This window comes from Thermofilum sp., from assembly GCA_038741495.1.
Taxonomy (GTDB): domain Archaea; phylum Thermoproteota; class Thermoprotei; order Thermofilales; family Thermofilaceae; genus Thermofilum.
On record JAVYKX010000003.1, the window covers coordinates 113,785 to 166,882 of the forward strand.

Below are 53,098 nucleotides of genomic sequence, written 5' to 3' on the forward strand. Positions count from 1 at the left end.
CAGTGGGGCGCTTCTACAGCTGCGCCTCCTGCTAAACCGCCCGTAACGTACTCCCTATCTGTGCTTGGGCGGGACGCAGAGCACCAGGATATCAACACTGCGGTTATCGACTTCTTCACTCGCGAGAACCCGAACTTCAAGGTGGAGTACTCCCCGCTAGCATACAGCCCCCTCTACGACAAGATCGTGCTAGCGCTAAAGGAAGGTAGCAGCGCTTACGACTTAGTGTACATGGACGACCCGTGGCTTCCCCAGTTCGGCGAGATGGGTTGGCTGACAGACCTCGAGGCTCTAGCGAGAGACGCGGGGGTCAAGCTGGACTTGGGAGACTTCCCGGATGTTCTCGTCGAGGTGGGCAGGCACCCCTACAAGACTGGGAAGCTGATCGCGATGCCTCAGCTGGGTAACGTGCAGATCTTCGCGTACCGCAAGGACGTGTTTGACAAGCTAGGTCTTTCCGAGCCCGCAACGTGGACGGACGTGCTTAACGCCTGCAAGAAGATCAAGGACTCGGGGCTCGTCGAGCACCCGATCGCGTTTAGAGGCGCGAAAGGCAACCCCGTGGCGACCGCGTTCCAGCCGATTCTCTACGCTTTCGGCGGGAAAATCGTTTCCGACGACTTGAAGAAGAGCGCGCTCGACTCTAAAGCAGTCGAGGCTATCGAGTTCTTCTTGGAGCTGAAGAAGTACGCCCCTCCGGGTGTGGAGAACTTCGGCACCCCCGATGTCCGGGACAGGCTGATCGGCGGCAGGATCGCTATGAGCACTGAGGTCTGGCCCGGCTGGATCAAGGACGCGGACAACCCGGCGGTCAGCAAAGTCCCCGGCCTCCTAGCCTACACCACCACTCCTGGTGAGCGGACTAAGCCTTCACCGCTGCTCGGCGTCTGGTACTGGGGCATCCCGGCAGGTTCCCAGAACAAGGAGGCCGCTCTCCAGTACATCCTCTACACGACTAGCGCGAGGATGCAGAAGCTCATGGCTATCGTGAAGGGGCTGCCGCCCGTCCGGTCGAGCGTGGGGGAGGATAAGGAGGTTGTCGGGCTGCGGAGGTGGATTGCCGTCCAGGTTAAAAGCCTCAAGGTTGCGGTGCCACGGCCTAGGACGCCCCTCTGGTCCAAGGTAGAGGATATCTTCGGCAGCTACCTTAACCAGGTTCTCGCAGGTACTATAAAGCCTGCGGACGCAGTGGCGAAGATGTCCGACGAGATCGATAAAGTCCTGGCGGGAGGATAGGGAAGGGCGGTAGCGGGTATGAAAAAAGTTTCTTTTTTACTCCTCTTGCCAGCGCTCACGATGCTTCTTTTTGTAACAGTTTACCCAATCCTGAGCACTTTTTACTACTCGCTTCATCGCTACAACCTGCTAACAGGCGAGTTTAAGTTCACGGGCCTCCAAGAGTACATAGAGCTCCTGAACGACGAGGTCTTCAGGATCAGCATCTTTAACACTCTGGTGTTCTCTTTGACGGCAACGCTCACTCAAACGTTTCTCGGACTCGCGATAGCAGTTCTCGTGAACCAGGAGATCGCCGGGAAGCGGTGGATCATTCCTCTCATCGTCTTGCCGAACATGTTCTCCGTCGTCGTGGTCAGCTCCATGTGGAAGCTAATGCTCGACTACGATACTGGCCTCGTCAACTACATCCTAAGAGCGCTAGGGCTACCGCCCCAAGCTTGGCTGACCAGCCTGAGCCTCGCTCTCCCGAGCATTGTTCTCATCGACACGTGGCAGTGGACCCCCATCTGCTTCCTCATCTTCCTCGCCGGGCTGCAGTCCATACCCAAGGAGCTCTACGAGGCTGCGGTCGTGGACGGTGCCTCTCCTCTGAGGACTTTCCGGAGCATCACGCTCCCGCTTCTCAAGCCTTACATCGCTCTAGTCCTACTGCTGAGGAGCATTGACACGTTCCGGCTCTTCGACAAAGTCTACCTCCTTACGGGTGGCGGGCCGGCTCACGCCACGGAGACAATCTCTCTCTACATCTTCAAGGCGGGGCTCGTATTCTGGGAGATAGGGAAGGCCTCGGCAGCCTCTTTCACAATGCTGCTCATAATACTCGCCGTTAGTGCCTTGTACGTGAAGAGGGTGATTTTCCAGTGAGGACTTGGGAGAGAATCCTCCTCTACGCAGCCATCGGGATAGTGCTAGCCTGGACTCTGATCCCCATCTACTGGACTGTCAACGTCTCCCTCAAGACAGGCTTAGAAGTCTACGAAGTCTTCTCGGCAAGCTTCAAGCTCGATAACTACATCAAGCTGCTCAACGAAGGCTTCCTAAGATACCTCTGGAACACGATATACCTTGCCTCCCTCACCACGGCTCTTTCCCTTCTCCTCGCGGTCCCAGCCTCCTACAGCCTCTCGAAGCTCCCGATGAGCGAGCAGCTCCGGATGGGCTTCCTCGCGTGGACGCTCTTCTCGAGAACTATCCCTCCCATAGTCCTGATAATCCCCATCTACACCATGTACGCCCAGCTGAAGCTTCTAGACAGCTTAAACTCGGTAGCTATCGCCTACCAGGTCTACACGCTCCCCTTCTCGATCTGGATGATGCTCGGCTTCTTCAGGGCCACCCCCCGGGAAGTGGAGGAAGCTGCGAAAGTCGACGGCGCCGGCCCGCTCACCATCATGGCCAGGATCCTACTACCCATAGTCGCCCCCGGGATAGTGGCCACCGCTATCTTCTGCTTGCTCATGTCGTGGAACGAGTTCCTCTACGCAGTGATCCTCCTGCACAGCCCGAGGAACTACGTGGTCCCCCTCGTGATCGCGGGCTACATTTCGGAGTGGGGAGTCAAGTGGGGTGAGATGGCCGCCGCAGGCATAGTTTCATCGCTCCCCATGCTGCTCTTCACAGGCTACGTCCAGCGCCACCTCATCCTCGGCTTCATGCGCCGCTAGCAAAACCGTTGCTTTTCTCCTCCTGCTCTAAGGCGGCTAGCGCGGGGTCCAGAAGCTGAAATCCTGCCGAAGCCTCGAGCAGCAGCGGCAAAGCACAGCCGTGGGGCTTGCGCGGCGAGAGCCCTGCTGCTACCGCGTAATACCCAGCTCCGAGAGCTCGCGGGATACGCGGTGCACTACCTCGACCCACTCCCCGCGGGGGGCGGCTGTCTTCTTGTCGTAAAGCTCCCAGAACGGCTTGCCGGGGCTCGGGCTCTGCAGCTTGCTCTCGTAGCGCTTGTAGAGCTCCCATGCCACGTCGCACGCCGACTCCACGCTTAGACCCGCGGAGGCTACAGCCTTGCCCACCTCAGCCATGAACTGGGCTTCTAGACCCCCGCCGTTCGGCGCGGTCCCGTTGGCGGGGACGGGGCCGAGCAGGTGGAGGCCGGCTGCCACTACCGCTATAGTGTTCGCAGCGATCTCGTAGAGGTACTCGGCTGTGCCGAGGCCGCAAGCAGGCCACACGTCCGCGACTAGCGGCAGCTTAAGGTGCTCGTTCGCTAAGCCGACCGCGACCTGCACCCACATGCACTCGGCTGAAGATGTTGCCTTCTTGACGATGTGCGTCGGGTGCACCAGCACGTAGCCAGCCCTGTAGGCGGCCAGGGACAGGATGATCTCGGCGACTGAGACGATCGCGGAGCCGGCAGGCCCCCTGGCGAAGCCTCCGACAACCGGGTCTACGAGCGCCGCGCCGATCACCCCCTTCTCGAGCCCAACCTGCGCTTTCGCCAGCTGGCTGTAGTCTGTTTTCAGCTCGTTGAGCACGGGCAGAAGCTGCGCGTCACCCTCCACCAGGAGCCCCAGCGACATCGCTGCCAGGCTGCCCACGCTCGAGACGCTGCTCTCCCCAGCTAGCAGGTGCATGCCGGGCCTACCCGCGTCGGCTAGAGCCCTCCTCAGGTAGGCGAGCTCCCGGATGCCCGCGGCCGCCTCGCTGGCCGCGCCAGCCCTCACCGCGACTCCGGAAACCTCCTGCAGGCTGCCGTGGTCCAGGGCGTCTACGAGCGGCTGCTGCGCGTACGACAGGGCGGTGGCGTAGAAGTACTCCTCCGGAACGGGGGTCCCGGCGAGCCCGCCGAAGACGAAAGGCCTCCTCCGGTCCCCGGGCAGGCGCGCCCACAGCGTCCTCGAGTCGAGGCCCCTCCCCAAGGTGAGCTCGCGCCGAGCGCTCTCCAGAGCTTCCCGAAGCTCCTCCTCGGCGAACTTTGCTACCCTGCTCTCCTCGAGGACGTACAGCCCCGTCTCCAGCGCGAGCGCGAACCCCGCCTCGTAGACCGCCTTCCCGACGCCCCTGTCGAGGGGGAAGGGGTGTGCCGCGTCGTAAGCTACGCCGTACTCTTTCTCGAGCTCGGCAACGCGCTTGGAGACGTGCTCGAGGTCGAACTTCCTCTGCTCCACGTACACTCCTCTGCGGGCACGCTCCTCGACGAGCAGCGGGGTAAGCATACCGGCCCAACCACCGCTACGCGCTCATATCTTGTGCGCTAGGTGCGAGACACAAGCTTCCGGCACTTCTCCACAGCTTCCACGGCGTCCTTCGCGTACGCGTCAGCCCCCACTTCTCTAGCGAACTCCTCGGTGACCGGCGCCCCGCCTACTATCACTCTCACTCGGTCCCTCAGGCCAGCCGACTTGAGAGCGTCGATCACGTTCCTCATCTCGATCATTGTCGTCGTGAGCAGAGCGCTCATTCCGACGATGTCTGGCTCGTACCTCTCCACCGCTTCCACGAACTTCTCAGGAGGTACGTCCACGCCGAGGTCGATCACCTCGAAACCATCCACCCGCAGCATAGTCGCCACGAGGTTCTTCCCCAGGTCGTGGATATCCCCTTTCACAGTGCCGATGACCACGCGCCCCCTCCTCGCCTGCGCGGCCCCCCTCTCGAGGAGAGGCTGCAGGAGGCTCACAGCTCTAGTGAAGATGTCCGCCGAGATCATGAGCTCCGGGAGGAAGTACTCCCCCCTCTCGAACTTCTCGCCAACCTCCCGCATGCCCGGCGTCAAGCCCCCCTCGATGACCTCCAGAGCGCTGCACCCGGCTTCTAAAGCCTCCCTCACGAGCTCCAGGACAGCGCCCTCCTCTAGCGCCGAGAGAGCGGCTCTAACCTTAGCCAGAGCCTCCGGGCAGCCCACAAGCCCCTAACAGCGCTCCCCCGATATTCTTTTCCCCGGCGCGGCTCCGGGAGCCGCTGGCCTCCCGCCGGGTCACCGGAGAAGAAAAAAGCTTCGCTTACGGCTAGTCTTCCGGCTCGTCAGCCACGTACCGCTTCACGAGAGCCAGGTAAGAAGCGAGGATGAACACCGCCATAGACGCAGCGAGGAAAGCGAGGATGACGCCGACCAGGGGGACGGGGATCTCCAGGTACAGGTTGGCGAAAGCTCTCGCCGGGAGAGCCTCGTAGCCGGCGTAGACGAGGTTCGGGTACTTGACACCGCTGTTGAGAGTTTCGCCCGCCAGCGCGGTCAGGACCGCCAGCGCTGCGAGAGGCTTCACGCTGGGCGCCGAGCCCCGGTTCAACCTCCTCAGAGCCCTCAACGAGAGCGCAGCCAGAGCAGCTACAGCCGCCACCTTCGCGGCTAGCAGCGGGTTGAAGGTAACGACCTCGAAGAACAGCGGAGAGTACTGGGAGAGGCCTAGCCAGTAGGCTGGGCCGAGAGCGAGCTGCGCGAAGAGAGGGTAGGCTCCGAGCTTCAGCGCGAAGCTCAAGCCTCTCGCGTCCCTTCCCAGCTCGGCTACCCAAGCGGAGGCGAAGCCCCCCACCGAGATCACCGCAGCGACCGTGTGGAGGTAGAGGAGCCAAAAGAGAGGGTTCCCGTAGGCTAGGAGGCCCGGGTGGCCGCCTCCCTGAAGGTAGTGGCCGATAGCTAGGGGGTAGTGCATTTCCGCGAACACTGCTCTGAAGCCGAAGGGGATGCCGAACCCGGAGAGCGCCATCACCCACATGATCAAGGCGTGCGCGCGCGGGCTGATCCTCCCCCACGTGTACCAGGAGGCAGCTATAGCGGGGATCCTCACCATGATCGAAGAGACCGCTACGGCAAGGGGGATGAAGAGAGTGTTCGTCGCGAGCGTGAGGAGGGGCGTGAAGAAGCCTGCCAGGAAGACGGTGATCACTGTGCCCCAGACACCGCTGTAGAGCTCAGTGACGAGGAGCAGCTTGAGGAACCTGCGCGAAGCGAGCTCGAGCTCCCGGTCGCCCCTCTTGTAGGCGAGCCAGCGGGTCCACGCTGCCGCAAGCCCGGTGCCGAGCGTGATCGAGACGAAAGCTATGTGGATCAGGAGGGCGAGGCCGAGCCCCGCGAACCCGAGGAAGACCGTGTCCACGGCTCTCACCTCTTCTCGAGAACCCCGACGCTCTTCGAGGCTACTAGGTACATGGCGCAAACCCCGGCTAAGCCCACCGCGGCTATGAATAGAGCTGCCCAAGCGATGAAGGCGGGGTTCTGCGCTAGAGGCACAGGCGTGGCCAGCTCCTCCGGCGTCAGCAGCCCGTAGACGGTCCAAGGCTTCCGGCCCACCTCCCTCACAGCCCAGCCGAGCGCGGACGGCGTCACCGTCCCCGCTACAGCTAAAGCTGAGAGGATGAGGATGCGGCGCCTCTCACCGCCCAGGAGCGAGGTGACCTTCACCGCGAGGGGTGAGAGCAGGGGGATCCTGACGAACGAGAGGAGGAGCGCAGCCACAGCTAAGCCGCCGACCACCGCTGCCGCCACTTTCGCGTAGTAAGCGTAGTGGACTAGCTCGAGGAGGCGCTCCGCCCTCCTGAGGTCGGCTACGCACAAGTCTCTCAGCTTCACTTCTTCGAGCTTCTGCACGCTGGCCGAGTCCAGCGCCGCCAGGTAGGGGTACAGGTCGAGCTTTCTCGCCAGCTCGCCCAGCGTCAACCCTCCCAGCTTCTCGCAGGACTCGTAGAAAGCGTCAAAGCCCTGGATCGGCTTGGAGGGGTCTCCGTACGCGATGAGCGCCACTACAGGGTTGTGGTAGGTCTCCCTCGCGCCCTCCATCATGGCGAACTTCGTCGGGTTGAACTTCACCACCGCCTCGCCCATGAAGTGGGCGAACACCGGTGCCTGAAGGACGAAGAGCACCGCCAGCATCAGCACGAGGGGCTTCAAGACGCTCAAGTACTCCGGCGCCCCCGTCCTGTAGTACCTGTACGCCCAAGCCGCCACGACGAGAGACAGGGCGATCAAAACCCCTGCGAGAATGTTGTGAAGCGCGGAGATCGCAGCGTAAGGGTTGTAGAGGGCGGCTAGCGGGTCCTCGAGTACCACGCCCAGCTTCTCCGAGAGCCCCGGCCTCTCCAGGAGCACGGAGACCGGCACGCCCTCAGCCAGCGCGGAAACCTTCAAGGCGACGAGCTTAGCCTCGTCGACAGCGTCCGGCCCGAACTCCGGCATGAAGGGGTAGAGAGCCTGAGCGAGAGCACCCGTACCCCAGGGAGCCTGCATCCAGCTGTTCACGGCAGTGATCAGGAAAGCCGAGAAGAACGCGAAAACCGTGTAAAGCGCAATAACAGCGATGCTGACCAGGGCCTTAACCCTCCCGAGAGTCACGTAGAAGAGGACTAGCAGCGCGATCTCTAGAGTGAAAGCGATCAGCTCGAGCGCTAGCGGGGCGAGCGCCGCGGTAGCTATAGCCAGGTTCACGCCGGGCCAAACCTGCACGAGCCCGAACTCCACCAGAGTGCCTGTGATCGCCCCTAAAGCGAAGTTCAGCACAAGCACTCGAGTCATCAGCTTAGCAGCCCTCATGTAGACCCCGCCCCCCTCCCGCCGGCTCATCCACAGCATGGCGGCAATCGCGAAAGGCAAGCCCAGCGTGAGAGAGACGAAGAACGCGTGGAAGTAGATCCCTAGAGCGCTCAGGTGGAGCAGAGGGGCAACGCTCGACATACGCTTTCAAAAGCCAACCCATCAAACTTAAACTTTTTCCATAGCATTAGATATTCGAACCACAGAGCAGCCCGCAACGCTTTAACCGTTAGAAGCGCTTAGCGCTCGATGGCCTCGGCAGGCAGAAAGCCGCTCCTCGCCAACGGGAGCGTAGTGCAAGACTACGAGCCGCTCTACCGCTACTGGGAAGCCGCCAGGAGGAGAGGACTCGAGGAAGTCACCATCGGAGCGGAAGAGCTGGAGCACATAGAGAGGAGAGTCCGCGAAGGAGGCAGAATACCCCTCCTCCAGCTACGGCAAGAGCTCGCCGCCCAGCTACTCCGTAAAGTCGACGAGAACGCAGCGGAAGAAGCCTACAAGTCCCTAGGAGTCGAGATCCCGCGGACCGCAGCCAGGCAGCGGATCGCCGAGATCCTAGCCGGCTGGGCGCTCGAAGCAGCGAAAACCCTGGGAATCATCGAGTTCAAAGGCTGGCTCTCGAGCAAGAACTAAATCCTGAAGCCGCCAACCTCTCTACCTATCAGGCGAGGGCCACGCGCCAGTTGCGCTGCACCGAGTGTCTCCGGGCTGCTGGCGTCGAGGCTTTAAAAGCCGAGAGGGCTCTCCGGCCGGCTTCGAGGAGAGAGCTGTTGCCTGGTGAGGGCTGGCGCGCTCCAAGGATCCTACTTCAAAACCGCTCTCTTCAGCTCGGCTACGTCTCGATGAAGCTCCGTGAGCGTTTTCAGCATCTCAAGCATGGTGCTCTGCATACCTGCCAGAGTCTTTTGCAGATCGCCTATAACTACGTATACACCGTCGATCCTCTTGCTCATTTCATCTATCCTCTTGTTTGTCTCAGAGATCCTGGCGCTGAGCTCGGCTGCCATGGCGTCGACTCTTTTATTCGTCTCGTCTATTCTCTTGTTTGTCTCGGATATCCTGGCGCCCAGCTCCGCTATCGCAGCGTCTATTCTCTTGTTTGTTTCATCTATCCTCTTGTTTGTCTCAGAGATCCTGGCGCTGAGCTCGGCTGCCATGGCATCTATTCTCTTGTTTGTCTCGGATATCCTGGTGCCGAGCTCCGCCGCCACGGTGTCTATTCTCTTGTTCGCCTCGTCGATCCTCTTGCCGAGCTCGGCTGCCACAGCGTCTATTCTCTTGTTTGTCTCGGATATCCTGGCGCTGAGCTCGGCTGCCATGGCGTCAACTCTTTTATTCGTCTCGTCGATCCTCTTGTTCGTCTCGTCTATTCTCTTGTTGAGCTCCGCCGCCACGGCATCGATCCTCTTGTTTGTCTCAGAGATTCTGGCGCCGAGCTCCGCCGCCACCGTGTCAATCTTCTCGCTCAGCCTGTCGACTCTCAAGTGGATGTTCGCGACCGCGCGGTCAACAGACTCCCTCAGCTTTCCCAGCTCGCTCTGAGTATCCCTCACCGTCGCAATCATCAAGACGACCAGGTCCTCAACCTTCAGCCGCTCACCCTTCTCCAGCTTCCTCCAAACAGCTTCAACCGCCTTGTCGACCGCCACGGAGAGCAGCTGCTCAGCCACGAGAAAGCGGCGCAGGCCCAGTAGATACGCTTTTCGCCCCGCCCGGCAGCCGGGGCCGAGCCCCAGGAGTCGAGCGCCCAGCGGAGCCCGCAGCCCAGCTGGAGGCCGCGAGGGTAGAGCCCGCCGGGCGGGGAACGCCCCGCGCAGGCAGGAGCCAGCTGAAACCCAGCCGAGGCCCGGCGGTTAACGTTTTAGGGTGTTGCCGCGAGTATACCTGGTGCCCGCCTCGGTCTACACCTTCACGGTCGAGCTCGTGCCGCTCGAGCGGTTCATCGTCACAGCTTGGAGCGGCAGCTTCGCCGTCCGAGTGCTCTACGACGTGCTGAAGAGGAGGGGCATCGAGTTCGGGAAGAAGGAGAGGAAGCCTTTCACCGCCGAGCCCCTCCTGGTGGATGGAGAGTACCTACTCTCAGGCTTCTACGTGAACCTGAAGGGAGAGCCCCACCCCCAGCTCGGGTGGAGAACGGTGGAGGCTGGGCAGCGGCTCACGTTCCGCTACCACTTCCTTGACGAAGCTCTCTCGAGGACCTTCCTGGAGGCGCTCGCCAGCGAGCCCATGCTCGACGAGCCAGCCACCCGGCTCGAGCTCGTCGAGATCTCCTTCGAGCAGGTGGAGATCCCGAAGCCCAGCCCCCCTCCATCCAGAGTCGTGGTGGAGAGGCTGGTGTTCACCGCGCCCACCTGCGTCCAGTTCTACGGCTACGACGTCCTCTACCCCTCACCAGTCAGGATCATGCTCAGCGCGCTGAAGAAGTACGCAGCCCTCTCGGGCGTGGACACGAAGACCGCGGCGGAGCGCGTACACAAATCCGTCGAGATCGCCGGGACGCCGCGCGTCAAGCGAGTCTACGTCGACATCGGCGAGGGGAGGATCGTGCCGGCCTTCATGGGCGAGGCAACCCTAGTGATGAGGGGAAGCGAGGATCTACCACTACTCCTCGCAGCCCTCAAGCTTGCGGAGCGGCTCGGCGTGGGAGTATCCACCTCGATCGGCTTCGGCAGGTTCAAGGTAGCCGGGCCCCCAGCCGCCCCCCAGCCCGCCGAGCCCCGCGGCACCTAGGCCCTCGCCCGGCCGCGGAGACCCCGCCCGAGCGGCTCCAGCCAGCCTACAGGAGCAGCAGGACAGGTGTCCGTCACCGCTCCGGAGCCTGGCGTGGGAGGGGGGTGCGGCGCTCGAGCTCCTCGAGCTCTTCCGGGTAGCGACCCTGAAGGCTTCGGTTAACACTTCGAGTGGAAGCCGGGGTAGAAATGTATATATACGGGAAATGCATTTCTTTTTAGAAGTATGTTTCCAGACAGCATCTGGGAGAAAGTGCGTGCGCTGGCGGCGGGAGACCTGATAGCGGAGCTCAGGGGGTGGAGGGCGGAGCTTGTGGGGCCGAGGCATTCCTTCATGCCGACGGCCTCGGAGCTCAGCTCCCCGTGCCCCACCAAGAGGGACGTCTACCTTTCGAGAGTTCTGAGGGCGAAGCCTCCCGACGATCGCGCCATGAAGGCAGGCGCCCAGCTCCACTCAGCCTTCCTGGAACCCTTCCGTGTCGCGTTGAGGAGAGGGCGCGTTGTCGAGTCGCTCGCCCACGCTAAGGCGAAGCTGCTGCGGGGCTTGAGCAGTGAGCTGAGAGCCAGGGCTGCCGAGTGCTTCGACCTCGGCGCGTCGCTGGCCTCAGCCTGGCTGTACAGTGGGAGGCGCCTTCCCCTCGCAGTTGAGCCGGAGCTGCCCGGCAGCCCGATAGGGCTCTCGGGCGTGGTGAAGCCGGACCTGGTCGTAGGGGTGATACCTCTGGACTTCGTGCTCGGGGATGGGGAGAGGAAGGACGTCGGGGTGGCGGCCTACGCGATGGCTCTCGAGGCTAGCACCTTCACGCCCGTGAACTTCGGCATCGTGGTGAGCTTCCAGTGGAGCGGGTCGGTCTCCTGGCGCGTGGTGATAGTGGACGACGAGCTTAGGCGCAGAGCGCTAGAGCTGAGGGACGACCTCGCGGGCATCGTGGAGCGGGGGGAGGATCCCGGGAGGGCGGAGCGCTGCCCCCAGCTTTGCGCGTGGAGGGGTGTCTGCTTTGAGGGCCTTGTTCGTGTCTAAGCCGTGCAGGGTGTACGCTAGGAAGGGGGTCGTGGAGGTCAGAACAGCGGACGGCGAGAGGGTTGAAGTGAGCCCTGCGCTCTACGACTCTCTAGTGCTCGCGACTCGCGCAGCGCAGGTGACGAGCGCCGCCCTCTCGCTGATGGCGCAGCAGGGTGTGGACCTGGTCGTGCTGGGGCACAGAGGGGACCCGGTGGCCAGACTCTACCCGTGCGTGATCAACAAGACTGTAGCGACCCGCGTAGCGCAGTACAGAGCCATGCTCGACGGGAGAGGGCTCGAAGCGGTGAAGAGCATAGTCGAAGCAAAAGTGAGGAACCAGGCAGCGGTGCTGAGGTACGCGGCGAAGTCCAGGAGGGAGGAGTGGCCCGCGCTGGAAGCCGAGAGGATCGCGGTGATCGCCGACGAGGTGAGGGCCTGCAAGCCGGACGCGGCAAAGCTCATGGAGCTGGAGGCGAAGGCCGCGAGGATCTACTGGCAAGCTGTCGCGAAGCTTCTACCCCCAGAGCTGGGGTTCGAGGGGAGGGACCCTATGGCGAGCGACCCGTTCAACCTCGCGCTGAACTACGGCTACGCCATCCTCTACCACAGGTGCGAGCGGGCCCTCCTCCTCGTCGGCCTCGACCCCTACGGCGGCTTCATGCACGTGCCGAGGAGCGGCAGCCAGTCGCTGGTCTACGACTTCGCGGAGCAGTTCCGGCCCGTTGCGGTGGACAAGCCCCTCATCTTCGCGGGCGCGAGGCTCGAGGTCGTGAACGGAGTGCTCTCGCGTGAGTCGCGGAGGGCGGTGGCTCAGGCGGTGCTCGCAGCGCTGTCCAAGCCCCACGGGGACGGGTCCTCGAAGGCTGAGCTCGACGCGATCATCCTGCGCAAGGCGGCGCAGCTCGCCTCCTTCCTGAGGGGCTCGGAGCCGGTCTACCCCGCCTACAGGGTGAGGTGGTAGCTTGAGGCTAGTTGTCATCTACGATATCTCCGACGACTCCGCCAGGGAGCGCGTGGCCAGGAAGCTGAAGCTGCTCGGCCTCACGAGAGTGCAAAGGAGCGCGTTCGTCGGCGTCGGCGGAGTTGCGAGAGCGAAGGACGCTGCCAGGGCGGTGCAGCCCCTCATCGAGCCCGCGACCGACTCGGTGATCGTGCTCGCCGTGCCTAGCATCAGCCTGAAGAGAGCGCTGGTCCTGGGGACCCCGATGGCGCCGCTGGAGGCGGTGAGGCCCTACGCAGCCCTGTAGCGAGCCACTCCCGGTGAGGCTCCTCAAGGAGTACGCGTACTGCCCGCGCTACGCCTACCTGCAGCTCTCCGTCCAGAGAAGCTACGTGACCGAGTCCATGAGAGCGGCGCTAGCGCTGGGAGACCCCCTCGCTGGGCTGGAGGCGCAGGGGTGGAGGGTCGCTACGAACGTCCGGGTAGCGAGCCGGAGGCTCTGCCTGTGGGGCTACGCGGACGCCCTGCTGGTCAACGGGAAGCTTGTGCGGGTAGTAGAGGTGAAAGCCCTCACCCCCGTCTCGAGGAAGGCGCTCAGAGGCAGGCTCCGCCACTTCCTCGCCCAGGCCGTAGCCTACGGGATGTGCGCCGAAGAGACTCTCCACCTAACCCTCGACGGGGTCGTGGTCCTGGGCCGCGAGGGCGCTGTGCTCGAGAAGGTAACCCCCGCGCTGAGGCGGTACGTCGAGTCCCTCGCCTCCGGGCTCAGGGCGGTCGTGGAGCAGGGGAGGGCGCCCGCACCCCTGCGTGGGCCGAAGTGCGGGTACTGCGCTTACGCCGAGCTCTGCTCCGCTCTCGGCCGGGGCTGAAGCCCCACACCCTCGCCGCCGTGCCTCGTCCTCCTCTCGCGCACCTCGACGAGGACAGGGTACCGCACGGCCACGCCCGAGACGAGAGCCACGCCGGTCGGGAGGTGGGGGAGGACTCTCGCGTAGCTTCCGAGAACGGGCTTGAGGGCAGCGATGTCCGTCGGGCTGTCCATGCGGAGCGCGATCTTGGTCCCGCACTGGCTCAGCACGTCCCTGTCCAGTCCCACGGCGCGCTGGCTCGCGACGACTAGGCTCGCGGCGAACTTCCTCCCCTCGCGCGCCACCGTCCTCAGCGCAGTCTTCGCGAAGCTCTCCTCCTCGATGGGCAGGAACCGGTGCGCCTCGTCCACCACCAGGACGAGCGGCGGGGCCTCGCCAGCCTTCCTCGCCTCGAAGAGCGTCCACACGATCGCTCCTACGAGAGCCCTCGTCACGTGGGATGGTAGGCCCAGCCCCACGTCGACGACCGTGCACTCACCCTCCGAGATGTAGAGCGGCACGTCACCACCCGAGAAAACCCCGTACGTCTTCAGCATCCTGAGCCTCCGCTCCAGCGCGATCACCGTCTCGCGCCTGAACCGGTACGCGGCGGCAACCCTCCTCACCGCCTCGAGGATGTCGTCGATCCCCGGCCCCTCCGCCTCCTGCCAGGCGAGGTAGAGGAGGTCCCTCTGAACCTCCGTCATCTCGGCAGCCTCAGCCACCGCCTCCGGCGAGACCAGCCCGGCCTCCACAGCGAGCCTATCAGCCCTCACCACCCTCGTCGGGTAGCGCTCCCCGAGCGTCGAGTACTCCCCGTGAGGGTCTACCACCACCACCGACACGCCGAGCTCCAGCGCCTCCTCCGCGATCACCCCGCACGCGTACGACTTCCCCGAGCCCGTCGCGCCCAGCACGGCAACGTGGTGCCTCAGCAGCTTCGAAGGGTCCAGCACGACCTCCACGCCGCTCCTCCACACGCGCCCCAGCCTCACGCCCTCCTCGGCGAACCCCAGCAGCTTCGAGAGGGCGGGCCCCGAAGCCTTGAACACCGGCGACCCTGGAGCCGGAGGTCTCAGGGGCGGGAGCACACCCCCCTCGCCCACCACGCCGGCGGCCTCGGCGCGAGCGATGTGCGTCTCGGACAGCTCGAGAGCCGCCGCGCTGGGGAGCTTCAAGCCGAAAGCGCCGTGCTCCCTCAAGATCCCCGGCTCCGAGAGGAGAGGGTTCTCAGCGCTGACCCGCGCCACCCTGGCGAGCAGCGCCCCCTCCTCCACGGGAACCTCGACGTAGTCGCCCACCGAGACCGACCCGGGCTCGAGGAGCTCGAACTCGAAGCCCGCGTGCGTCGGGGCGACCCTGGAGATCACGTGCCCAACCTTCAACTCCCCCCACCCCCGGCAGCCCGCTTCAGAGCGAGGGTGAAGTTCAGCTTCACCCACCTCAAGTGCCTCCGCGCCTCAACCTCAGCCTCCGCGACCCCCGTCGGGCTGCCCCCTACCTGCATGTTGGGGGCCAGCGAGGCGATCAGCGCGCGCTGCGCGCCCACAGGGTCTTCCCGCGCCACGTACTCCACCTTCAAGAGCCTGCTGCCCACCTTCCAGTAGAACTCAAACCAGTTCTCCACCCTGCGCCCCCTCTCCTCCCTCAGCTCCATCGGCGCCGTGTACTCCCAGGGCTCCAGGAGGTAGGTGAGGAGGACAGCGTCGCTCACCCGCTGCAGGCGCAGGCCCAGCTCCCGCCCGACAGCCTCGCAGAACCGGTAGTCCCTCGGCTCCGCCGTTATCGAGGCGAGCGGGACGCCCAGCTCCGCCGCCCTCTCCTGAGCCCTCCGGAAGAGCTCCTCCACCTCCCCCTGGAGCATCTTCAGCAGCTCGCTGCCTGGCAGGAGGAAGCCGTGGGGGAGCAGCGTCCCCTTGCTCACCACGAGCTCCACCCCAGACTCGAGAGCGTCCAGCACGTTCCTGAGCCTCAAGCGGGCCAGCAGGAGCCTCGCCGCGATCCTCCTGCCGGCCACCAGCAGCTCCGGGTACTCCAGCGCCAGCTCCGCCAGCCCCTCGTCGAAGGGCTCACCCCCCTTGAAGTCCCTGGCGTCGGGGCGCCTCCGCAGCTCAAGCGAGGAAACCCTCCCCCACTCGTCCAGGCGGGTGATAGCCGCCGCGCTGCACACGAAAACCACGGTCACCGGCATCAGCTTCATGAACACGTAGCTCTCCACCTGGGCCGCCCCAGCCTCCCCCGCGAGCCTCTCCACCCGCCTCCCCGAAACCTCCCTCGAGCTCGCCACCAGCCTGTCGCCCGCGAAGCCCTCCGGCGGGCTCAGCTCCAGCAGCCTCCTCCTCAACCCCTCCCTGTCGGCCAGCCCCTCAACAGCCCTCACCAGCCTGTAAGCCCTCTCCACCATGAAGTCCAGGACCTCAGCCCTCCAGAGAACCCTCGAAGCAACCCCCTCCACCGTCAACCCCTCCCCGAACACCTCCGCGCCGAGCAACCCCTCCCTCGCGGCGCCAGTCAGCACGTACCGCCCACCCCCCACGTACTCCAGAGCCCCCACCTCCCGCAAGTCCACCAGGTAGTTCCGAGCCATCCTCTCCCCCACCCCCATCCGGGCCGCCAGCTCGGAAGCCGTCACGTAGCCCCGGCTCCCCGCCAGCTCCACGCAAGCCCTGAGAGCCTCGTCCAGCCTGGAGATGTGGGCCAGAGACCCGCTGGGCATTTCCACCAAGGAAACCAGTTTCCACACCCCCATTTAAGCCACCCGAAGTGATAACCCCGAAAGTGAAAGCCCAGCCACCCAAGCGCGCAGCCCACCCTTCGGCAGCTCAGCAGCCGAACCCGGGGGCCCACCGCCCCCTAGCCCGACCACCGCGGAGCACCCTGCGAGAGCGCGGCGCCGCCCCCCGCGGAAACCCCCCGGGCCCGCACCCCCTCGCGGAGGAAGCAAGCAGCCCGGAGAGCAGCTCACCGCTCGGAGAGCGCGCCGCTCAAGTAGACGGCGGCGGCCAGCGCAGACACCACAACCGCGGCGAGGAAAACGTTAGCGATGAGCGCGTCAACACCACCCCTCGCGCGCAGAGGCTCCAAGCTCCGCGAAACATGAGCGCAAAACAAGCCAGCAAGCGCGTAGAAGAAGAGGAACCAGCCCCTCCCACCCCTCCCCCGCGCCATCCCCCCTCCAAGACTCCCAACCACGAGCAGGTTAAAAAGCCGAGCGCAGCGGAAAAGCCCACCCAACCCTCCCGCCAGCCAGGCCCCACCCCCGGAAAGCAAACACCACTTCCCGCAAGGATCCACCCCACCCACAGCGCCAACCCGAAACCCCCACCCGTCAATCCACGCCGGGCTCGTCGATCCTGGGCGCTACTTCTATCGCTAGCGCGACGTGGTAGTCAGTCCGCTCGTCGAGGAGCCAGCGCAGCTGGAGGGCTACGTTCTTGAGGCTCTCGAGGCACCCTTTAGCAGAGGGGTAGTCGATCCTGGGCTTGAGCCTCCGCTGCTTCTCAAGCTCCTCCAGCTTATCCAGCATCGCCTCTACCTCCTCGAGCGTCAGCTTCTCAGCCCACTCGATGAAGCACCGCATCTCGTCCTCCAGGTAGTCGCGAAGAGACACACCATAGTAGAAGGTGTAGAAGCGGAGGGGCTTCTTGTACAGCAGCGTAGTTATGCTGGTGCAGATGTCTCTTATCTCCCGCAGAATTATCTCCTTCTCGTCCCGCGGCTTATCGTTGCTGAACAAGGCGTACGCCAAGTAGGGGAAGCCTGCTTCAGCGAGGATGAAGTAAGCAACCCTACCGTCAGGGAAGCTAGCCTCCTCGGGGAGCGGCAGCTCCAAACCCTTCTTCTCAAGCATCTTGATACTATGAAGGGTAGTCGCGACATCCAGTATAACCCTCCTGAAGATCCCCCGCTCCAGCTCAACCATCGTGCAGAGAGGCTGGGGTGGGGTAAAAAGCTTCTAGGTCAGACGCGGAGGCTGGAAAGGCGGGCTCCGGAGGGGGCCGAGGAGAGCGGGCGCGGCTCGAGCAGACCAGTGAACAAGCGCCGCACCCCGCCTCCTGGGTTAGCGCCCCCGCCTCTACGCTTGTGACCCCATCCCGATGGCGTCCGAGCCTCCCAGCGTTCGCGTTAGACAGCTCCAAGCGAACGAAAGGCGCGCGAGTCCACACTCGCTTCACCCTCAGCCGCCGTCACCGTGCAAGGCTCCAAAACCCCCGCTCTAAAGCCCCCCGGCTCCCGTCCCCAGCTGCCAGCCTGGCGAGGAAGCCCCTGCAGAGCCGTCGAGAAACCTGGGGGTGGCCGAGCGCTACGAGAACCCAGGACGAAGTCCAGAAAGCCGCGATCACCGGCCACCGGGTGAAGTGGGAGAAGCTTCCCCAGCAGGTAGCGCGGCAGAAGAGAGGAGAACTCCGCGGAAACCCGCAGAGATCCGGCTCAGAGGCGTAGTGACCCCTTAGCGGGGGCCGCCACCTCCCTGGACGCTGCACACGTCCGCAGCACCCGCCCAGCTCCCAACCCACCTAGGAAGCACGTCCGCGAGCGCGAACCCGGCGCAGAGAGCTCTCCGAAAGCCCCGAGCGAGAAGAAGGAGAGCCACGCTGCCATCCCCGCGCACGTCTCCCAGAGCCAGCTCTCGAGGTAGAAGTACGCTGAGCCAGCTGGCCCAGCACGCTCAAGCTTGCCGCCCACAGGATCCACCCCCAACCCCCCGGGTCCTCTAGAGCCCTCACCCCGAGAACACTCCTAGCCCCTTCAAAGCAGGCGACCAGCGTAGCAGCGGACCCGACCCCAACCCCCACCACAGCCGCGCACACGCCCGCCTCAACCACCCCGCCGCCCCGAGCTCCAAGCGAACCTTGCACGGTGCAGGCCACGCACCCACCTCCTCGGCAACCCCCCGTCCAGCACCGTGTAGCCCACCCCCACATCCACGAGCACGCCCCTCAAAGAGACAGACCCCTCACAGCGACATCAACGTAAGCATGCCACGTCTTCGCGCCCGACCCCCCGGACCTCCTCTCTATTATCCCTCCTTTCTATTATCTCTTGATTGATTCTTCTAGCCGGAAAATTAAATCTGTGTAGGTACCAAGTTCTTTTTCTTTCTATTATCTCTTGATTGATTCGTACAAGCTGCGCCGCTGGTACACCCACCTGCCGAAAACCAGGCTTTCTATTATCTCTTGATTGATTCGCTGCAGGCTGCCGCCGGGGTAGTCGCGCCAGTACTTCTCGCTGAACTTTCTATTATCTCTTGATTGATTCGGCTACCTGTGGCGCCGCTACGTCGAGTCGCTGCCCCCGCTTTCTATTATCTCTTGATTGATTCTCGGCGTACGGCTGCCCCGGCACCACCACCCGCACCACGCCCGAGCTTTCTATTATCTCTTGATTGATTCTAGGCGTTGAGGAGCGTGTAGAACTTCTTCCGCAGCGTTCGCTTTCTATTATCTCTTGATTGATTCAAAATGTTAATCAATGAGCGCGGCTGCGGCACCCCCCACCCCCCTTTCTATTATCTCTTGATTGATTCTCAGCTTTCTCAGCGCCTCTCTGACCGCATCGCTGCGGTTTAGGCTTTCTATTATCTCTTGATTGATTCGGCGCAGCTTGCCCCCCGTTTAGGTGGGGTGGAGTGGAGACTTTCTATTATCTCTTGATTGATTCCACTGCGGACGGCGACTGGGTCAACCTCTTCCTCAAGGTCGGGGACTTTCTATTATCTCTTGATTGATTCGACAAGGCTATCCCACTCCCTCACATAGCTAGGCTTCAAGTACTCGCTTTCTATTATCTCTTGATTGATTCAAGGAGGGGGTTAGGGAGAAGTGCCGCGAGCTCCTTGACTTTCTATTATCTCTTGATTGATTCATAGAAAGCACGAGAGCCTGCTGCGCGTTGTAGATTTCGAGGTTGTACGCTTTCTATTATCTCTTGATTGATTCTCGACAGGATTGTCAGGAGCGCCTGGGTCGCGGGTGCAAAACTTTCTATTATCTCTTGATTGATTCAGAAGTTGTTCAGAACTGGGGTAGCTACCAGCAGCTCATCAAACTTTCTATTATCTCTTGATTGATTCAGCCCCAGGCTCCAACCCCTCCAGCCTCTGCAGCAGCAGCTTTCTATTATCTCTTGATTGATTCCTGAGAGAGTTTATGTTTTAATGCTGCAAATTGTTAGAAACTTTCTATTATCTCTTGATTGATTCTAATCTCTTCGTCCTCGTGGCCGCCCTCGGTGCGGAGCTTTCTATTATCTCTTGATTGATTCCAGTTATGGTTGTTATGTAACCATACCAGGTGAAATACTTTCTATTATCTCTTGATTGATTCTAGTCTTAACGAGGAGGTTGAAAGAGGAGGCGGAGGAGGCAGCCTTTCTATTATCTCTTGATTGATTCTTCAGCGTGGTTTCACCCACCTTGACCGTTCCTCCTGAAAGGCGTGAGCTTTCTATTATCTCTTGATTGATTCAGAAACCTGACTGTCAGCAAGGTGCTCGATTACTTCGCCACTTTCTATTATCTCTTGATTGATTCTCGTTATTTCTATTACCTATTAACCCGCTTCACCGAGCCCGATCTTTCTATTATCTCTTGATTGATTCCGTGACGCACGGCTACGTGTGGCGGGGCCGCGTACAGAACAGGGAACTTTCTATTATCTCTTGATTGATTCGCGGCGGTGGCTTTTTCTCACCTTCCGGAAAGACGAGCGTATCTTTCTATTATCTCTTGATTGATTCGGAAGCCGCTCTCGATGTACGGGTGGAGCGAGATAACGATCGCGGCTTTCTATTATCTCTTGATTGATTCCAGCAACACCACAGCTGTGGGTCAGCCTGTTGGCCAAGGTCAAACCTTTCTATTATCTCTTGATTGATTCCCAGAAGTCGAAGTGAACGGCAGCACTTGGGTTCTGAAACTTTCTATTATCTCTTGATTGATTCAGCCACCACCCCGTCAAAATGCACCACACCATTCTTTACACTTTCTATTATCTCTTGATTGATTCGTCCAGCTCCACCGTGGCGAAGGCGAGCGGGATGCCCACCGCGGTCTTTCTATTATCTCTTGATTGATTCAACAGGGAGCGGATCCGACGCGTGGCCGGCGAGGATCCCTTCACGCTTTCTATTATCTCTTGATTGATTCTTGTGCTGGTGGGCGCGCCGCGCAGCGAGGAGGAGTTCTGCACTTTCTATTATCTCTTGATTGATTCTTCTACAGCCACAGGTTCATGGCTGAGGGGTGGTTCGGCTTCTTTCTATTATCTCTTGATTGATTCCCGGCGATCTGCTCGAAAACCTTCCTTAACTCGTCGCTGGTCTTTCTATTATCTCTTGATTGATTCCGCTGGCGCTGGTGGCGATATACTGGCTGATACCCGACTTTCTATTATCTCTTGATTGATTCCCTCCGCCAGCGCCTCCAGGGTGGGCCCCAGCTCGGCGATCCTGAGGCTTTCTATTATCTCTTGATTGATTCCTTCCCGTGCTCCACCGTGTAGGTGCCCGGCGCAGGGTCGACGGTCTTTCTATTATCTCTTGATTGATTCCGCTCGGCGCGGACGTCGATGTGGGGTTGACGGCGTACGCGTGACTTTCTATTATCTCTTGATTGATTCTCTTCGCCTCCAACAGGGTCCTGCCGCGAGATGATGGGCTTTTCTTTCTATTATCTCTTGATTGATTCTCCTGGAGGAGCTGGGGCTTGATGTGAGCCTGAAGAGCCCTTTCTATTATCTCTTGATTGATTCCTGGCTCAGCCCCACCAGCTAGCCCCCGCTCCCCAAGTCACTTTCTATTATCTCTTGATTGATTCAAGCACTTCCTGCCGTCCAAGTGGTAGACCGCGTCATAGTAGCTTTCTATTATCTCTTGATTGATTCGGCTGGGCAGCAGGCTGCTGTGGCTGCTGAGCCTCCCGCGGACTTTCTATTATCTCTTGATTGATTCAAGAGACACGAAGTAGCGGTAGCAGAGGGGGCACCTGGTGTAGTACTTTCTATTATCTCTTGATTGATTCATCGAGAAGCTCATCGCGGCGGGCGCGCTCACCGGCGCGGCTGCGGCTTTCTATTATCTCTTGATTGATTCAAGGCGTGGGCAAGAACGGTGGAGGACAAGGCGAGGGTTACTTTCTATTATCTCTTGATTGATTCCGCCTGAAGAAGGTAGTGCAGGCCTGGAGGGCGCACAAAGCGTCTTTCTATTATCTCTTGATTGATTCCCCGTGTCGGCGCGGGCGGGTGGCGCTTCAAAGCGGAAATCTTTCTATTATCTCTTGATTGATTCCTCAACGATGGGGCATTCTGGAGCGGGTACGCTATGAAGCTTTCTATTATCTCTTGATTGATTCCGCTGGAGAGGATGAGCGCCGACGCCGCGTCGATAGCGAAGCTTTCTATTATCTCTTGATTGATTCAAGTGGATGGGGGTTGAGAAGCGTTTCGTGGATAGGCTTTGGCTTTCTATTATCTCTTGATTGATTCCGGGGACGATGGCTTTGCGGGTCGGGTCGATCGTGAGGGCTTTCTATTATCTCTTGATTGATTCAGGGAGCAAGGGGGGTGGATCGAGCCATGAGCGAGATAGAAGTCTTTCTATTATCTCTTGATTGATTCTTTCTTACAGCGGCAGGTGTCCGCGTCGCGCTGACCAACTTTCTATTATCTCTTGATTGATTCCATTCAACATGCAGCCGCGTCAATCCAAATCCGTGTGAACGCTCTTCTTTCTATTATCTCTTGATTGATTCCTGATCGCGTAGCGATCCTGAAGGAAGATGATGTTCAGCCAGGTGGCCTTTCTATTATCTCTTGATTGATTCCAGAGACCCTGAAGTTGTCAGGCGCGGCCTGCTGACAGCTGAGCTGCAGCTTTCTATTATCTCTTGATTGATTCCTCCCCCAGTTTAAATTTAAAATAGCCGAGAGAATAAAACTTTCTATTATCTCTTGATTGATTCGCCGAGCCAGAGCGCCGCGCTGGGCAGCTGCGGCTGCCTGTACTTTCTATTATCTCTTGATTGATTCTAAAGAGAACTAGAGGAAAAGCAGGAGAGAGAACACTGGGAGACTTTCTATTATCTCTTGATTGATTCCGCGGAAAAGACGTGTGCGCAAAAACACTGGAGCCGGAAGGCTTAACTTTCTATTATCTCTTGATTGATTCACGCTTTTCGTCGTTACTGTTCTCGTCGCTTACTAACAAACTTTCTATTATCTCTTGATTGATTCGGTTGGCTTTCTCCGAGGAGGACCACAAGCGCTTTCTATGGCTTTCTATTATCTCTTGATTGATTCCGCACCACCTTTCGCTCGTGGCGAGGTACTGCAGGTTGGGTTTCTTTCTATTATCTCTTGATTGATTCAGAGGGGGTGTTGGCCAGCGACGGGTTGACAGCGTACACGAAGCTTTCTATTATCTCTTGATTGATTCCATCAGGATCCAGCCGATTGGGCTGCGGAACGCGTAGGCATTGAGCTTTCTATTATCTCTTGATTGATTCGGATATCCAGCGCACCCCTTCCCTTTCTTCGCTCGGGAGCTTTCTATTATCTCTTGATTGATTCAAAGTGCTGGGTGTTCAGCGCCTGGGGGACCTCGTCGGGAGGCTTTCTATTATCTCTTGATTGATTCTCGGGTACTCTGGCGGCGTAGCTGCGGCGGATCGCGACGCTTTCTATTATCTCTTGATTGATTCATCTCCCTGATCTCGAGCACCGTGACCTTGATGTAGCTGCTTTCTATTATCTCTTGATTGATTCTAGAGTGAAAGAGAACATAAGGGGGTGGGGGGTAAAAAGAATAACTTTCTATTATCTCTTGATTGATTCGGCGTCATCCTCACCTTGGTTGTTGCACTTGTAGAATCATTCCAGCTTTCTATTATCTCTTGATTGATTCGTAGTGAAAGGGGGGTGGTCTGCAGCCCCGGAGCCGAGCGGCTCGCGGCTTTCTATTATCTCTTGATTGATTCTCGACGTCGCCCTCCGCGCACTGCTCTTCGAACCACCTCTCCTTTCTATTATCTCTTGATTGATTCTGGGAGAGAGTGAGCAACGAAAAAGTAGTTAAAGCAGTAAAACTACCTTTCTATTATCTCTTGATTGATTCGATCTCGGCGCTGAACTGCTCCTTCGTTATCCTGCCGTTTTTGCTTTCTATTATCTCTTGATTGATTCTTCTGACCCCGCGCCTGGTGAAGGGCGATGGTCGAGGCTTTCTATTATCTCTTGATTGATTCACGCCAGCGGTAGGCCGCGGGTAGTAGTACCTCTCGTCCCGCCCTTGGCACTTTCTATTATCTCTTGATTGATTCCGACGGCCAAGCTGTAGTAGCCGGGCGCGGTCTCGCTGGGCAGCCTTTCTATTATCTCTTGATTGATTCCTCAGTGGCTCTTCGGTGTGGGAGGCAGCGAGGGCTCCGCGCTGCTTTCTATTATCTCTTGATTGATTCGGGGGTGCGCGAAAGTGTTCTTGTGCTGAGCGCGCGCTCGCGGAGCTTTCTATTATCTCTTGATTGATTCGCGCGAGAAGCTGGCAACGAGGCTGCGGACGCTGGAGGCGCAGCGGCTTTCTATTATCTCTTGATTGATTCCGCGGGTGCGCCACTCTTCCTCATTGGCCGCCTGCACGCCCTTCAGCCACTTTCTATTATCTCTTGATTGATTCCGAGTGGTCGCTGGCGTGGCGGCTTATATACCTTTTCACGTTTTCTCTGGGCTATTTTCAGGCTTGTGTGAACAGGGGTTAGGTTTAAAGGGGGTGGTGGGAGGGTGTTCTGGGCTTGCCTCCTAGTGTTTTGGAGTGTGCGCAGGGTTTTTTCCCGGCTTATAAGCCTGCCTCTCGGCTTGTGTTCCGCGGGAGAGGGTTTCCGCTAGGAGGGCTGCGAGGGGGGTTGCTTTGTACTTGGAGGGCTTGCTGTGCTTCTGCTCGAGGAGGTGGAGGGCGGCGAGGGTGCGCAGGTGCCTTGAGAGGGTGGTGGCGTCTCGGCGGAGCTCTTCGGCGAGCTGCGCGGTGGTTTTCTCGCGGTTGAGGGAGAGGAGGATGGCGGCTTTCTCGGGGGAGAGGAGCTTCGCGAGCCTTGGGAGCTGGAGGAGGGGTTGGGGGATGCTGAGCAGGGTGGTGGAGTCCTCGGTTTCCAGCTCGACCTCGACCCGGCTGGTTGCTGAGAGGAGCTGTGCCGCGGCGAACGCTGCGAGGCAGATGCTCCTCATCCCGCCGCTGAGGTTGAAGACCGCTTTCTCGCCCTCCTTCAGCTTCTCGGAGACTGCTCTGTAGATGGCGAGCACGAGGCTTTCGAAGCCTTCCTCCGGGTTCAGCTCGACTCTCTCGACGGCTACCTCGCCCCCGTAGTACCTGCTGACGAACTCGGAGAGGAAGCTTGCCGCCCGCTTGGCGGGGGCTGCTTGGGGCCCGGTGACGAGGAGGATTCTGTCCCCTTTGTCGAGACCGTGCCTCGTGATCATGCGCACCGCGAACTTCTCCTCGAAGCCGAGCGTGACGACGAAGAGCGTCATTGCGTTTGCAGTGCAAGTTGCATTGATAAGTGTTTGCTTAGCGCTGGAAACGCTTATTAGGCGGTTCTGCGGCGCACGCTTGTGACCGGCCTGCTTCCTCCTGGGGTGAGGCGGTCGCTCGCCGAGTCTCTTGGCATTGGAGAGGGGGAGGCTGAGAGGGTTGTGCTCGAGGCTGTGAGCGACGTCGCCGACATGATTAGGAGGTTTGTGTGGGCTGAGCGCTACACCTTCGCCGACAGGCTCGCCTACGCTGCGAGCAGGGAGGTCGTCTCGGTGACGCTGTACGAGGCGCTGAGGGAGTCGGAGAGCGCGTTCAGGGCGGGCCGGACGCTCGACGAGAACGTTAAGCCCTACACCGCGAAGAGGGAGAGCGTGGACCTCCTGCTGAGGCTGATCGACCTCGACCCGGTCACCGGCTTGGAGGTGGTGAGGAGGGTGGCGATCCTGGCCATGGCGAGGGTTGAGGCGAAGAGGGAGGGTGGGGCCGGCTAGGGGGTGGGTGGCATGTTCCTGAGCGTTGGTGTCCGGGCGGTCGTCAACGTGGAGGCTCTCAACATGGTGGAGAGCGTCGGCAACGTGACGAGGCACAGGAAGGCGACGGTGGTCTTCAGACGGGGTGGCGAGTACGTGGTCAGGATCGTGCCCGTCGTCAGCGGGGAGAGCATCGCCCACGCTTACCAGTGGTGGGTCGCCGAGCTGGCGAAGCAGAGGTACGGGGCCAGCGCCCCGCTCTGCGAGTACTGCGAGAAGGGTGAGTTCCTGAAGCACTGCGACGTCAACCTGTTCGGCTCGAAGCCCTGGGAGCAGTCGCTGAAGGCGGCCGTTTCGAAGGCTTACGACCCCCACGAGGTCGAGAAGGCTATTGTGGCGAACTGCGTCGTCGAGGACGTGGGCGGCTTCCTGTTCCCCGGCGCGCGCCCCGTGAAGAGGACGTCGAGGTTCCAGGTGAGCTACATGGTCCCCACGCTCGACAGCCTGGAGAGGGGGGCGGTCTCGATCGAGCCCCAGTTCCACGTGCGCCACAGCCCGACGAGGGTGGCGAGGGAGGGTCAGGAGGCGGCTGGCCAGGCGATCTACTACGTTGAGACGGGCTCGGCGGTCTACGCGCTGACCTTCAACATCGACCTGGGGGGTGTCGGGAAGACGAGCATGCTGAAGGTGGAGGACGCTGTGGACTCCGGGGAGGCGAAGCGCAGGGCCGCTTTGGCGGTCGACGCGCTCGCGGCGATGCTGGACACGAGGATCTTCGGAGCGAAGCTGAGCAGGTTCACCCCCGTCACCGAGTACGAGACGGTGATCGCCGCGGTGAGCGGGAGGCCCCCGTTCGTCGTGTCCGCGCCCGCGTCGCCTGGCTTCGCTGTAGACGTCGTGCGGAGGAGAGCCAGCTACGAGCGCTTCTTCGGCGGCGGAGTGAAGCTGTTCGGCCTCGGGGAGGCCCTGCCGGAGGGCATCGAGAGGGCTGAGAACGTGCTCGACCTCTTCGAGAGGGTGAAGCGCGGGCTAGGGCTGGCGTAGCGGCGAGTGAGAAGCATGCTGGTAGCCGTCAAGGTGGCTGTCGAGTTCCACTGGGGTTACTCCGTCAAGCGCCCCTTTTTCTCCGCTTCCCAGCCCGCGCTCGCCGTACCGCCGCCCACAGCGCTCGTCGGCGCTCTAGCGAGGGCTGCTGCCAGCCTCGAGGGCTGGCCGGAGGCGGTCGAGGAGGGGCAGGGCGCTAAGCCTGCGCGGGGCTCTGCGAGCCGGCTCTACAGTGGGGCTGCCCGAGTCCTCGACAAGGTTCTCTGGGCTTCCCTCGCGCTCACCGACGAGAGGTTCGTGAGCCCGCTGATCGGCATTGTCGAGACGAGGGACATCATCAGGGCCTTGATCGCGCCCTACCAGCGCAGGGACAACATCTACCCCGGCTCGGCGCTGCTCTTCGGCGTGCAGCCCCACGGGAGGGTTTACGCTCCATCGATGAGGGCGAGCATCCTCTACCTGGCGAAGGGCAGCGAGGTGGCCAGGTGGGCTTACGCGCTCCAGAGCGTCGGGAGCAAGGAGTCCATCGTCTCGGTTGTCGATGTGGAGGTGGGGGAGGCTAGGGTGAGGGAGGGTGGTGGGAGCGTGGAGACCCGCTACTACTTCCCGGCGAGGCTCGGGAGCGTGGAGGGCGGAGCCCGCCCCGCCAGGGAGGTCTTGAGCCTCCCGACGAGGGAGCACTTCCTCCTCGGTGCTGTCCACGGCGTCGGGGAGTGGGAGGAGTTCCTCGTCCCGCTGGGCTGGGCGAGCGTGAAGCCCTCCGGCGAGGCTGCGCTCGTCGAGGACCCGTCCGGCGAGGTGGTCCTGGTGCCGAGGGGGGTCGTGCGTGCGTAGCCAGGCCTGGGTGCTGCGCTGGCCCGCTCTGCCGGTGCTGACGGACTTCGTGAACACTCTGGTGGCGAAGGCTGTGGCGCAGGCGGCGGGCGCGGTCGAGGGGGTGACGTTCCTGCAGACCCCCTGGTTCGCGGAGGCCCGCGTGGAGGTCGTGGACGAGGACCTGTTCAGGGGCAGCCTAGTCCACGTGGTCGAGAGCGGTGGAGCGCAGCTGTCACAGCTGAAGGCTATGATCGTGACGGTGGGCATAGCCGGCGACACGCAGCAGCTCGGTAAGGTTGCCGGGGAGCTGGGCTTCCCGCTGGCTGAGGGGAAGACGTACGACCAGGTTGCGGGGCTCGTCAAGAGCTTCGCGGTGCAGTACGGGAAGGGCCGGGTCGGTGTCAGCAGCGACTGGGAGGTGGCCGTCAAGGACAAGGTGGAGATCAAGCTGAGGTCAGCTGGGGGGAAGGGCTACCCGCTGCCCTCGCTCGTGCGGAGCGTGAGCCTCTACGAGGGGGGCAGGTTCTCCGGCCTCAGGGACGAGAGGGCCTCGGGCTCGCTGAGCAAGGGCACTTTCGAGGCCAGGTGCGACGCGGCGTGGTGGATCCTCTCTCTGGCTGCCGCCGGAGCTTCGCTGGCCACTGTCGAGCGCGCGCAGGAGGAGAGCAGGTACGTGTTCGTCAGCTTCGAGCCTGTCTACGGGCTCCGCTACGAGAGCATGGCCTACTACCGCGAATTCTCCGATGCTGTTGAGGAGTTCGTCGGGAGGGTCGGCTTGTTCGTCGAGGACGAGGAGCTCTTCAGGCTGTCCCTGCTCTTCCACGTGTACAGCACTCTGTCGAGCCCGCTGATACCGGCACGCTTCGGCATCAAGCTGAGGAGCATCAGGGCTGTGGGCAGGAGGTTCACCGAAGCCTACGTGACGAGCATCTCCGCGGGGGAGGTCGAGGTGCTGCACCGCGCCCTCCAGAGCTACGTGGGCGGGCTTGCGCGCGCGGCAGCGAGGGCCTGCTCGGAGCTCGGCCGCTTCGTGATGACGACCCAGCGGGGCGCCCCAGCTATCGCGAGGGAGCTGAACCTCGAGGCCTTTGCCTCCAAGCTCAAGATCCTGATGAGGGCGCTCTCGGAGCCCGGCTACTCCCCGCCGAGCGAGCCGCTCTACGACATGCTCAGGACGATGAGGGTCAGCGAGTGGAGGGCCCGCTTCATCGGGCTCCTGTCCAGCAGGATCCAGGAGCGTAGAGGCGTCTCGAAGGAGGACGCGGTCAGGGAGGCGAGGGAGATCTACGACGGGGTTTCAGAGCTGGTAGCGACTGTGGCGAAGACCTTGAGGTGATTTGAGGATGAACGCCGCGGGGGCGGGGCCGCTGAGCGGTGCCCCCGGCTGCCTTCGCCCGCTGCGGCTGTCTAGCGGAGGTGCCCGAGGCTGCCTTCCGCCGGCTTCGGCTGGGAGTCTGCCGGCAGCTTGAGAGTGGTTGCGGTGAACGCGAGGAGAGGGGTTGGTGAAGCTCTCCTGGAGGCTAGGGGCGGCTCCGTCCAGATCCTTATAGCCCCGACCGGGTACGGGAAGACGAGCTCGGTCCACCACGCCTGGAGCGCGGTGTCGGAGCGCTGGGGCAGGGTGGTCCACGTGCTTCCTCTGCGAGCTATCGTCTCCGACGCTGCCAGCAAGGCTGTGGAGCGCGGCGTGCCGCTCGAGGAGGTCTCGTACCAGGCGGCGATCGACGAGGTTCTGACCGGGGAGGGGGAGCGGGTCCGGAAGTCCTCCTACATGTTCTCGCGGTATGTGGTGACGACCTACGACAGCTTCTCCTTCTCGCTCTACGCCGCCCCGGTGGCCGAGCTGAGCAGGGTGTACGCGCACAGGGATGTGGGGCTGCTGGCCGCGGCGGGCGGCGGCGTGCTCTTCGACGAGGCCCACTTGGTCATGGCCACGGACGAGGCCGACGCCTCGAGGGAGGAGTGCAAGGTCTTCACGGTGCTCTGCCACGAGATCGAGGTTCTCTCCCGCCACCTCCAGCGCCCCGTTGTCCTCGCGACGGCGACTCTCCCCGCCCCGGTGGTTGGGGGGTTCTTGGAGGCCTTGAGGGGCTTGGAGGCCAGGATCCACCTGTGCCTCGGGGAGAGGGGCCTGGAGTACTACAGGGGCTACGGCCTCCCGGTCGAGGAGCACGGCCTCGACCCCGATTTCGGGAAGCACTACGAGGAGTACAGGAGGCGCGTGAGGACGAGGGTGTCGAGGGGCAGCCTGGAGGACGACGCCCTCAAAGCTCTCGAGGAGTACCCAAGGGTTGCGGTCTTCTGCAACACGGTAGCGAGGGCTGTGGAGGTCTACAGGAGGCTGAGAGACCGGGCCGACGCCGAGGTGATCCTCATCCACGGCCGCTTCACCGGGGTTGACAAGAGCGGGAAGATCGACCGCGTGGAGCTGCTGCTGAAGGGCGGGGGCAGGGTTCTGGTCGTTAGCACTCAGGTTCTGGAAGCTGGGGTGGACTTCGACTTCGACGCCGTGGTGACGGAGGTCGCGGCTCCGGGGGCGCTGGTCCAGCGGGCCGGCAGGGCCTACAGGAACCTGGAGGAGCGCTGCGGCGACGGGGGGCTGGTCACCGTCAACGTCTCGGACGAGAGCCTCCGCTCGGCCGAAGCTGTCTACCCGAGTGAATCCGTCAGCGCTGCTGCCCAGTACTTGTCGAGCGCGCTGAGCGGGGAGGGCTTCTTCGACTGGCGGTTCGCGGAGAGCAAGCCCTGCTTCGTAGACCTCCTGGCCGCGGTGAAGGCCTCGCCCAGCGTGGACCACAGCCTGTACACCCCGCTCAACGACCTCCTCCGGCTCCGGCTCCTAAGCGAGAACGTGTGTAAGATCCTAAAGGAGCTCGACAGGTGGGTGGAAGGCGCCCTCGTCCGCGACAGTGCCCTCATCCCGATAGTGACCGAGCGGGGTGTTGTGACCGTCTCTCTCGACTACCTGAGGGGGAAGGGGAGGAGAGTGCTGGAGCTCGAAGATGGAGAGGCGAAAGCCGTCTTCAGCGACGGCAGCTACAGGAGGGTTGACCTCCAGCGCCTCTTCGCCAGCCCCCTCGCGACCCTCTACCGGCTGGCGGGGAGCGGCGAGGAATTCTACGGGCTGAAGGCTAGGGAGGGCGCGTACGACCCGGAGGTGGGGTTGCCGTGATGCTCGCCCGCTGCGGTGAGCCGCTGGGGGACCACCTGCTGAACGTGGCCAGCCTGGCCCGGCTCCTCTCCGAGAGGCTCAAGCTGAACCTCGAGCAGGAGGCCTACCTGGCTGGGCTGCTCCACGACGTCGGGAAGGCGGACGCGGGGGCCCAGAGGAGGATAGCTGAGGGCTGCGGGACGGGGCGCGAGCTGGGGAGCCCGGGCCACGAGGTCGTCTCGGCTGTCGTCGCCTTCGATGCCCTGAGGGGGTGCGGCCTGCAGCTGGAGGCGGCTTTCGAAGTCGTGGGAGCCATCCTGAGGCACCACCAGGCGATGAGGACCGCTGACGAGGCTCTGAGCGACTTGAGGAGGTGGTTCAGGGGCAGGGTCTCCGAGCCCGCGGAGCTCGAGGCGGCGCTGAGCAGGGGGTTGAGCACCCTCGGGCTCAGCTTCGCCGCCCCCGCGTGGCCCGCCAGCGTCGAAGACCTCGAGGAGCGCCTCGCGAGCATGCAGAGGGTTTTCGAGAAGCTGTACGGCCAGCCGGCGCGTACTCTTCGCGCCCGCCTGCTGTCAGGCCTCGTCATGGTCGCCGACACGTACGTCGCCGGCACGGTAGCGGAAGGAGAGAGGGAGAGCTTGTACAAGAGGGAGGTGAAGCGCTTCGTAGAGCTGCTCCGCCGGTAGCGGCCTCCGCTCCTCTGCTGCGCGAAGGCAACGGGCGCTGAGCTCTGGAGTGGGGAGGAGAGCCGCGACGCCTTTTCACTCTTCAACTGCGCGAGGCGCAGGTTTCTGAGGGAGATTCGTCGACTTTCGCTTCTCTCTGCTGTCTCCGAGCATTTTCTGCTCAAGCCCCCAGGGTGAGCGCTAGCACTCTCTTCTGAGGATTCGCGCTGCCTGCGCTCCGGCTTTCTGCAGCGAAAGCTTTATATACTGCTTTGGAGCTTGCCGGGGCTGAGGGGCGCCGGTTTCCTGCTGCTGGCTGGGGGCCGGTGCGGCTGCTCTCGTTCTTCAAGGGTGTCTCGCGCGCTAGCCTTCTTGCTCTTCCTTGCCCAGAGTTACGGGGGAGCAGGATGAGGCTGCGCGACTACCTGGAGAGGTATCCCGACTTGAAGCACCTGACTTACGCGGCTGTCAGGTGCCTGCCGGGCGGGGAGGAGCTCCTCGAAGCCGAGGTGGGCTTCGACCCGGAGTTGAGGGCGGCTGGCTGCGTTGATGTCGGGGAGAGGCGTATCGTGTTCCGCGAGGATCCGCCTGACGAGCTGACTCTGCTCCACGAGCTCGTTCACCTGGCTGGCTGCTACGTGGAGAGGTACGCGGGAACCCTGTCCCTCATCCTCCTCTACTTCGCCGAGAACGGGGTTGTCTGCAACCTGTTCAGGCTGCTGGAGCTGACGCCCAGCGACTTCGAGAGGGCGGTTAGAGAGGCTACCGGGCTGAGCCTCGAAGAGTGGATCAACTCGAGGGGCGTGGGTGCACCCTGCACGACGCTCGACGAGAGGGAGGGAAGGCTGAAGTTCGACGGGGACTGCTTCTCCCTCCTCGTGGACTTCTTCATCGGGTGGCTGCAGATCGAGAGCGTGGCCGGCGACGAAGCGTGCCGGGCGATCGTCGAGAGGCTGGCCGCTCTAACCCTCGAGGGCGGGGGCCCGGGCCGCGGGGGAACGGAGAGGTGCTCTGCGGTGGACGCTGAGGAGGTAGAGGAGTAGCCGCTAGGGCTTCGCCGCTCGCGGGCGCCCCCGGCTGCCTGAACCCGTGCTGTCCCTTAAACCGGTTTTTTATCGTGGAGGCGTTCTACGCTGCTCTCGGTGTCTGTGAGGTAGCTGGCCGCTCGGCCTGGGCTTTGAGCCGGAACGGATCTTCCAGCTGCTGTCGGGGGCTCGGTGCCCGGTAGAAAACTTATATCGTGAGGCCCCTGCTGAAGCGCTGGCTGGGGGCGGCCCGGAGGCGCCCGGTAAGCCTGCTGGGTCCCGGTGACTGGGCATGTCGAGGAGCTTGCTCGCGCTGGTCGACCTGAACAGGGTGGCTGGCTATGTGCTTTCGAAGAGGGGGAGCGATGGAGGCTACCTCTCCTTCCAGTACATGGACATGTTCGAGTCGTCGGCGGAAGACACGTTCTATGCTCTTTCAACGCTCTCTGCGCTGAAAGTGGATCCTCCCGGCTTAGAGTCGACGATCAGCTTCTTGAAGCGCTTGCAAGACCCCTCGGGAGGCTACGGGAGCGTCGAGGTAGCTTACTACTCGGTAACGGCTTTAAGCCTCCTCGGGGGAGAAGCCCAGAGACCCTGAGGGGGCGGGCCGCTTCCTCCTCAAAGTGCTGGAAGCGCTCCTCGAGCAGCGCGGCGACAGCGCCTGGATCCTCCTCGAGGGGCGGCCCCTCTTCAACGAGAAGGGAGTCCTCCGGTCCAAGGACGCTACCTACATCCTCACACCCGCCGACGTGACCCCGTGGCTGCACAGGCTCTCGATGGTAGTGCTCGCGCTGGTCACCCTCGACGGCCTCCCGGAAAGCTACGCCGGCGAGGTCGCAGCCCTGCTGCTTGAGCAGCGGAGCAGCGGGGGCTTCGGCAGCCCGGCGCCGGCACTCGAGTCGACGTACTGGGTTGTCGAGGGCCTGAAAGCCCTAGGCCGGCTGGCCCCGATGCCGGAGACAGCCCGGTGGGTTCTGGAGTGCGAGAACGAGAGCGGGGGCTTCAGCGCTTCACCCTCCTCCAGAAACTACTTTGTCGAAAACCTCTACTACGGGCTGGAGACCCTACGTGCGCTCGGCTCGGCGCCGAAGCACAGCAGCAGCCATGCGAGGTACATCTCCAGCCTGCAGAACGCGAACGGTGGCTTCCGCCGGGCACCCACGCACGGCGTGTCAAGCCTAGAGTACACGTTCTACGCTATACGCTCGCTAGAGCTCTTAGGCCTCCTTTAGCACCCGCGGCGACCGGGAGGCAGTGTGGAGAGCTTGAAGGGGCTAGGAACGGGGGAGAGGCCGAGGAGCTGGACGAGAAGCGCCGGGAGGCGCGCAGGCTCGCCGCGAGGAACGTTCACAGAGCTATGAGCGGAAGCCGGGGGTCCGGCGCGCATAACTTCATAAGTCTAAATATTATACAGAGTGTGTGCTCTCCTGTTCGATCGGCGACAGGAGACTATTTGTTGATCTTCTCGAGAAGTTAGCCCTAAGTGGGGGAGTTCACCGGGCGCCTTCGGGGCGTGGCGTACCCTGTTGAGTGCGGGCTGAGCGCAGGGCAGGTGGGGGTAGAGCCTTAGAGGAGCTGAGGAAGCTTACCGAGAGAGATTCTCGCGGGGCGAGCCGCAAGGTCGAGGCGGTAAGCCTGAGGGAGCTCCTCGGGCAGGCCTACCACGCGCGGTAGAAGCTCGAAGCAGGAGGCCAGCACCGCGCTCGTAGATCCGCCTGTTTTCTTCGCCTCATCTGCACGGGGATTGCTGCTGGCGACGCCACGGGCCTCTTCAACCCAGCGGTGAGGGGGTGGGCTGCGCAGCGAACCTAGCGCCTCCCATGCTTAAGCCAGCGAGAGCGAAGCGCGACGGTGAGCTGTAGGCGCGGACCCCCTTGCCGAACCGCCTGGCGTGAGTAGCGCCGCGGTACCGAGCGCAGGGTGCGCGAAGCAGCCGAGCACGCGGAGCGCGTGGGAGAGCCCTTCGGAGCGCTTAGTGCTTCCCCGGGAGGTGAGAGCCTGAAGCAGAACTTAAGCCCGTTTCACCTGCAGGCGCCCCGATCCTCACTCTTCCCTGACCCGCGCCAGCAGCGCTTATTAGCTACTTCATGGTAGGAATTCAAGGGTTACGCATGGGTAGTTATGTAACGGTGTCCACGAAGGTCAGGAGGGAGCTTAAGGAGGAGGCGGAGAGGCTGGGTATCAACGTATCCATGGTGCTGAGGAGGGCTCTGGAGGAGGAGGTGAGGAGGAGGCGGCAGCAGAAGCTATTCGAGAAGCTGGAGGCTTTCCGCGACGTCCTGGACAGGATCGAGGTGGAGGAGCTGGTTAGGCTGGTTCGCGAGGATCGCGAGAGGAGGTAGGCTTGCCGGAGTGCAAGTACCTTTTCGACGCTTCCTCGCTCGTCCACGCGCTGAAGCTCGAGCGCCTTGACCTCCTGAGCGAGGGCTGCATCCAGTGGCTTACGGTCTACGAGGTTTTGAACGCTGTCTGGAAGGAGGCGCACCTGCTGGGTAGGCTCGACAGGGAGAGGGCTGTTGAGTTCGTCGACGCCTTAGCCGAGTTCCTGGGCACTCTGAGCATCCTAGACCTGCGCGGCTGCGAGAAGGAGGCTGTCGAAACGGCGCTAGAGCTCGGCGTGACGGCGTACGACGCCTCATACGTGGTTCTAGCCAGGAAGCACGGGCTAGTGCTCGTCACTGAGGATAGGGAGCTTAGAAGGAAGGTAGGCCATGCGATTGAGGTGGTGAGCCTGGAGGAGCTACTCAGGCAGGCCTACCGCGCGCGGTAATAGCTAGAAGCAGAGGGCTAACGCTGCGTGTTCGTAGATCCGCCCGCCTCCTTCAACTCGACTGTCAGGGAGATCGTCGTTGGCGGCGCCACGGACCCCATGACCCCCACCGCCACGATGGGTGATAGACTGCGTAGTGAGCCTGGTGGCTTACTACACCTTTTTCGGAAGGATGGAGCTCTACGAGTTCGTCAGCGTCAAGGGAACCGAGTGGACAGCCAGCGCAGTGGTCTGAGGGAGACGCTGGACTGGTACAGGCAGCACGGCTACCTGGATTGAAAGAGCTCGCAAAGCACGTTCTAGAGAAATAAGGTCACCTCGAGTAAACTGCTAGGCTAGAGGTGTTCCTTAATCCACGCTAGGATCTCTTTCTCCACCTGCCTGCGCACATGGTAGTCGTTGAAGACGTGCCCGCCCCTCACCTCCATAAACTTCTTCTTAACTTTCAGCACCTCGAAAGACTATTTCGCGCGGTCTAGGGGTACTGCCTCGTCGTATACCGCGTGGATTTGAAAAGTGGGTGCGTGCATCCGCTCAGCCTGGTCGGGCGTCATAAGCATTCCCTCGACAGCCCTCCTGTAGAGGGGGGATGCGCGCGCTTCTCACGGCGTAGCGGCCCTGCAGCTGCCGTATGACGAGCTGGCTGCCGCCCTTGACGACGAGCTTGCCTCCCGCGTAGCCGTTAGCGACGAGCCACTCGAGAGCCCTGATGAGAGCGGTGTACTCTGCGACGTTGTTCGTCACGTCGTCGCCTCTGTAGCCGGCGCCCACGATCCCCTTGCCGGCCGCGATCCTCTCCCCATCTCTGTAGGCTACGAAGCCGTACGCAGCGATCCCGCCCGGGTTGACCGGCTCGCAGAGCCCGTCGAAGTAGACGGTTATCATCGACGTGCTCCCTGCTCCTCGAGGAGCTCGATGAGCACCGTCACGCGCCGGATTATATCCCTACTCACGGCAGCTCCTTTCGAGTCTCGTCCACTTTCTTCGCCAGCGCGAAGATCGTGCTACCTTCCAAGAGACCCCTCAACGAGCTTCACCGCATCTACGCGCTGCGGCCCGCCCAGCAGGCGCGAAGCGATGCTCCTCAACCTCTCCAGAGCCTTCTCGGGCTCCAGCACGATGCTGCCGCCAAAAACCCTCACCGACAGCCTGTCGCCCACTTTGATATCCAGCTTCTCGCGGACGGCCTTGGGGATCGTAACCTGGTACTTCCTGGTGGCCACGACCTCCTCCATCGCAGTACCGTAGTGCAGTAGTACCGGTTAAGCCTTTCCATTTTTGCGGTCCGCGCCTCACCGAAAGCCTCCTGCAGCGCGCCCAGCGCGACCCCCGGAGAGCTCGCGCAAGACAGGAGGAACTGCGGCGCTCAGGGTTAGCTGGAGACACGGGTTCCCAGCTACCCCCTCATTCCCTCGAGGGAGATAAGGGGATCCTCCAGCTTGATGCCTACCAGCCCGCACGCTTCTACGTGCTCCCTGTCCCTGACTCTCGTGGAATTTCTCTGCTCGAGCTCGCGGAGCAGGCTCCCCGTGCCATGAAGTGCCTAATAAGGAGGCTTAACTTGGAGTTAGACCTGCTTTTTCCCCTGCAGAAGCTGATCCATGAGGGCTACATACCGCACAAGTCGTAATCTCAGGCTCAGCTAATGCTGCTCATGTTCCTGAGCTGGCTACGCCGAAAGCTAAGTGGATGAGCGTCTAAGCTTCAGACGTAAGGAGTATTAACTTGAGGATGGCAGACGCATTCTACTCAAGAGAAAATATCCCGGTCGAGGAAGTGCAGGGAAAGGGGGTGATCAATACACAGTTCCCAGCGTCTCTGTCGAATGGAACCTTGGCTGGTGCAGTAAGAATGCATAACAGGGTTGTCCCTTTCAAGGGATGTGCTCTACTAGAGAATATTCTGGAAGGAAAATCCTAGGGACCAACTCGTCTCGTGCCCTGCCGGATGGCGGTTCACGGCGCGCCAAAGCAATAGCGGTTATGCAGGAAGATGCTATGCAGGTTATAGCAAACTAGTGGTTGCTGTAGTAGTCATCGTGGTGTTTGCTCTGCTGTTTATTGGGAGGGGAGCGAAGCCTCTGCCGCTTCCCTCCCTGCCAGTATGGATGCTGTTATTCCTACAGACTCCTCTTCCTTTTCTAACGATGCATGTATTCGTTAAATCTGAATAACTGTTACGGCATATAATCTGTAGGAGGATTAGACCCTGCTTTCAGGCAGCTGTTGAGGCTTTAATGTTCATACTTTAACTCCTTATCAGTCCACCCTGAGTTCACAGAGTTCTTAGTAAGGGTCAGTATCGATTTGGTCAATTAATCCTGATGCTGCAGTGTTCGCGAGGAAGCTTGTTGCATCCATAGGGCAGCGAATAATGCTTGAGAAGGCTCTGGGCCAGGTTAGGGTTGACCCTGACTGGGATCTGCCTGCTCCTGACGAGGTGTAAGTTTTCTCAAAAGTTTTAGATCTAATCGTAAAAGTATGGTTTCAATTCTTCCTCAGGGATGAATCTTAAGGCTTGCCTGTAGATGGCTTTCAAAGTTCCCTTATCCAACTCCTCATGGAGAGGAATAGTTAAAGATTGTTTTGTTCCATCCGGTAGGATCCTCCTAAGTTTCACATGACTACCTTTTTGAGAAATTATCGTAAACCCGAATCTCGACAATATTTTGACTACTTCTCTCCCACTCAATACTTTAAGTCTCGGCATAGGAGGGTACTTCTATGCTGACTAGAATGGAGTAGCCTGGAAGAATATCCCATTCGCTCAAGTCCTCCCCCTCAAGATGAAGGCTTATCGCTTCCCTTATGTTCTTCACAGCTTCATCCAGAGTTTTACCCTGGCTGACAACTGGCAGGTCAACGCACTCAGCAACATAGTACTTTTCTCCTTTGTAAATCCTTACCTGTATTATTTTTTTCATACGTTTTGCTTTAATATTCTCCTCCTCACTTTTAAGCTTTACCCTAGGAAATAGCTGCTAAGACTTTAGCAGGCTACCTGACGAAAGAGATGGTCGAGGGCGTCGTCAAGCCAACCGCGGTGGGTCCACGAAGCAGCAGTTGTGAGCAGCGCCGTGCGCCCTCTGGACATCCCACCCCCAAAGCCGCGAGCCGTGAAGCTCAGCAAGCGCAGGATAGCGGACTTCATCTACTTCAGCGAGAAGCACGCGGCGAGAAACCTGACACCGGATCAAATGAGCCGCGCGATAGAGCTCGCCAGGGAACTGGGGATCGAATCGGCGTAGCTGTGATCCGCGCCCCGCGGAGCCCCCGGCAGCATGACCTCGGAGAGCTCGCGTGAGTCATGAGGAACTACGGCGCTCAGAATTTGCCAGAGACTCGGATCCCCGGCGATCTCATTCACCTCTCAAGGGGATGCAGGGGCTCATCCAGCCCGGCGTCTACCGGCTTGCACGCTCTAATGTGTTCCCCTGTGGGCTTCTGCTCGAACTTACGGGCAGGCTCTCCGGCTCGGCTCCGGCGGACCTTTCGCCGTGCATTACCGGCAGGTAGCGGTGGGTGGCCTGCTTGCCTTGCCGGCAGCTTTCAGTGCGCGCATCGGGCGCTCAGCGGCTGAAGTTGGTCGTTTAGAGCTCGAGGATCACTCTCCTCTCTAGCATGTCGAGCGCCAGCGTCTTCACCTTGCTGTTCAGAATCTCTCTGCCCACCAGTACCTCTCCTGTCAGGAGCTCCGGCTCGGTGGGGATGTAGACCCTGACCTCGCCGAGGTTCACGTGGCTGGTGCCGTGGTAAAGGGAGGCCTCCGCCACGTATACTTCGAACTCAGAGGCGCCGTAAAGGGGGTTCTCGAAGAGAACCCTGTCCGCCGGCTCAACCCCCTCGAACATCCTCGCTATCTCTAAATTAGCGTAGATGCCGCCGTCGAAGCCCGTGTCGATGATGGCTGGCCCGCGCGCCCGGCGCCTGCCCACCCTAACGGCGAGGTAGACGACCGGCACGTCCGGTATTCTCTCCCCGCGGTCGGTGTAGCCGTCCTCAGCGTAAAGGTAGCTGATCCTCACTCCTCCTCAACCTCCTCGACGACCCACCTCTCCCTGATCGACCTGCCGCGGAGCCGCGGGGACCTGAGCCTGAGGTAGCCGGTCGTGCTCAGCTTCCACAAAACCGTGGGGTACCTGGGGCTCCTCTCGCCCGCCCCCAGCTTCTCCTCCAGCACCCTCGCTATGAGCTCGCTCCTCGACACCCCCAGCTGCCTGCAGAGGGCGTCCACCCTCTTCAAAAGGTCCCCCGGGAGGCTCACGCTCACCTTAACAGTGGTCATACCCTGTAACACCTTTTACCACCGGTTAATTAAGCTTCCCGCCAACACAGCCTCAGAGCCTGTAAAGCACGCCCACCGGCGCGATTTCAAGCTTGACCGCGAGAAGGCCGCTAGAACGTGCAGGGTTGGAACGAGCTTGCTCACTCGTGCAGGCTCCCCGTGGTCGGAGCTGGCGGGGCTCACCGGGAGGGGCGCCGCGGCACCGCTCCCTGCGGAGCGCTACGGCTTGATCTCGACCCAGTATCTCGATATCTCCTTGAAGAAGGCGCGCCCCGCTCTCTCGCTGAACTCTCTGGGCGTTAAGGCTACTATGTCGAAGCCCAGTTCCCGCGGCAGCTTCAGCCTCACGAGCGCAACCCTGTCCGCGTACTCCATGCCCTCGAAGCGCTCGCACACGACGACCACGTCCACGTCGCTCTCAAGCGTGTGATCCCCCCTCGCGTAGCTCCCGAAAAGGTACACCGTCGCGCCGAGCTCCCTGGCGAGCCTCTCCAGCGCCTCAAGGACCTCCCTACGGGTCTTGAAGAGCTTTCGCGACCTCATCCAAGACCCCTCTAGCCGTCGAGACAGCTTCCTCCGCCTGCTCCCTTGTGATCTCCTCGGAGGGCCTCTCCACGCCGGCATTCGGGTACCTAGCTACCGTGTAGTACGCCGAGAGTTTGGAGAGAGTTCCTTCGCTGAGAGACAGGCCTACGCTCCTAGCCTTGCGGTAGAGCTTGACGAGGTCGTGCCCCCGGGGCGTACTCGCCCAGCGCGTGCAGTATCAAAGCCTTCAACGCCTTCTCGGCCGCCTGCCGGGCCGCGAAGCAAGCCCAGTTGTAGTCGCCCACGCTGATGCTCACCTCCGCGTGGCGGAGGTCTGCTCTAGCCTCCGCTAGCCAATCCAGCGCCTCACCCCTTACGGGCATCGCCGCACCCCCTAGACCTCTCCCCAGAGTCCGAAGGCAGATTATAAAAGCGTCACCAGCGTAAAGCGCGAGAGAAGCAGATTGCCCACGCTTCAACCACGGCGAGAGTCAGCCACCTTCGCGGAAGCTGCCGTCCCGTGGCCGCATGCTAAAGTGTGAAGCCGATGGAGTGTTGTCGGCTGCGCAGGCCAGAGAAGGGTTAAGCAGTGAAGTCGCGAAAACCCTCGAGGTCGCAAACCACCAGGCTTGTTCGGATCGCCCGAGGGCTTTTCCGGGCGGGAGTGTGCGCGTGAGGAAGGTCGTCAAGCTGCACTGCGGCGGCAGGTCGGTAGAGGTTGCAGCGCTCGTGGATACAGGCGCTGCCACGCTGGTCCTGCCCAGGCTCTAGCTTCGACAATTTCGTTGAGAGGGAGCAGAGCTGGATCGCAAGGCTTAAAGATCCTCGTGTATGCTCACGTCACCTACCTGGGTGCACGAGGGCTGGGGGTAAGCCTACGCGCGGCTGCGTTAAGGGGGTAATGAGCTTTCTCGACTTCGGCCCCAACTACTGGGGTTCGAGTTTTCCCTCAGGTGCCCCGCCCAGCCTGGCGGCTCCACGCTTACTAGCTGATCTCTGGAGTCCCGCCAGCTGGAACAAGCCGCACCTGCAGGCTTCGATATCAACGAGCGATGCGGTTTTCGACTCTTTGCTCTTTGTCGAATGTTTGACTTGGCAGCCGACCTCGCTAAAAGGGCAGATAATCATAAATATGTAATAAGGTCTTGTTTTAATCGATGGCTCAGCCTCACCAGCATTTGATTAGGGTTCCGTCCGCCTACCAGCTGGCTGATCTGGTTCTCATCGAGGCTGTGACGCACGTTCACGCTGGTGTAGGACGCGCTGGCGGCGTCGTTGACCTCCCCGTGCAGAGGGACGAGTACGGCTATCCCTGCATCTACGCTAGCAGCTTGAAGGGTGCTCTGAAGACTGCGCTGCTCTGGGCTCTCGTGAAGGAGAAGAACGATTTAACGCTCGCGAGGAGGGCTGCCGAAGCTCTTCTAGGGCCGGAGCCCGAGCCCGAGGAGAGCTTCGAGTCCAGCGTCGCGGTTCTCGATGCGCGGCTCGTAGCAATGCCCGTGCGCAGCCTCAGGGGCGTGTACGCCTACGTGACCTCACCGGTGCTCCTCAGTAGCTTCCTCGAGTACTCTCGCCTCCACGGCGCAAACGGGGACCTGCTGAAGGATGTGGAGTCGCTCTTGAAAGAAGCAAAGGGAGTGAATAGGGGTTCCTGCCTCTGCGTGGGGAGCAAGGATCAGCTCGTCGTGAACGAGCTGGAAAGCAAGATTATCCTGCTGGAGGAGTTGTGGCTCACTCCTCAGGAGGCGAGAAGCGGCGGCGAGCTCAGCAAAGCCCTAGGTCTCGACAAGCCCTTGCTGGTGCTCCACGACGATGAAGCCAGGCACGCGATCGACCGGGGGCTTCTGAGGCTCACGAGGGTCAGGTTGAGGAGGGATACGAAGACCGTGGAGGAGGGAGGCCTCTGGAGCGAGGAGTACGTGCCGGCTAAAACGAGGTTCGCTACGGTGTTCCTCTTCAAGAAGCCGCCCCTCGCTGAGAAGTTCGTGACGAGCCTTCTGGGTAGGCAGAGCGAGGGCGAACGGGGCCAGCAGCGAGTCGATGATACAGCATACCTCGAAGCTCTCGTGAAGCTCGGCCTGCTAAACGATTCGACGAGAAAGAGGGTAGAGGAAGCTCTGCAGAAGAACGATCTAGCGGGTGCCACCGCGCATCTCGCCAGCAGCGTGAGAGAGCGAGTGAAGGAGCTTCTTGCCAACCATCTGAAGGGATACGTTGTGCTCGGCGGTCACGAGACGATCGGTAAGGGTATCGTAAGGCTTCAGGTGGTTAGCGCATGAGCGCTGAACAGCTTAGGGATCCGGTGAGAGCTGCACTCAGTATTTTCACGAGCATTAAAAGGGAGCTTGAATCGACAGCTCAGAGCAAGGAGCTGGGTCGCAAGCTTCGTGCGCGAGCCAGGGACGCCCCCGAGCTAGTGGAGGGGATAGGATTAGTCCCGACGCTGAGCTTCTTTTACAGCAAGAAGAAAGACACAGACTACAAGCTGATGCTTAAAGCAATCCTGCTCTACCTGAAGGAAATCGGAGTTCTAGGCCCAGCGAGGGACGTTGATAATCTTCTGGAGAAAGGTGGCACGGATGCAATGGTTGAGGTACTGCTCGAGCTTAGAGGAGAGAGTACGGCGATTGTACCAATTCTCAGGCCTTTCCTAGTGGAATTCAAGCGGCTCTGTGAAGCCACCTGGGAAGAGGGGGAACGGCAGTGAGCTATGCAGATCCTTTCGAGGCCCTGCAGAACGAGATTAGAAGCGGAGATCTCGTTTGCAGCCTAGAGTTGAGAGCTGTCACCCCGCTGCTCATCGGCGGTTACGATACGTTTACCTGTCACGGGGATCTAGGTAGAGAGGGGCTAAGGCCCCTCTCCATTAAAGGCGTGTGGAGGTGGTGGGCTCGCGTCCTAGCCTCAGCCGCCATCCATAGACGCTTCGGCAAGTTTCCAAGCCTAGAGGGCGCCGACAGGGTCGTAGCGAAAGTGCTTGGAACTATACGCGGAAGGGCAAGCCCTTCTAAGTACCAGATAGTCGTAACGGAGCTCGATGTGAGAACTACCTCGTTGGAGGGGTACAAGAGTGTTGCACGCCTAGGGCTTCTTGAGCTAGGCGGAAGGGGCATCTTAGAGGATAGAGCCCTGGGATTGGGTAGCCGCTTACGCGTAGATCTCTACAGGCAGGCAGATACGCGCCGTGACGAGGACGCTTTCGCAGTCGCTTCGCTGCTACTGGCTCTAACCTTTGGTGGGGTTGGAAAAGCAACGAGCCGCGGCTTCGGAAAGCTAGTGCCAACTCAAATGCGTTGTGATCTGGCTGAGGCAACGAAAGTTTTCAACAGCTTGAGGAGGTTAAACAACGAAAGGGAGGTGCTCAGCGGGGCGAAGCTTCAGTCGGACTTTATTGCGAAGACCGTTGAGAGCACACTAAATACCTGCGTCGAACTTACGGCTCCGCTCGTGGAGAATATGGAAAACGCAGCACAACACGAATGTCCTTTGATCGAGACCCCCGAGGAGGGCTACTATAGAGTTTTTGTAGCTAACAAATTATTTAACGGAGATCTAGATGCTCTCCAAGCAATCGGAAGAGCTACGTTAAAGATGTATTGGAAAGCGCTGGATTTCGTCAGGAAGAGAATTCCTCCGCGTGATGCTTTGCGAAAAGCACGGTCTATTACCGGTAAAGCGTATCGCACATGGATCCTCGGTCTACCCAGGTGGCAGGAACCAAAAAAGAGGCGGCTTACGGGGTACTTAGCTGAGATTGGCGAAAGAGACCCAAAAACCGTCCGAAGAAAATCGCCAGTTATTTTCGTTCCGATGGGAATCCCCATTGGTAGTCGCTACTACGTCATCGTACTAGGCTTTAAAACATGCGACTGGAGCAGAGCAATGATGAAATACCGGAGCCTGCGCAGAAGTGAGAGGGAGGCCACGGATATTCCCAATATTGACGCTGCTTTCAATCAAGCTATGGACTACATCAAAGGTATATTGGAAACTGAATGGGAGTGAAGGGTATGAGCAGGTTCAGATCAGAGAAGAGACAGGAATTCTTTCACGAAATCGAGCTAATCGCAGGGGATTCGAGCAACCTTAGCCTGTTTTCATACGCAACGCTTGCTGGTGCCCGAGTAGCGATGCTGAGCGAATCTGATAGACCAAAGAAGAAACGCATATTCCTTGAAAGGATCTGTAGGATGAGCTGCGGGAGCTTGCACCACGTGAAGGCTTACATAAGGGATGTTAAGGAGGCGCTTCTAGTAAACGGCTTCCAGGTCAAGGAGTGTAGGATCGTAAGCGTAGCAAGGGGACTTGTTGGAACGGGGGAAGCGTTCGGCAAGGCTCTCTTCGAGATCGGGCTAGCTTTCGACCCCCTGCTTAATGTTCCCTTAATCCCCGCTTCTAGTCTGAAGGGAGCTTTCAGGCACGCCTTGAGAAAGAGATTCGGTGAAGGCGCTGCTGAGCGAGTTTTCGGCGGTGCGCAAGAAGGCGTGGGGCTTGTGGGTGTAACCGATGCTTACCCAGTGAGAGCCAGGGGCCGCCTCCTCGAGCCCGATATTTTGGCACCGCACTACCCTGAGACCGAGCAGTTGGAGACGGAGCTGGATGTTGAGCCGAATCCCGTACCCTTTCCGACGATAGCTCCGGGTGTTGAATTCGTTTTTTACATCTACTTTAACAAGGGGCTTCCAGCTGCTCTGGACGAGAGGCGAAAGTTAAGAGTTACACGTGAGTTGGCGGGAAAGGGCGCTGGTTTTGAAATCTTCGAGGGCGACTTAGCTGAAGCCCTCAAAAACGTTAGTGGCAAGGTACATCCAGACCTGATCCCCCTCGTCGACTGCGCCGTTATCTACGCTCTCACGCAGGGGGTCGGAGCGAAGACTTCGGTCGGATACACACGCTTTAAGCTGCTCGAGTACAGGTCGGTGACGTAACCATGAGTGAGGAGCTTTTCAGGCTTAAGATCGCTGCGCTTCTTCACGATCCTCCGGAAAAGCCCTGGCTGCTGCTGGGCATGGAGCCGCACGAGGAGGCAGCACTCGAGTACGTGAAGGAGCTAGCCGGCTTCGGGGATATTCCGAGAGAGGTCAGGGAGGCGGATAGGCTGGCGTCGAGCATCGACAGGTACGTCCTCTCGATCATAATGGGCGAGAGGTACGTCCGGGGGTTCATGCCCTGCAGGAAGCTGGTCCTGAAGAACCCTATCAACCCGCTCTTCCAAGTGGAGCTGCCAGAAAAGCTGCCCGCGGAGCAGGTTAAGGGATTCAGGAAGAGGCTCTTCGATGCCTTAAGCAAGATTGCAGATGCGAAGTTGAGGTACCTGCTGCTCTACGCGCTCTACGAGGTTCTCTGGATCGACCAGGACCTACCTGTAGGGCCGGCGGAGACGAGGGTCCCCACCCACACGGTGTTCGACCACAACTACGCCACTGCCGCGGCCCTCAACTGGATGGCGAGCGACGCCAGGAAGGGTCTTCTCGTGGGGCTCGACGTGGCCGGCGTCCAGGCCTTCGTGGCGTCGAGCAGGAAGCTTAGGGACGCGTGGGTGTCCAGCTACCTCGTCTCGGCGCTGGTCTGGTACACCATCCTCCCGCTAGTGGAGCAGCTGGGGCCCGACGTCGTGGTGACCCCCTCGCTCAGGCTCAACCCGTTCTTCCTGCACTGGCTCTCCCACAAGGTGCGTAGCTGTCCGAAGGAGGAGCTTCCACCCAGCTTACCTAACGAGCTGGATAAGGCGACGAAGTACGCGTACATGGGGGATGAGTACCTGCTGGAACTGTACAAGGGCTTTTGTGTCCCACCGTACGCTTGCGTGCCCGAGAGGGCGACGCTTATCCTCCCGCCCACGGAGGAGCTCAAGGGCATCCTCGGGGATGATGTAGCTCCAGCACTCGAAAGCAGGTTTAGGCAGGGCTGGCGCAGCCTGTGGCGGGCGATCCGCGCGTACGCGGAGGAGAGAGCGAAAGACGAAGAGGGGGAGCTCGTTTGGAAGTTTATCGCTAGAGTCTTCAGCTACTACGGCGGAGAGTACGAGAAGGCCCTGTTCCACGAGGTGCCGCCGCTCCAACTCAGGGTGGAGGTGGTCGAGGTTGAGCTGGAGGGGCAAGAGTACTGGCGTACCTACAGCGAAAAGTACAACGAGCTGGCTTCGAGGCTAGCTCAGCGCAAGTACAGGAGGGTCGAACCTGAAGCTGAGCTGCAGGTCGACCAGCTCACGGAAGCGGCCTTCGCTAGGGGCATAGGCTTCCCCCGCCGCTCGCCTAGAGGCTTCGAGTACTGCACCTCCTGTGGAAGGCTGCCAGCCCTTCTTGTGCTGCCCTCGGGGGAGGGCGAGCGCCCCGAAGAGGAGGAGTACGGCTTCTACGTGTACGGTGCTGTGGTGAGGGGCTGGGAGAGCGCCAAAATCGAGGAGCTGTGGAGGAGGATTAGAGATGCTATGGCTCGCGGAGAGAAGGAGTCAGAGCTCGACAGCTTCACCCAATGGCTGGATAACCACAAAGTTAAGATTGATCTTCGGGGCCTTAAGACGATCTTCGCGCCCGGAGAGAGGCTCTGCGCCTGGTGCTTCGCGAAGAGGGTCCTCAGCCTCGAGCCACGACTACTCAACATACTACTCTTAGGCGAGGATGAGGAATACGTTCGACGGCTCGCCAAGGAACCCCGAACACCTCAGAGAGCTAGCTTCGGCTTCCCATCCACACCTGACGTGGCTTCGCTTCGGCTTAGGGAGAAGCTCGTTGAGAGCATAAGGAAGGGGACCGTCCCAGCGCAGAGTCTTCAGAATCAGCTTACAGCTCATTTCCCCCTGCTTTTCGATGTTCTCAGAGCAGTCGCGAGAGAGGCCAGGCCCTGGCTCGCTGAAATGGAGCTGGAGGGAAAGGTTAAGGAGTTGAAGCTGAGTAGGGATCCGGAGAGCCTGCTGCTCGGGCTTCTTAAGGCGGACGCTGAAACGCTCTGGCTCTCCAGCGACAAGGAGTTGAGGACCCGCTGGAGTTCGCTCATACGCGAGTGGGGTCTCGCTGGCTACCTGTGGAGCTACTATGGCATCGTTCGGGCTGACGGCGACAACATTGGTAAGCTGCTCGTAGGCGATGTTTCGGCGCTGCACGGCCTGGAGGATGACCCTGCTGAGCTAGGAACCTTGCTCGCGGGAATCCTGAAGGCTTCCGGAGCTTGCGAGTTCGAGAAGCTGCTCGCCGCGCTGCTAGAGGAAGATGAGGAGAGGTGGCAGGCTGCCCTGAGGCAGTGGTCGGCATCCCTCTCGGGGCAGCTGAGCGAGAGCGAGGATGAGGTGAGAAGGCGGCTGACCCGCGCCAGGCAGGTGGTAGAGGAAATTCGACGCAAGCGCGCGATTCCTGTAAGCATATCCTACCACTTCTCGATCAGCAGCGCCCTATCCAGAATCGCGATCCTCGAAGCGGTGGCGGTCTCGAAGCTAGGAGGCTTCATCGTCTACGCCGGCGGCGATGATCTGATGGCGTTCGCCCCAGTTGACTCTCTGGCAAAGCTGGTCTGCATCAGCAGGCGCATCTTCGCGGGAGCCCCTATCGATAGATGCCGCGCCGAGAAGACGCCTGGCGGTGAAAAGCGAGCTTCTACGGCGGGAGAGCGGCACGAGTCCGGGCAGCCGCACTTGACCAGCGGTGGAGTACAAGTCTCGCCGGAAAAAGGCTTTATCAGGGTGAGGAGTGCCTGGCTACCGGCCCTGCCGGGCGTAGGTAGGAGCTACTGCGCGCTGCTTGCTCACTATCTTTACCCGCTGCACCTGGCGCTCGATCGCGCGGGCTCAGCGCTCGAGGATGCCAAGGCTAGAGTTCGCACCACCTGCACGCATAAGGGGAGGAAAGAGAGGCTCACAAAGGACACGGCTGCTTTCGCATACGTGCCGAGAGGGGGTGTGGAGCTCTCCTTCGTTCCGCTGACGCTGAACAGGGGCTTCCACGTCGCGGAGGGGAGCGTTAGCGCTGAAGACTACCTCCGCGAGGTATCCTTAACCGCCAAGGCCGTTGACGGCCTGCTCCGCTCGGTGTCCCCGCTTCTTGGCGAGCAGCTGTACTCCTCTAGCCTCCTCTACGACGTGGAAAGCGTGGGCAGTAACCTCGTGGAAGCCGCCAGGCGCTACGTGGAGCTCGTTGAAACGCTGGTGGACTTCGTCCTTAAGAGGAACTTGGCGCGCAGGAGGGAGAGAAGAGAGGCTGAGAGAATCAGGTGGGATGAACTCTCAGAGCTCATCTGCGAGCTGGATAAGCATGAGAGCATGAAGTTCAGGACTAGCGTGGTGGAGGCGGAGACGGGAGGGAGAGAGGAAGCCGCGCACATTTTCACAGCTATCGTTCGCTCCGCGAGGAATCTGAGGGGTGGGATGCGGTGAGCGGTGTATCGGTCTACCAAGTCAGGATAAAACCGCTGGAGCCGCTCATGCTGCGGGGTCCCGGCGAGTTCGACCCCTCGGCACGCGGGGTGAGCGCAGCCGCTGTCTCGCAGGCCTTTCTCGCCCCTAGCACCGTCGCTGGGCTCTTAGTATCCCTCCTCCTAAGGCGGCCAGTGGAGCCCGTTTCGAGCTGGACGTGCTACGTGGATAGGATGCTCGAGCTGCTCAACAAGCTGGGCATCAGGTGGATCCGCGGCCCCTACCTGGCCCAGGGCTCCACCCCTTACGTTCCGATCAGGGCAGGTGGCGACCTCTTCTTCATCGATCTAAACCAGCTCGCCTACCACTTCAAACGGGAGCTCGCCAATATCGAGAAGGGGGATCTCGAGGGCTTCATAAGCAGATTACGGCAGATCCAGGACCGCGCAGAGCCCCGCCTGCAGGAGCGGGTGGGGATAGCTTTAACCGCTCGAGAGGGGTTGAAAGCCGTGAGGGAGGGCTTCCTCTACACTGCGAGCTATGTCTCGGTCCGCTGCGACTACATAGCTGTTGAGATCGGCTCGGATAGTGGCGCAGCGCCTGGTTCGCTAGCCCGCCTCAACGGAGCTGCAGCGGCGGTGGGTGGCGAAGGCAGAGTTGCCAGACTCGAGGTCCTAGGCGTTGACGGGGGCGTGGCAGAGCTTGTAGCCGGCTCGGAGTTCGAAGGAGGCTACGCGGTGCTTCTTTCGCCGCTCGTTTTGCGCAGCCCGATGAGAATCGAGAGGAAGGGTGGTAGGGTGAGCGTGAAAGTGGGGGATAAGTGCTTCCTCGAGCTAATCAGCGGCACTGTAGGCCTCAGGGGGTTGGGCTTCAGCATCGCCGAGAGGTCGAGGAAGCCCGTGTACCCAGCGATACTCGAGGGATCGATCGTCAAGCTCTGTGAGGGTCAGCGCTACACGAGGGACGTGGGCCCCTACGCGAACGTACCCGGAGGAGCGCTGCTCGAGCTACTGGGGAGGATAGGTTACGGGAGCCTTGCTGCGCTCGGGTGAGCGTCCGTGAGCGGGGTGAGCCCGCCCGCGAAGCTAGTATTCGCAGCTTTGGGGGACGTCTCCGATCTTGTCAAGTGCGAGTACTACCTCGATGCCAGCTCGTGCCAAGGGACGGGACGATACGAGACTTTCTTCTCCATAGAAGCTCTCGCGCGCTGCCACTCCGCAAAGCTCGTGAAGATCTTCATCCAAGATTCCCTCCTCCTGAACAGGCTGCTCCAAGACGATCAAGATTTGAAAGACGAGCTTTTCTCGAAAAAAGCGCTGAGCAGAGCCGACTTAGCGAGCCGCCTCGTGCGCGGCTCCTGGATATATTCGTACTGCGAGAAAGCCCTCCTGAAAGAGGATTGGGATAGAGTCGACGAGGCGCGTAGGAGTTTCGAGAGCTTCTGCCGCCAGATCAAGTGCGAGATCACTACGCTGCCGGGGATAGCCTCAGGGAGGAGAGACAGCTACGTTTACACGTGGAGGGGTGGGAGGGAGAACTTCTACAGGGCGCTCCTCGCGGGCGTCGTAGGCTACGCGCTCAAAGCCTTGTGCGAGCACGCGAAGGAGGATTCGATCGATGTCATCGTCGATACCACTCACGGCATCAACTACTTCGCTCACGCACTTGTAGAGGGCGTGTCGCTGGCCTGCTCGCTCTACTTGCTGAGGCGGGCTCTGCAGCCCGCCACGATCACTCTCTCCCATTACAACTCCGATCCCTTGTTGATAAGAGGCTTCGAGAGGGAGGGCGTGTCCGTCAGAGTCAATAGAATCGCCGAAGAGAAAATCCGCGCGCTGGTGGTCCCGCGCCTCAAGGAATTCCTCGAGAACTACGTCGCGGGCTTCAGCTCGCTCGAGAAAGCTGCCGAGAGCCTAGCCGGGCACTGGAGCAGAGGCGGCTGCACCGCAGACGAGTGGCTCAGGGCGCTGACGTCCTGCCTACTGCTGGTCAGGGGAGCCCTCTTTTGGGCCCTAGCTCTAGCACTCCAGTGTAGAGTCCCCACGCTGGACGAGATCCTCGGGAGACTCGAAGAGGTCAAGGTGGAAGCCAAGGACAAGGACGAGGACGAGGAAAGACGCGTCGGGGGTGACAGGGCGGGGGTCGAGCCCATAGTTCGCAGCCTGACTTACAGGTGGAGTGACGGCGAGGGGGCAAGCCCCTTCGTCGAGGTTCTCCTGGTCAGCCAGATCGTTCGCGCGCTCAGCGAGGTAGCGGAGCAGCTCGAAGCAGGCCCTGAGCCGCACAGCATCCTCGTGAAGTGCTTGAGAGAATACAGCGGCGAGGAGGAAGGCAAAGTTCGGGAGATAGCTGCTAGGCTCGAGCAGGGGGAGGGCAGGGCACCGGTGCTTGACCTGGATCGGATGAGGACCGTAGCGAATCACATATACCCACTCGACACCGCCAGCCTGATCGACTACGAGATCAGAAAGGTGCGAGCCCTGCTTAGGAGGATGCGCGGCAGCGGGCCCGAGACCTCTAGCGGTGCTCGGAAGTCCGGAAGGAAGTATCTAGTGCACCAAGGAGAGGGCGTGAAGCTCATAATCTCCCTACCTGAGGCGGGCCTCGACGAAAGGAACTTCTACGCCCACGCCGGTCTAGCGAGCGGCACAGCGTTCATTGCAGCCCTGATCGAAGGAAAGAGGCTGGTCGCCTGTCCCTACGACTACGAGCCGGTCATGCGACTAGCCAAGAGCACCCCGGCGACCGTGAAGTAACCCAGCGAAGCCTCGAGCAGTCATCGGCGCGCCACCCCCACCCTGATGCCGAGCTACCCTCAGCATCTTTCAATTCTTTCCCAGCTGCTTCGCGTTAAGAAAAACGATGGTCCACAGAAAGCCAACCGTCCTTTCAATTCTTTCCCAGCTGCTTCAGAAGGGTAAGGCGCTGTACGGTTACCTTGTTTCCCTTGCGCAGCCTTTCAATTCTTTCCCAGCTGCTTCGTGGTGTACTGGGGCCGCCACACCCCCCACAGCTCGCCCTGCCTTTCAATTCTTTCCCAGCTGCTTCCCCTGAGGTTCGACCTCTCCGGGATCGAGGACGTGAGACTTTCAATTCTTTCCCAGCTGCTTCACGGAGATCATTTTCGATGTGATGAAGGTGCAGGCCGTGAACCTTTCAATTCTTTCCCAGCTGCTTCGAGAGAGCCACGCTGCCGCCGCTTAAAGCAACAGTCCCACTCCTTTCTTTCAATTCTTTCCCAGCTGCTTCAAATTCTTTTTCCCCTCCGTTTCCTGCAGGCTGAGACACTTTCAATTCTTTCCCAGCTGCTTCTGAGGCATGCCGCGCGCGGTGTGCCCACGGTGCGGGGAGCGCTTTCAATTCTTTCCCAGCTGCTTCGAGGGCAGGAACAACTTCTACCAGTACGTGGGAGAAGTTTCTTTCAATTCTTTCCCAGCTGCTTCAGGGAAGGCGTTGAGAGCGTGCTCAAAGTACGCGCCAGGGCTTTCAATTCTTTCCCAGCTGCTTCTTGAAATCTATCACATCGTGCGGCAGTAGGCCAAACTCGCTTTCAATTCTTTCCCAGCTGCTTCACTTGTGTCCGCCGCTTTCCCTGAAAGGGCAGAAAACTTTCAATTCTTTCCCAGCTGCTTCAGAAACGTGTACAAGCCCCACAGGAAATCGCCGATGAGCTTTCAATTCTTTCCCAGCTGCTTCGACGTCAACCTAGACCTCTTGAAGCTGAAGCCGGGTGAAATCTTTCAATTCTTTCCCAGCTGCTTCTTCAGAAATTTCCCTTAACGGGAAAAACACTGTGCAAAAAGCTTTCAATTCTTTCCCAGCTGCTTCCTTCTCCCTTTCGCGTAGAGAGCGGGCGTGGCAACCCGCTTTCAATTCTTTCCCAGCTGCTTCCGTGTGGTTTTACGCGTGGTGGTTTTTAAGGTTTGTCTTCTCGAATTTTGAGTATCGTTTTCCGCAGGGTGCGTTGTTCGCCGCTTATCTGTGGATTCGGGGGAGGAGGGGTGGAGTTCCCGCCCCTCGGCGGGGAATAGAGGAACTTTCTAAGGAGAGGTCGCTTAGCTTTTAAATCCAGTTTCGAAGAGCGGGGAACGCGTTTCCCGCAGGCTGGCGGGTAGGGTCTGCGCGCCCTTATGCCTTTCCCGTGCGCATAGCTTCGCGTTTGCGCTCGATCTCCGCGATGGCTTTATCCTTCGGAGGCCTTTGGGGAAGGCTGCCCGATCGGGTTCTCGTGCTGGCGGCGAGCCTATGGTCGGTAAGGTCGGGAGCACTTCCAGCTGTGCGGCAGGCTGGGGGCTCGGCGCGCCGGGGGGTGCTTTAACGGCACGAACTGCTGAGCATGTAGCTTGAAGCAGCTCCAAAACCTCACCGGCGTGAGGAGGTGTATTCAACCCGCAGCGGAGCATTGAGTTCTCGCTACGTGGGCCTGCTTTCTTCACGTGGAAGAGAGGGGGGAAGGGAGCGGAGGAGGCTCCATAGTAAGGATGAGTAGGGCGGCTTCTTCGCACCGGCGGGGGTTGAAATCGCTTCTCGAGCCTAGAGGGGTTGAGGGGCGAGGAGGTGCCGCTGGAGGTGCTCACCGCCCGTTCACGGCGGGTTGGGCGAGCTGTTGCCCCTGCGAGGGTAACGTGCTGACCCCGCGCTGGGATTAGTGGTATCTACCACGCTGGCCTGGTCTTCTGGGGCTCGATAGCTTGCGCAGGTCGAGCTTGACGCCTTTTTCCAGGGCTTCGGTTACGACCACTTTCCTGCCCTTGTACTTCTCCAGCTGCTCGGGTGTGTAGGGGAACATCTCCAGCGTGAAGGACCCGTCCCAGAGCCTGCTGAGGAGCTCCATGTTCTCGATGAAGCTCCTCTCCTTGAACTTCTCAGAGACGACCACCATGTCGAGATCGCTGTCCGCCAGCGGGGTGCCGTAGACCCTCGAGCCGAAGAGGTAGACTTCGCTGACGTCGAGCTCGTCCCTCAAGCGCTTGAGGAAGGCTAGGAGCTCCCTCTTCTGCTTCTTCGAGAGCCGCACTTTGCCGAGCTCAGGGAAGGTTTCCACGGCTCTTCACCCACTCCAGAACCCTCTGGGCCGCTGCGATGCACTTCTCGCGTGTCTATCTGCCCCTCGGTTTAAGCTTACCTTTGCGGCGCTCTACACCACTTTAACGCGGCTTGCGCTCAAGCCGACCTTCGAAGCGGGAGAAGTACCCCAGGGTTAACCCGCCTTGGAGACTGCAGCTGGCGAGAAGCGCTTTTACGCCCGCCTTCTCC

At 60.7% G+C, this 53,098-nt stretch carries 52 protein-coding genes and 2 CRISPR repeat arrays (1 of these 54 cut by a window edge); of the genes, 30 read left to right on the plus strand and 22 right to left on the minus strand.

Going from position 1 to position 53,098, the window contains the following annotated elements:
* The 3 genes in view from QXU72_08300 to QXU72_08310 are tightly spaced (at most 60 nt apart) and all read left to right on the plus strand, a layout consistent with a single transcriptional unit that may run on beyond the window.
* Positions 1 to 1,236, plus strand: partial view of an extracellular solute-binding protein gene (locus QXU72_08300; GenBank protein MEM0495244.1) — the 3' portion only. 81 nt of this gene lie to the left of the window's left edge; only the last 1,236 of its 1,317 coding nucleotides appear in the window; its start codon lies off the left edge, out of view; it ends in the stop codon at positions 1,234 to 1,236.
* 60 nt (positions 1,237 to 1,296) lie between these two features.
* Positions 1,297 to 2,103 (plus strand): sugar ABC transporter permease, encoded by an 807-nt coding sequence (locus tag QXU72_08305; protein MEM0495245.1) that lies wholly within the window; start codon positions 1,297 to 1,299, stop codon positions 2,101 to 2,103.
* Positions 2,100 to 2,903, plus strand: a complete 804-nt coding sequence (locus tag QXU72_08310) for a carbohydrate ABC transporter permease (protein MEM0495246.1) — start codon at positions 2,100 to 2,102, stop codon at positions 2,901 to 2,903. Before QXU72_08305 ends, QXU72_08310 begins: the two co-directional genes overlap by 4 nt.
* Positions 2,904 to 3,032: 129 nt before the next feature.
* Here the strand turns inward: QXU72_08310 and QXU72_08315 are convergent, their stop codons facing one another.
* The 4 genes from QXU72_08315 to QXU72_08330 all read right to left on the minus strand — a co-directional run bounded on the left by QXU72_08315 (position 3,033) and on the right by QXU72_08330 (position 7,846).
* Positions 3,033 to 4,394 carry a monomethylamine:corrinoid methyltransferase gene (locus tag QXU72_08315; protein MEM0495247.1) on the minus strand — a complete coding sequence of 454 codons (1,362 nt, stop codon included), beginning with the start codon at positions 4,392 to 4,394 and terminating at the stop codon, positions 3,033 to 3,035.
* A gap of 38 nt (positions 4,395 to 4,432) precedes the next feature.
* On the minus strand, positions 4,433 to 5,083 hold the full coding sequence (locus QXU72_08320; GenBank protein ID MEM0495248.1) for a corrinoid protein: 651 nt from the start codon (positions 5,081 to 5,083) through the stop codon (positions 4,433 to 4,435).
* Positions 5,084 to 5,186: 103 nt separating this feature from the next.
* Positions 5,187 to 6,275, minus strand: coding sequence for a cytochrome ubiquinol oxidase subunit I (locus tag QXU72_08325; protein MEM0495249.1), 1,089 nt, complete (start codon positions 6,273 to 6,275; stop codon positions 5,187 to 5,189).
* 5 nt (positions 6,276 to 6,280) lie between these two features.
* A complete protein-coding gene (locus tag QXU72_08330; GenBank protein MEM0495250.1) occupies positions 6,281 to 7,846 on the minus strand; it encodes a cytochrome ubiquinol oxidase subunit I in 1,566 nt (521 codons plus the stop codon).
* Between the two features lie 108 nt (positions 7,847 to 7,954).
* On the opposite strand from QXU72_08330, the gene QXU72_08335 reads away from it, so the two are divergent.
* Entirely contained in the window at positions 7,955 to 8,338 is a 384-nt protein-coding gene (locus QXU72_08335; protein MEM0495251.1) for a hypothetical protein, read from the plus strand.
* Positions 8,339 to 8,508: 170 nt separating this feature from the next.
* Here QXU72_08335 and QXU72_08340 read toward each other — a convergent pair whose 3' ends face one another.
* Positions 8,509 to 9,375, minus strand: coding sequence for a hypothetical protein (locus QXU72_08340; GenBank protein MEM0495252.1), 867 nt, complete (start codon positions 9,373 to 9,375; stop codon positions 8,509 to 8,511).
* A 199-nt stretch (positions 9,376 to 9,574) separates the two neighbouring features.
* On the opposite strand from QXU72_08340, the gene cas6 reads away from it, so the two are divergent.
* The 5 genes from cas6 (at position 9,575) to cas4 (ending at position 13,246) form a co-directional block, all read left to right on the plus strand.
* Positions 9,575 to 10,435 (plus strand): CRISPR system precrRNA processing endoribonuclease RAMP protein Cas6, encoded by an 861-nt coding sequence (gene cas6, locus QXU72_08345; GenBank protein MEM0495253.1) that lies wholly within the window; start codon positions 9,575 to 9,577, stop codon positions 10,433 to 10,435.
* A 225-nt stretch (positions 10,436 to 10,660) separates the two neighbouring features.
* Positions 10,661 to 11,455 carry a type I-A CRISPR-associated protein Cas4/Csa1 gene (cas4a, locus tag QXU72_08350; GenBank protein MEM0495254.1) on the plus strand — a complete coding sequence of 265 codons (795 nt, stop codon included), beginning with the start codon at positions 10,661 to 10,663 and terminating at the stop codon, positions 11,453 to 11,455.
* Positions 11,433 to 12,398, plus strand: coding sequence for a CRISPR-associated endonuclease Cas1 (gene cas1, locus QXU72_08355; protein ID MEM0495255.1), 966 nt, complete (start codon positions 11,433 to 11,435; stop codon positions 12,396 to 12,398). The genes cas4a and cas1 overlap by 23 nt, the downstream gene beginning before the upstream one ends.
* Before the next feature lies 1 nt (position 12,399).
* Positions 12,400 to 12,684: a CRISPR-associated endonuclease Cas2 gene (cas2, locus tag QXU72_08360; protein MEM0495256.1), complete on the plus strand. Its 285-nt coding sequence runs from the start codon at positions 12,400 to 12,402 to the stop codon at positions 12,682 to 12,684.
* Between the two features lie 13 nt (positions 12,685 to 12,697).
* The gene (cas4, locus tag QXU72_08365; protein MEM0495257.1) at positions 12,698 to 13,246 is read left to right on the plus strand and encodes a CRISPR-associated protein Cas4; all 549 of its coding nucleotides are present in this window, start codon (positions 12,698 to 12,700) and stop codon (positions 13,244 to 13,246) included.
* Here cas4 and QXU72_08370 read toward each other — a convergent pair.
* The 7 genes from QXU72_08370 to csa3 form a co-directional block, all read right to left on the minus strand.
* Positions 13,210 to 14,610, minus strand: coding sequence for an ATP-binding protein (locus QXU72_08370; GenBank protein ID MEM0495258.1), 1,401 nt, complete (start codon positions 14,608 to 14,610; stop codon positions 13,210 to 13,212). The genes cas4 and QXU72_08370 overlap by 37 nt on opposite strands.
* A complete protein-coding gene (locus QXU72_08375; protein MEM0495259.1) occupies positions 14,607 to 15,974 on the minus strand; it encodes a hypothetical protein in 1,368 nt (455 codons plus the stop codon). The genes QXU72_08370 and QXU72_08375 overlap by 4 nt, the downstream gene beginning before the upstream one ends.
* 212 nt (positions 15,975 to 16,186) lie before the next feature.
* Positions 16,187 to 16,393, minus strand: a complete 207-nt coding sequence (locus QXU72_08380) for a hypothetical protein (GenBank protein ID MEM0495260.1) — start codon at positions 16,391 to 16,393, stop codon at positions 16,187 to 16,189.
* Between the two features lie 160 nt (positions 16,394 to 16,553).
* Positions 16,554 to 17,147, minus strand: a complete 594-nt coding sequence (locus QXU72_08385) for a hypothetical protein (GenBank protein MEM0495261.1) — start codon at positions 17,145 to 17,147, stop codon at positions 16,554 to 16,556.
* A 509-nt stretch (positions 17,148 to 17,656) separates the two neighbouring features.
* Positions 17,657 to 17,911, minus strand: a complete 255-nt coding sequence (locus tag QXU72_08390) for a hypothetical protein (protein MEM0495262.1) — start codon at positions 17,909 to 17,911, stop codon at positions 17,657 to 17,659.
* A gap of 132 nt (positions 17,912 to 18,043) precedes the next feature.
* Complete coding sequence (locus tag QXU72_08395; GenBank protein ID MEM0495263.1) at positions 18,044 to 18,169, minus strand: hypothetical protein; 126 nt, start codon at positions 18,167 to 18,169, stop codon at positions 18,044 to 18,046.
* An 85-nt stretch (positions 18,170 to 18,254) separates the two neighbouring features.
* A CRISPR array of direct repeats spans positions 18,255 to 23,899; the repeat unit is 25 nt; unit sequence CTTTCTATTATCTCTTGATTGATTC.
* Between the two features lie 122 nt (positions 23,900 to 24,021).
* Positions 24,022 to 24,747, minus strand: a complete 726-nt coding sequence (gene csa3 / locus QXU72_08400; protein MEM0495264.1) for a CRISPR-associated CARF protein Csa3 — start codon at positions 24,745 to 24,747, stop codon at positions 24,022 to 24,024.
* Positions 24,748 to 24,828: 81 nt separating this feature from the next.
* Here csa3 and QXU72_08405 point away from each other — a divergent pair, with 81 nt between their 5' ends.
* The 12 genes from QXU72_08405 (at position 24,829) to QXU72_08460 (ending at position 34,689) form a co-directional block, all read left to right on the plus strand.
* Positions 24,829 to 25,239: a hypothetical protein gene (locus tag QXU72_08405; GenBank protein MEM0495265.1), complete on the plus strand. Its 411-nt coding sequence runs from the start codon at positions 24,829 to 24,831 to the stop codon at positions 25,237 to 25,239.
* 12 nt (positions 25,240 to 25,251) lie between these two features.
* Positions 25,252 to 26,262 (plus strand): type I-A CRISPR-associated protein Cas7/Csa2, encoded by a 1,011-nt coding sequence (cas7a, locus tag QXU72_08410; protein MEM0495266.1) that lies wholly within the window; start codon positions 25,252 to 25,254, stop codon positions 26,260 to 26,262.
* 15 nt (positions 26,263 to 26,277) lie between these two features.
* Positions 26,278 to 27,096 carry a type I-A CRISPR-associated protein Cas5a gene (gene cas5a, locus QXU72_08415; protein MEM0495267.1) on the plus strand — a complete coding sequence of 273 codons (819 nt, stop codon included), beginning with the start codon at positions 26,278 to 26,280 and terminating at the stop codon, positions 27,094 to 27,096.
* Complete coding sequence (locus QXU72_08420) at positions 27,089 to 28,414, plus strand: hypothetical protein (protein MEM0495268.1); 1,326 nt, start codon at positions 27,089 to 27,091, stop codon at positions 28,412 to 28,414. The genes cas5a and QXU72_08420 overlap by 8 nt, the downstream gene beginning before the upstream one ends.
* 144 nt (positions 28,415 to 28,558) lie before the next feature.
* Complete coding sequence (gene cas3 / locus QXU72_08425; protein MEM0495269.1) at positions 28,559 to 30,250, plus strand: CRISPR-associated helicase Cas3'; 1,692 nt, start codon at positions 28,559 to 28,561, stop codon at positions 30,248 to 30,250.
* Positions 30,250 to 30,915, plus strand: coding sequence for a CRISPR-associated endonuclease Cas3'' (locus QXU72_08430; GenBank protein MEM0495270.1), 666 nt, complete (start codon positions 30,250 to 30,252; stop codon positions 30,913 to 30,915). The genes cas3 and QXU72_08430 overlap by 1 nt, the downstream gene beginning before the upstream one ends.
* Positions 30,916 to 31,301: 386 nt before the next feature.
* Positions 31,302 to 31,937: a hypothetical protein gene (locus QXU72_08435; protein MEM0495271.1), complete on the plus strand. Its 636-nt coding sequence runs from the start codon at positions 31,302 to 31,304 to the stop codon at positions 31,935 to 31,937.
* A 274-nt stretch (positions 31,938 to 32,211) separates the two neighbouring features.
* Complete coding sequence (locus QXU72_08440; protein ID MEM0495272.1) at positions 32,212 to 32,517, plus strand: hypothetical protein; 306 nt, start codon at positions 32,212 to 32,214, stop codon at positions 32,515 to 32,517.
* Between the two features lie 25 nt (positions 32,518 to 32,542).
* The gene (locus tag QXU72_08445; protein MEM0495273.1) at positions 32,543 to 33,151 is read left to right on the plus strand and encodes a prenyltransferase/squalene oxidase repeat-containing protein; all 609 of its coding nucleotides are present in this window, start codon (positions 32,543 to 32,545) and stop codon (positions 33,149 to 33,151) included.
* Positions 33,152 to 33,449: 298 nt separating this feature from the next.
* Positions 33,450 to 33,593: a hypothetical protein gene (locus tag QXU72_08450; GenBank protein ID MEM0495274.1), complete on the plus strand. Its 144-nt coding sequence runs from the start codon at positions 33,450 to 33,452 to the stop codon at positions 33,591 to 33,593.
* Positions 33,594 to 34,030: 437 nt separating this feature from the next.
* A complete protein-coding gene (locus tag QXU72_08455) occupies positions 34,031 to 34,261 on the plus strand; it encodes a type II toxin-antitoxin system CcdA family antitoxin (GenBank protein MEM0495275.1) in 231 nt (76 codons plus the stop codon).
* Between the two features lie 2 nt (positions 34,262 to 34,263).
* Complete coding sequence (locus QXU72_08460) at positions 34,264 to 34,689, plus strand: type II toxin-antitoxin system VapC family toxin (GenBank protein ID MEM0495276.1); 426 nt, start codon at positions 34,264 to 34,266, stop codon at positions 34,687 to 34,689.
* Between the two features lie 534 nt (positions 34,690 to 35,223).
* Here the strand turns inward: QXU72_08460 and QXU72_08465 are convergent.
* Positions 35,224 to 35,574 (minus strand): reverse transcriptase-like protein, encoded by a 351-nt coding sequence (locus QXU72_08465; protein ID MEM0495277.1) that lies wholly within the window; start codon positions 35,572 to 35,574, stop codon positions 35,224 to 35,226.
* A gap of 119 nt (positions 35,575 to 35,693) precedes the next feature.
* Entirely contained in the window at positions 35,694 to 35,924 is a 231-nt protein-coding gene (locus QXU72_08470; GenBank protein MEM0495278.1) for an AbrB/MazE/SpoVT family DNA-binding domain-containing protein, read from the minus strand.
* A 490-nt stretch (positions 35,925 to 36,414) separates the two neighbouring features.
* Here QXU72_08470 and QXU72_08475 point away from each other — a divergent pair, with 490 nt between their 5' ends.
* A complete protein-coding gene (locus QXU72_08475) occupies positions 36,415 to 36,609 on the plus strand; it encodes a hypothetical protein (protein ID MEM0495279.1) in 195 nt (64 codons plus the stop codon).
* Between the two features lie 546 nt (positions 36,610 to 37,155).
* Here QXU72_08475 and QXU72_08480 read toward each other — a convergent pair.
* Together QXU72_08480 and QXU72_08485 are read right to left on the minus strand one after the other, a co-directional pair.
* Positions 37,156 to 37,398, minus strand: a complete 243-nt coding sequence (locus QXU72_08480; GenBank protein MEM0495280.1) for a type II toxin-antitoxin system HicA family toxin — start codon at positions 37,396 to 37,398, stop codon at positions 37,156 to 37,158.
* Positions 37,385 to 37,612: a type II toxin-antitoxin system HicB family antitoxin gene (locus QXU72_08485; GenBank protein MEM0495281.1), complete on the minus strand. Its 228-nt coding sequence runs from the start codon at positions 37,610 to 37,612 to the stop codon at positions 37,385 to 37,387. Before QXU72_08485 ends, QXU72_08480 begins: the two co-directional genes overlap by 14 nt.
* A 141-nt stretch (positions 37,613 to 37,753) precedes the next feature.
* On the opposite strand from QXU72_08485, the gene QXU72_08490 reads away from it, so the two are divergent.
* Complete coding sequence (locus tag QXU72_08490) at positions 37,754 to 37,936, plus strand: hypothetical protein (protein ID MEM0495282.1); 183 nt, start codon at positions 37,754 to 37,756, stop codon at positions 37,934 to 37,936.
* Between the two features lie 342 nt (positions 37,937 to 38,278).
* Here the strand turns inward: QXU72_08490 and QXU72_08495 are convergent, their stop codons facing one another.
* The 5 genes from QXU72_08495 to QXU72_08515 form a co-directional block, all read right to left on the minus strand.
* Positions 38,279 to 38,713, minus strand: a complete 435-nt coding sequence (locus tag QXU72_08495; GenBank protein ID MEM0495283.1) for a hypothetical protein — start codon at positions 38,711 to 38,713, stop codon at positions 38,279 to 38,281.
* A complete protein-coding gene (locus tag QXU72_08500) occupies positions 38,710 to 38,973 on the minus strand; it encodes a ribbon-helix-helix protein, CopG family (protein ID MEM0495284.1) in 264 nt (87 codons plus the stop codon). Before QXU72_08500 ends, QXU72_08495 begins: the two co-directional genes overlap by 4 nt.
* Positions 38,974 to 39,192: 219 nt before the next feature.
* On the minus strand, positions 39,193 to 39,516 hold the full coding sequence (locus tag QXU72_08505) for a nucleotidyltransferase domain-containing protein (protein ID MEM0495285.1): 324 nt from the start codon (positions 39,514 to 39,516) through the stop codon (positions 39,193 to 39,195).
* On the minus strand, positions 39,485 to 39,661 hold the full coding sequence (locus QXU72_08510) for a HEPN domain-containing protein (protein ID MEM0495286.1): 177 nt from the start codon (positions 39,659 to 39,661) through the stop codon (positions 39,485 to 39,487). Before QXU72_08510 ends, QXU72_08505 begins: the two co-directional genes overlap by 32 nt.
* A 10-nt stretch (positions 39,662 to 39,671) precedes the next feature.
* A complete protein-coding gene (locus tag QXU72_08515; GenBank protein ID MEM0495287.1) occupies positions 39,672 to 39,881 on the minus strand; it encodes a HEPN domain-containing protein in 210 nt (69 codons plus the stop codon).
* 774 nt (positions 39,882 to 40,655) lie between these two features.
* Between QXU72_08515 and cmr4 the strand changes: the two genes are divergently transcribed.
* From cmr4 to QXU72_08550, 7 genes are read left to right on the plus strand one after another with little or no spacing between them, the layout of a single operon-like run.
* Positions 40,656 to 41,777 (plus strand): type III-B CRISPR module RAMP protein Cmr4, encoded by a 1,122-nt coding sequence (gene cmr4, locus QXU72_08520; GenBank protein MEM0495288.1) that lies wholly within the window; start codon positions 40,656 to 40,658, stop codon positions 41,775 to 41,777.
* On the plus strand, positions 41,774 to 42,205 hold the full coding sequence (locus QXU72_08525) for a type III-B CRISPR module-associated protein Cmr5 (protein MEM0495289.1): 432 nt from the start codon (positions 41,774 to 41,776) through the stop codon (positions 42,203 to 42,205). The genes cmr4 and QXU72_08525 overlap by 4 nt, the downstream gene beginning before the upstream one ends.
* Entirely contained in the window at positions 42,202 to 43,503 is a 1,302-nt protein-coding gene (cmr1, locus tag QXU72_08530) for a type III-B CRISPR module RAMP protein Cmr1 (protein MEM0495290.1), read from the plus strand. The genes QXU72_08525 and cmr1 overlap by 4 nt, the downstream gene beginning before the upstream one ends.
* Before the next feature lie 5 nt (positions 43,504 to 43,508).
* The gene (cmr6, locus tag QXU72_08535) at positions 43,509 to 44,426 is read left to right on the plus strand and encodes a type III-B CRISPR module RAMP protein Cmr6 (GenBank protein ID MEM0495291.1); all 918 of its coding nucleotides are present in this window, start codon (positions 43,509 to 43,511) and stop codon (positions 44,424 to 44,426) included.
* Positions 44,427 to 44,428: 2 nt separating this feature from the next.
* Entirely contained in the window at positions 44,429 to 47,863 is a 3,435-nt protein-coding gene (gene cas10 / locus QXU72_08540; GenBank protein MEM0495292.1) for a type III-B CRISPR-associated protein Cas10/Cmr2, read from the plus strand.
* Positions 47,860 to 48,894, plus strand: a complete 1,035-nt coding sequence (locus QXU72_08545) for a type III-B CRISPR module-associated Cmr3 family protein (GenBank protein MEM0495293.1) — start codon at positions 47,860 to 47,862, stop codon at positions 48,892 to 48,894. Before cas10 ends, QXU72_08545 begins: the two co-directional genes overlap by 4 nt.
* 6 nt (positions 48,895 to 48,900) lie before the next feature.
* A complete protein-coding gene (locus QXU72_08550; GenBank protein ID MEM0495294.1) occupies positions 48,901 to 50,598 on the plus strand; it encodes a TM1812 family CRISPR-associated protein in 1,698 nt (565 codons plus the stop codon).
* Positions 50,599 to 50,664: 66 nt separating this feature from the next.
* A CRISPR array of direct repeats spans positions 50,665 to 51,733; the repeat unit is 25 nt; unit sequence CTTTCAATTCTTTCCCAGCTGCTTC.
* A gap of 754 nt (positions 51,734 to 52,487) precedes the next feature.
* Here the strand turns inward: QXU72_08550 and QXU72_08555 are convergent.
* Positions 52,488 to 52,886, minus strand: coding sequence for a nucleotidyltransferase domain-containing protein (locus QXU72_08555; GenBank protein ID MEM0495295.1), 399 nt, complete (start codon positions 52,884 to 52,886; stop codon positions 52,488 to 52,490).
* Between the last annotated feature and the right edge of the window lie 212 nt (positions 52,887 to 53,098).

Coding starts and splice junctions, on each gene's coding strand:
- QXU72_08305 (MEM0495245.1), top strand. CDS start 1,297: ATGCTTCTTTTTGTAACAGTTTACCCAATCCTGAGCACTTTTTACTAC.
- QXU72_08315 (MEM0495247.1), bottom strand. CDS start 4,394: ATGCTTACCCCGCTGCTCGTCGAGGAGCGTGCCCGCAGAGGAGTGTAC.
- QXU72_08330 (MEM0495250.1), bottom strand. CDS start 7,846: ATGTCGAGCGTTGCCCCTCTGCTCCACCTGAGCGCTCTAGGGATCTAC.
- QXU72_08335 (MEM0495251.1), top strand. CDS start 7,955: ATGGCCTCGGCAGGCAGAAAGCCGCTCCTCGCCAACGGGAGCGTAGTG.
- cas4a (MEM0495254.1), top strand. CDS start 10,661: ATGTTTCCAGACAGCATCTGGGAGAAAGTGCGTGCGCTGGCGGCGGGA.
- QXU72_08375 (MEM0495259.1), bottom strand. CDS start 15,974: ATGGGGGTGTGGAAACTGGTTTCCTTGGTGGAAATGCCCAGCGGGTCT.
- QXU72_08380 (MEM0495260.1), bottom strand. CDS start 16,393: ATGGCGCGGGGGAGGGGTGGGAGGGGCTGGTTCCTCTTCTTCTACGCG.
- QXU72_08385 (MEM0495261.1), bottom strand. CDS start 17,147: ATGGTTGAGCTGGAGCGGGGGATCTTCAGGAGGGTTATACTGGATGTC.
- csa3 (MEM0495264.1), bottom strand. CDS start 24,747: ATGACGCTCTTCGTCGTCACGCTCGGCTTCGAGGAGAAGTTCGCGGTG.
- cas7a (MEM0495266.1), top strand. CDS start 25,252: ATGTTCCTGAGCGTTGGTGTCCGGGCGGTCGTCAACGTGGAGGCTCTC.
- cas5a (MEM0495267.1), top strand. CDS start 26,278: ATGCTGGTAGCCGTCAAGGTGGCTGTCGAGTTCCACTGGGGTTACTCC.
- QXU72_08430 (MEM0495270.1), top strand. CDS start 30,250: ATGCTCGCCCGCTGCGGTGAGCCGCTGGGGGACCACCTGCTGAACGTG.
- QXU72_08435 (MEM0495271.1), top strand. CDS start 31,302: ATGAGGCTGCGCGACTACCTGGAGAGGTATCCCGACTTGAAGCACCTG.
- QXU72_08440 (MEM0495272.1), top strand. CDS start 32,212: ATGTCGAGGAGCTTGCTCGCGCTGGTCGACCTGAACAGGGTGGCTGGC.
- QXU72_08455 (MEM0495275.1), top strand. CDS start 34,031: ATGGGTAGTTATGTAACGGTGTCCACGAAGGTCAGGAGGGAGCTTAAG.
- QXU72_08465 (MEM0495277.1), bottom strand. CDS start 35,574: ATGATAACCGTCTACTTCGACGGGCTCTGCGAGCCGGTCAACCCGGGC.
- QXU72_08470 (MEM0495278.1), bottom strand. CDS start 35,924: ATGGAGGAGGTCGTGGCCACCAGGAAGTACCAGGTTACGATCCCCAAG.
- QXU72_08480 (MEM0495280.1), bottom strand. CDS start 37,398: ATGCCGAGACTTAAAGTATTGAGTGGGAGAGAAGTAGTCAAAATATTG.
- QXU72_08485 (MEM0495281.1), bottom strand. CDS start 37,612: ATGAAAAAAATAATACAGGTAAGGATTTACAAAGGAGAAAAGTACTAT.
- QXU72_08500 (MEM0495284.1), bottom strand. CDS start 38,973: ATGACCACTGTTAAGGTGAGCGTGAGCCTCCCGGGGGACCTTTTGAAG.
- QXU72_08505 (MEM0495285.1), bottom strand. CDS start 39,516: ATGAGGTCGCGAAAGCTCTTCAAGACCCGTAGGGAGGTCCTTGAGGCG.
- QXU72_08515 (MEM0495287.1), bottom strand. CDS start 39,881: ATGCCCGTAAGGGGTGAGGCGCTGGATTGGCTAGCGGAGGCTAGAGCA.
- cmr4 (MEM0495288.1), top strand. CDS start 40,656: ATGGCTCAGCCTCACCAGCATTTGATTAGGGTTCCGTCCGCCTACCAG.
- QXU72_08525 (MEM0495289.1), top strand. CDS start 41,774: ATGAGCGCTGAACAGCTTAGGGATCCGGTGAGAGCTGCACTCAGTATT.
- cmr6 (MEM0495291.1), top strand. CDS start 43,509: ATGAGCAGGTTCAGATCAGAGAAGAGACAGGAATTCTTTCACGAAATC.
- cas10 (MEM0495292.1), top strand. CDS start 44,429: ATGAGTGAGGAGCTTTTCAGGCTTAAGATCGCTGCGCTTCTTCACGAT.